Origin of the sequence: Paenibacillus sp. GCM10027629, assembly GCF_042676425.1 — a bacterium.
In the GTDB taxonomy this organism is placed as follows: domain Bacteria; phylum Bacillota; class Bacilli; order Paenibacillales; family Paenibacillaceae; genus Paenibacillus_K; species Paenibacillus_K terrigena.
Genome location: NZ_JBHTGZ010000003.1, coordinates 450,842 through 508,512, shown reverse-complemented (window position 1 = coordinate 508,512; position 57,671 = coordinate 450,842). Strand labels below are relative to the sequence as shown.

The following is a 57,671-nucleotide window of genomic DNA, read 5'->3' as shown; positions in this document are numbered from 1 at the left end:
CATCGTGAGAGCTTGCCATTTCAATAGCCTTTTGTATTGCTGATCTACGATCCACAATTAGCTCATAGGACGACTGGCGCGATGTATAATCCATGATTCCTTGTTCGATATCTTTCAAAATAAGATCGGGATTCTCCGTCCGCGGATTATCGGATGTAACGAGGACATGATCAGAATATTCCGCAGCGATTCGGCCCATAATTGGGCGTTTCGTACGATCACGGTCGCCTCCGCATCCGAAGACGCAGAGAATTCGGCCTGTAGCGAATTCCTTCACCGTCTTGAGGACATTCTCAAGTCCATCCGGTGTATGCGCATAGTCAACAATAACAGCATACGGTTGACCAGCATCCACTGCTTCAACACGCCCATCGACACCAGCAATTGATTCAAGACTTGCTTTAATCTGCTCTAGAGAAATGCCTTCCACCAATGCTGCACTGATCGCAGCCAGCGCGTTGTAGACATTGAATTTTCCAACCATCTGCAGCTCTATATCCGCACTGCCACGGAATGTAGTGACATGGAACTGGGTTCCTCGGGAGGTAATCTTAATCTGACTCGCCTGAACATCTGATGGTTGATCCACACCATATGTAATTACCTCAGCTGAAGTTAGCGAACGGAAATAGTCGCTCGCCGCATCATCAGCATTTAGAATGGCATAGGCGTGCTGATCCGGCGATTCCGGAAAATCATTGCCTAGACGCGAGAATAAGAGCCCTTTCGCTGCTTTATATTCTTCCATCGTCTTATGATAGTCCAAATGATCCTGCGTTAAATTCGTAAAGATTGCGGTACGGAAACGGCAGCCTTTGACACGTCCTTGCAGTAGTGCATGGGATGAAACCTCCATCACGCAAGCGTCCGTACCTGCCTCAACCATCGCATGCAGTGATTGCTGCAATTCCAAAGCTTCTGGCGTCGTACGGCTCATCTCCATTTTCTTACCGGCATATCGCATCTGAATGGTTCCGATAATGCCTGGACGCAAACTAGCATCCTCTAAGATCCGTTCGATGAGATAGGTCGTCGTTGTTTTGCCATTTGTACCCGTTACACCGATCATTTTCATTTGCTTACTTGGCGATCCGTAGAAATGATCTGCAAAAACAGCCATCGCATACCTGCTGTCCTTCACAATAATTTGCGGGAGCGGTAGATCAAGCTTACGCTCTACCACCAGCGCCACAGCGCCTTGGGCAACAGCTTTGTCAGCGAATGTATGCCCATCGACGGTATGACCAGGCAAACAAATGAACAAATCCCCCGGTTGCACCTTGCGTGAATCCGTCTGGATCCCCGTCACCTGAATGTCCCCGTCTCCTTCTATTTGTGCAGTTGTTAACCGCGACACGAGCTCCTTCACCAACATGTCTAATCCCTCCATCTTTTTCCTTAATTGTTACGAGTTTCCATTCCAATGCATTCATTTTTAAATTATAACTACTCATTCGGCAATGCTGCTTCACTTCCCATGTAAATCCGAATGGTGGAGCCTTTCTCCACGCGCTCGCCCGGTTTGGGCGCTTGGGCAACGACAACCTTACCCGTGCCTGATTTCGCGAGATTGAAATTGGTGTTCATATCTTGATAGATATCTTCCAAGGTCATCCCCTTCAAATTCGGAACCGTTACGAGCGGTATTTCATCGGGTTTATACGGATGAGCGATCTGATCCTTACGTTTCGGAACGCCCATATATTGTAACGCATCTTCCATAATGTTGCGAACAATCGGCGCAGCGATCAATCCCCCAAATTGAATCCCTTGCGGGTTGTCTACTGCCGTATAAACGACCAATTGGGGGTCATCCGCAGGTGCGAAGCCAATAAATGATACAATATGCTCGTTCGGCGAGTAACGTCCATTAACAACTTTCTGAGCTGTTCCTGTCTTACCGCCAACACGATACCCATCGATAAAAGCTTTACCCCCCGTACCTTTGGCAACAACACTTTCGAGCGCCTCACGGACGATCTTGGAGCTCTCCTCAGATATCACTTGTCGGACAGGCTGGGACTCCATGTTCTGAAGTACCGTCCCTGTCTCCGGCTGAATTAATCGCATCCCAACATGAGGTTGATACAAATACCCGCCATTAATGGCTGCTGCGACCGCTGCGACTTGTTGAATCGGAGTCACCGATACCCCCTGTCCAAAAGCAGTCGTCGCAAGCTCGACGGGGCCAACACGTGATAATTTGAAGAGAATTCCTGTTGCTTCACCATTCAGGTCAATCCCCGTCTTCTGGCCAAAGCCAAAATTCTTTATGTACTCGAACAATTTTTCTTTGCCAAGACGTTGACCTAGCGCCACAAACCCAGGGTTGCAAGAGTTCTCAACGACTTGCAGGAAGGTCTCGCTTCCATGGCCGCCCTTCTTCCAGCAGCGAAGCTTGGCCCCACTCACATCGACATACCCCGGATCATAGAAATGATCATACTTAAGATTGACCTTCTTCTCTTGGACCGCAGCAGCTAGCGTAATGATCTTGAACGTTGAACCTGGCTCGAAGGTGCTCCAAATCGATAGATTGCGATTATAGAGCTCCGGTGCGTATTCCCGATAATTTCCCGGGTCATAACCTGGCTTACTCGACATCGCTAGAATCTCCCCGTTCTTTGGGTTCATCACGATCGTCGTAATCGATTTCGGGTTCAATTGGGCCATCGCCTGATCTTGTTCCCGCTCTACTATTGTCTGTAGATGTTTGTCCAGTGTCAATTGTAAATTCAATCCATCTTGCGGTTCGGTGTACTTCTCGGAGGAATTCGGCATTTGCCGCCCTGCTGCATCAGACAGGAAGGAGACATTTCCCCGTTGCCCCTGCAGCTTGTCATCATAGATCTTCTCCACACCTGTAAGACCGCCGTCGAGCCCGACAATTCCTAGCACTTGACCTGCCAATTCGTTAAACGGATAGTACCTTTTATTGTCCTCCGCGACGACGATCCCTTTTAAGTTCAGATCGCGAACTTGCTGTGCTTTCTCTAGCGTAATTTTACGGCCTGCCGGCTGAATATTGACGATAAAAGAGCCTTTTTTCGATACATATTTAAGCATTGTCTCTTTTGATGTCCCGAGCACATTCGCTAGCGCTGCTGCTGTGGCCTCCTTGTCCTTAATTTGAACAGGAATGGCCAGAATGCTCGGTGAGCTAATATTGTATGCGAGGCGAACGCCATTGCGATCCAATACCTCTCCACGTTTTGCAGAGAACGGAATTTCACGACGCCACAAATCCTCGGCCTCTTTGGAGAGCTCATTTCCCTTATACAATTGCACAAACCCTAGCCTGCCCATCAAGGCAGCAAATCCTACGGTTATGATTAATAATGACAACATAATTCTGCGTCGTACGGTGACACCCGAACTTTTCACAGCGTACCCCTCCCTGTCCATCATGAATGGTTTCATAACAAGACTATTCAGGACAAACAGGGGTTAGAACAAGCTATTTGGGTGGAGGATCACTCGGCGCACCCGTCATCGGTTCAAGCTTGAAGTTCACATGCATTTTATCGCCGTCTTTCGTCGTCTCTTGGCTCACAACATATCCTTCCCCTGTAATGGTATAAGAGATGTCGAGCAAGGTACAGAATTCAAGCACATCCCGAAGCGACGAGCCTTTCATATCAGGCATCGTAATATTTTTGGGGTCTTCCGTAATGAGATAGACCCGATTTCCTTGCGCTAACGGCGTCCCCGCATCAGGAACTTGACGCACAATGTTACTTCCTTTGCCTATCGTATCAAACGTAATGCCTTGATTCGTCAATTTCTCTTTCGCTTCAGCAATCTTCAACTTCAATACATCTGGGACGATGACAACAGGTTTAGCTGGTTTTCCTTCATTCTTCGTCTCGTCTTCTGTCTCTTGCTTCGGTTTACTACTTGGCTCGATACCCAAATATCTTAAAGACTGACTCATGATGGATTTGAAAACAGGTCCAGCTGCTGAACCACCGCCTACGTATTGGTCATTAGGCTCGTCAATAATAACATAAACTAACAATTTTGGATCTTCGACAGGCGCGTACCCGATAAAGGATACAACATACTTATTCGCTTCATATCCTCCACCTTTTTTCGGTTTCTGCGCTGTTCCTGTCTTACCTGCAATTCGATAACCTTCAATGTAAGCACTCTTACCTGTACCGATCTTCTGGTCCGATACAACCTGTTCCAAATATTCCCCCACTTTGCGTGAAGTCTCTGGTGATATGACCTGTCTGACCATCGTCGGTTCAATCTTGGTGGTTGTGTTGGTTGTTGGATCAATGATTTCTTTGACAAGACGCGGTGCCATAAGCTTCCCGCCATTCGCAACAGCGGCAACACCAGCAACCTGCTGGATTGGTGTAACAGCAACACTCCCTTGACCAAATGAAGCTGTTGCTACTGCGGCATTCGAATCCAGACGCAATAGTCCTGCTTGTTCACCGAACAACGGCATGCCTGTCTTCTGTCCAAAGCCGAAATCTTCTAAGTACTTCTCCAGTCTATCTTTCTGCAAACGTTCATACCCTAATTTGACGAAGGCGACGTTACTCGAACGCTTCAACCCTTCTAAGAATGTAATTTCACCCCAACCTCCGCGTTTATGGTCACGTATTGGCCATCCGCCAACTTTGATTGTACCCGATTTATATGTTTCGTTTGGATTGAATAGCCCCTCCTGTACCGCAGCAGCAAGTGTAATGATCTTGAATGTGGAGCCGGGCTCATAGACCGATTTAATGGAATGATCATAGAAGTTCTTCTGATTCTTCGTTTCCCAATATTTATTCGGATTATAGTTCGGCATACTGGCCGTCGCAAGAATATCCATCGTACTCGGATCAGCTACGATGGCCGTTGCGCTAATGGGCTGATACTTGTTGTATACTTCCTTTAGCGCTTCTTCGGTAAAATGCTGAATATTCTGATCAAGTGTCAGCACCAAATTTTTACCATCTTTCTCCGGTTTATAGATCTCGTCAGCTGAAGGCAATTTGTACCCTTTTCGGTCCTGATCATAAGAAATGGAACCATCGGTTCCTGCTAAGTCCTTATCAAAGAATGCCTCAAGTCCTGTAACCGCCTTGCCTTGCTTGTCGGTATACCCGAGTAAATGTGAAGCTAACGAATCGTTCGGATAGAAGCGCTTTGTCTCTTTTAACAGGTAAATGCCCACATCCGCGTTTTTCCCAACTTTGTCTCGAAGCTCATCTATATAAGCATTAATCTTATCCGCAAGATCTTGATCAATCTTCCAGCCTTCCTCACGGATTTCACGTTGATCATAATATGTACCATTATTTTTCTTCGCCGTCACCAATGTCATAACCTCAGGTAGTGGTTTGTTCAATATTTCACTCAGCTTAGCAGCGATGGGTTCTTCCAACTTCAGATCATGAATTCGCTTCGGATTCACAGCAACGGTATAAGCAGGTGCATCTACTGCCAATGTATTCATGTTACGGTCGAATATCGTTCCACGAACAGCATCCAACTTAACGGTCGTCGACCACGTTTCTTTCGCTTTTTCTGTCAAGAATGACGCATCTACCACCTGAACCCAGAAAATTCTCACTAATAGAATAAAAAAGAGGATGGTAATACATCCTCCGATAAACATGGTGCGTATTCGTATTCTTTTTACCATCATCTAACATTCCCTTCATCCGCAGTCGAGTTATACCTACGACCTCGAGTTAATCAATCCCCCGCTTTTTTGGACTTGGGCTGAAAGCCAAGTGCTACAGCTCGATCATAAATAGCCGCTGGACTCGACAATTTTTCTTTCTCCGTCTTGAGCACCGCAATTTCCTTCTTCATCACTTGCACTTCACGACTCATCTTCTGCATTTGCATGTTCAAATCATAGATTTGCGCATAGCGCCAGATAATTACACCAGCAACAAGGGAGCATACGACAATGGTGAACAAGTATAGCAGCTTCTCCTGCGTGGATAATAACCCCTTCCGCGATACAACTTTCGTCGTCTCGCGATACCGATCCGGAGTGCGTTGGATTTTCTTTTCTTTTAGCGCTAAATTCCCACGAACATATGCCATTGACTATACTCCCCCATTACTATAACTTTTCCGCAATGCGTAATTTAGCTGAGCGGGATCGCGGATTATCATCCAGCTCGCGTTGACTTGGGATATACGGCTTCCGATTGACTAACTTCAACGTCCCCTTTTTGCCGCATACACACATTGGGAAATCTGGAGGGCACGTACATTTTTCGATATACTGCGCAAACGTTTGCTTACAAATTCGATCTTCTAACGAATGGAACGTAATAACAGATGCTCTACCACCAGGAGCCAGACAACGTACTGTCTTGTTCAACGCCTCTCCAAAAGCACCAAGCTCGTCATTAACAGCAATCCGTAGTGCTTGAAAACTGCGTTTCGCAGGATGACCCCCTGTACGTCTTGCTGCAGCTGGGATTCCTTCTTTTACAAGCTCTGCAAGATGACCTGTTGTCTCGATAGGTGCAGCTTGTCTAGCCGCTACAATGTTCTTCGCAATCCGGCGTGAGAATTTCTCCTCCCCGTATTCAAACAGGATCTTCGCAATTTCTTGTTCGGACCACGTATTTACAATGTCATGGGCCGTCAGCATGGCATCTTGATCCATCCGCATATCAAGCGGAGCATCATGGTTATAACTAAATCCTCGATCCGCCTCATCCAATTGCGGTGAAGACACACCCAAATCGAACAAGATCCCGTCAACCTGCGGTACTCCATCGACTTTCGGAACTTCCGGCAAATCACGTAGCACTTCTTCTATATATCGAAAATTCGTCTTAATTAATCGAACACGATCTTCATAAGGTGCAAGCTTTACTTTGGCATTCGCGAGTGCGATATCATCCTGATCGAGTGCGATCAAAAGACCGGGCGCCGTGAGCTGCGAGGCAATGACCGCGCTGTGACCCGCTCCGCCTAATGTACAATCCACATAGATACCTTCGGGCTTGATGTTGAGACCTAGTACAGCCTCTTCTTTTAATACCGTGATGTGATGAAACAAATATAAGCCCTCCTAGCTAGCAAATCTCATGCATTTAAAAATCAAAGTCAACCAGTTTCTCAGCAATTTCGTTGAAAGATTCCTCCGATTGATCGAAGTAATTCTCCCATAGTTCTTTACTCCAAATCTCCACCCGGTTGGATACCCCGAGCACCACACAATCTTTATCGAGCTTGGAATATTGAAGCAGATTATTCGGTATATTTACCCTGCCCTGTTTGTCCAATTCACATTCTGTCGCCCCTGAGAAAAAGAACCGCGTAAACGCGCGAGCATCCGACTTCATGAGCGGCAACGCCTTAAGCTTCTGCTCCAGCACTTCCCACTCCGAACGTGGATAAACAAATAGACATTGGTCTAAACCGCGAGTGACGATAAAGGAGGCTCCAAGAGCATCACGAAATTTAGAAGGAATGATCATCCGACCTTTGTCATCAATCGTATGTTGATATTCCCCCATAAACATCTGTCGCTCCACCTCTTCCCCCAAATCTCCCACTTCGCACCACTTTCCACCACTTCAGTCATACTATTTCGCCATTCATAACAAAAATCCTGCAATGAATGCAGGATTTTTTTATAATTGAACAATATTTAATTATTCAAGGTTCTATAGGTCTATTTTCTTTCTTTTCTGCTTGCGATAGTAGTACAAGAGAGGGAAGGCTAAGATCAATAATATAACAATAAAAGGGAAAATCGCAATAAGGACAAGGATTAGTCCTTGGAAGAATGTAACGACCGCATCCCAGCTTTTCTCCATAGTGATCCCCATGCGCTCTGTAAAAGTCTTGTCTTTGGCCAGCAAGCCTGGGTCAGTAGACTCAATGGGTTGATATAACCTGAGGCTAATTGTCGAGTACGCAACATTCTGATCAAGGTACCGCATCCGTCCTTGAATTTGTTCAATCTGTTCCTGTACTTCCGCTAATTGGGAGGAGAACTTCAATAAGTCACCTGCATTGACTGCTTTATCCATAAATCCGAGCAACCGTTTCTCGACGACCTGTTTGGCCTTAAGTCTTGAGGCCAAATCAACATATTCTTCCGTAACGTCCTGCCCTTGCAATTGACGCTCGTATTTTGTATGTTCCATTTTCCCAAGCTGCTGCATGAAATCCATGAACCCATTCGCAGGCACTTTAAAGGTGAAATTACCACCGAGCTCATAGTCGCTTTTTTGATCAGAGAACTGAAGCAAGTAGCCTCCAACAAGCTGAATTTTGTTCTGCAGCTCTGTCTGTGCCTTCCCATAGTTCTTCACTTCCATCGTTACATTGGCTTGGTAGATTAGTTTACGCTGATCCGTCGAACCCGATAAAGGTCCTTCTCCGCCTGCACCGATCGCCGATTTCGAAGAACCTGCGCCATTCGTATCGGCATTCGCTTCCATGTCGGTTGTCGTATCTGCCTTCGCTTCCTCCGTTGCCACAGCTGTCGATTGATCTGCTGCGGATTCCGAATGGAGACTGGTCGACTTAAGATCTTCACTTTTTGAAGCACTGCTGCATGCGGTCGCAACACTGATGAAGACCATACACAGGAGTAATACCATACTCAATCTCTTTATCAATCTTTTACGCACAAAACAACCCCCTTATTGGTTATCGCGCGGTGTAATTTACACCATTTACCAATAGACGCGATGTCCCACAAGGAGGTTGCTCCAAAAACATATTTTATAAAAATAAACTCAATGATTACTCGTGATCTGCCCAGCTATCCAAATAAGTACGCTGTTCATCGGATAATGAATCGATCTGAATGCCGAGGGATCCAAGCTTCAAACGCGCAACTTCTTGGTCCGTCTCATACGGCACATTCAGCACTTTATTACCGATTTGCTCATATTGCTCATTCACATAACGAAGCGCTAGCGCTTGGAGTGCAAATGTCATGTCCATAATCTCAGCCGGATGCCCGTCGCCTGCTGCCAAGTTCACAAGGCGTCCTTCTGCGAGTAAATAGATTTTACGTCCGTCCTTCAGCTGGAACTCCTCAATATTACGGCGAACCGTGCGCACAGAATTCGAACGTTCATTTAGTTCCGGTTTGTTCACTTCGACATCAAAATGGCCTGCATTCGATAGAATCGCACCATTCTTCATCACATCGTAATGTTCTCCACGAATCACATCACGGTTCCCTGTAACAGTAACGAATAAGTCTCCAACTTTCGCAGCTTCGATCATTGGCAATACCGTAAACCCATCCATGAAGGCTTCTACGGCCTTAATCGGATCGATCTCCGTCACGATTACGTTCGCACCGAGTCCTTTTGCACGCATGGCAACACCTTTACCACACCAACCGTACCCAACAACGACAACGTTCTTCCCTGCTACGACGAGGTTCGTCGTACGGTTGATGCCGTCAAATACGGATTGACCCGTACCATAGCGGTTATCGAACAAATATTTGCAGAATGCATCATTAACAGCAACCATCGGGAATTTCAATTGGCCTTCTTTCTCCAATGCTTTCAAGCGCAAAATTCCTGTTGTTGTCTCTTCAGCACCACCACGAACTGTCGTGAGCAAATCTGGGCGCTCCGCATGCAGAATCGTAACCAGATCGCCGCCATCATCAATGATCAGATCCGGCTTCGTCTCTAGCGCTTTAATCAAGAGCTCCTTGTATTCTTGCGGATCTGGATTGTATTTCGCGAATACGGTAATCCCGTCCTCAACCAAGGCCGCACAGACATCGTCTTGCGTCGATAGTGGATTGCTGCCGGTAATCGTAACTTCCGCACCGCCTGCTTGAACGACCTTTGCCAGATAAGCCGTTTTGGCTTCCAAATGGAGGGAGATCGTTACCTTTAATCCCTTGAAAGGCTGGTCCTTCTCAAATTGCTCGCGAATGCTGTTCAGGACAGGCATATGTGCATCTACCCAACTGATCTTTAGATGCCCTTCTGGTGCCAAAGACATATCTTTTACAAAACTGTTCTGTGCTGCATTACTCATTCGCTTACCTCCTACAGTGGTTATGATGCCTGCGATATGATTAAGAAATCACACGGTGTTGACCTGTTAAATCGAGTGGAATCTCATACAAGGATGATATCCATGTGTTTCCATATCGATTAAGATACGCAAAGATATTATAAACACGTTCCTGCGGTTTGCCAAGGGGAATTAAGGAACTATGAATACGGTCCCAGTGCCTCAGTGCAGTCTCATTCTGTTTCGCGAGATCATGAACAGTCCGATTCTGTAAAAATTCAACCTGTTCCATGACCTTCTGCTTATTCGTCTCGCCGAGTTTGCCAAGTCCTGCTTGAATCTGAGCCAGTTTGCTTAGAATCGGCTGATACATGGTTTCCAGCTGTTGCTTCAAATGATCGAAATCTGCATCCAGACCTAATGTATCCTGCGCATGCAACCATGCTTCTTTACGTTCAGCAAATCGCTCTATGACATCATCGAACGTTAGGTCATACTTCGTCATTTGTTTCTGTACTGTACCTTCTACGAACGTGAACGACATCCGCGGCACAATGATCGGCATTCGGAATCCAACTGCATGGAAAGCGCGATGCGTCAGTGCCCAATACGCAATTTCACCCGTGCCCAGTACAGCCGATAAAACAGGGAATAAATAATCCTGCATCAGCGGACGTGTCAACACATTATTGCTGAACCGCTCAGGATGCGAAGCAAGCGTTGCTCTTAATTCCTCGCGGCTAAAGGTCACTAGCCCTTTGCGGTCCGTAAATCGTCCGTTATCTTTGTGCAACAGCACTCGGGTGCCTTCATGAATATAGAACAAGTTCGCATTCCCTGCAGTGACGTCCGCTTGTGCAGTGAACTCATGCTTCGCTACATCCTCTTCAGAGTGGAAGTACGCTTTCTCTAGCTCATCATTCTGATCGATTATACGCTCGAACATTGGCACCTCAATGGACCGAATCGCTTGATCCGCGGAATCGATCAACACAAGGCCTGTTTCCCCGAACAACATGCCGAAGATCCGCGCATAGAAATCACTGAGCGTGTCGGATACCGCTGCAAATGCGTTCAATTGTTCCACAAGATCTGCCTTAAACTCCGTATTCGGGAGCAGATCGCTTAATTGGTGGATAGCTGCCTGCCACGATTCCGAAGGTACGACAACATCACTCACCATGGATCTAACGCCTGTCGGATGATCGATCCGAATCTTCTGAACTTGAAGTTCTGGCGACAATACATAGGTATGGTTCACCTCGTCGAAATCATGGTCTTCCCCTGCGATCCAGAATACTGGCACTACCGGACGATTCAACCGTTCAGTCGCCATCCGCGCTGTCTGTATGATCGTGAGTGCCTTATAGATCACAAGTAAAGGACCCGTGAATAGACCGCTCTGTTGACCGCCTACCACGACAAGCGCGTCATCCTGCTCTAGTTGATTCAATGCCGCAGACACCGCAGCATGCGGATTTCTCTCTGCATTATAAGCGCGTAATCGTCTTACGAGCTCTTTACGATCTGCACGCAATTTACATGTCTCATCTAACCATGCTACTCTTGCATGCCAATCCTGCTCAGATACTGGATTATAATCGAACAGTTCACGAACTTGCTCGTAATCCTTCATATATGTATCTGATAAAGGTTGATTGACTTTCATGGGTACTTGAACTACATTCACGTCCAGCCCCTCCATTTCGATTTATATTGGACTCCAAAAAACAAGCCACTATTTTTTTGAAAGTGATTCTCTTTGATTGTACACAACGAATGGTCATTTCGTCAAAGGAACGGAGAGCAAACATCAAAAAAAAGGCTGCTTACAAATGCCCTAGAAGACATTCATAAACAACCTTATATTCAAAACATTAAATATAATGACAAGCTGCGAAATGACCTGATTTGGTCTCTACCAATTCTGGTTCAACCGAAGCACATTTCTCCGTTGCCATCGGACATCTCGTGCGGAAATGACAACCGCTTGGCGGATTGATCGGACTCGGAAGATCGCCTTTTAACACAACGCGTTCCTTCGTCGCTTCTACCTCTGGATCCGGAATAGGAATCGCGGATAATAGCGCACGTGTGTAGGGATGCTGTGGATTCGCATAGAGTTCTTCACTCGTTGCAAGCTCAACGACTTTACCAAGATACATAACCGCAACCCGGTCACTGATATGCTTAACCATGGAAAGGTCATGCGCAATGAATAGGTACGTTAATCCGAGATCGCGCTGCAAATCTTGCAGCAAGTTAACAACCTGTGCTTGAATCGATACGTCCAGTGCAGAGATCGGCTCATCACAGATGATGAACTTCGGATTTACAGCAAGTGCTCTTGCAATCCCGATCCGCTGACGTTGACCGCCTGAGAACTCATGTGGATAACGAGTTGCATGTTCTGCATTCAAGCCCACGAGATCAAGCAGATCCTCAACGCGTTTCTTGCGTTCTGCACGGCTTGCGTTCAAGTTGTGAATCAAGAGTGGCTCCGCAATAATATCGGATACCGTCATACGCGGATTAAGCGAAGCGTATGGATCTTGGAAAATCATCTGCATCTCACGACGCATCGCCTTCAGCTTCGACCCAGACAAATCGTAAATGTTCGTTCCTTCAAAGCGAACTTGTCCTGTTGTAGGCTCATAAAGTCTAAGAATCGTACGGCCTGCCGTCGATTTCCCGCAACCCGATTCACCAACAACCCCTAAGGTTTCACCTTGCTGGATCGAGAAGCTAATATTGTTCACGGCCTTCAGTGTCGCACCGCCCCCAATATTGAAATATTTCATCAGTTGATCAACTTCAACTAAAGGTTGTTTACTCATGCCCGCACCTCCTTAGCCATTGGATGCAGCAGCCAGCAACGGGATGCATGCGATTCGCTAAGCTGCGTGATGCCTGGATCCTGCGTCTCACAAATACGCATCGCATCATCACAACGCGCACAGAATCCGCAACCTGCCGGCGGTTTGATCAAATCTGGCGGCGTTCCGTGAATCGGAATCAACGGCTCGTCTTTTTTCTGATCCAGGCGAGGCAATGAACGAAGCAAACCTCTTGTATAAGGATGCTGAGGATTTTTGAAAATCTCCCATTTCGTTCCTGTCTCTACCACTTTACCTGCATACATAACGACGACACGGTCACACATATCTGCAACGACACCAAGGTCATGCGTAATCAGAATAATAGAAACGCCAAGTTTCTTCTGCATATCTTTCATGACATCGAGAATTTGAGCTTGGATTGTAACATCAAGTGCTGTTGTCGGCTCATCCGCAATGAGAAGCGATGGATTACACGCAAGCGCAATCGCGATCATCGCACGTTGACGCATACCGCCAGAGAATTCATGTGGATATTGATTGAATCGTGATTCTGGATTCGGAATACCAACCAGTTGTAACATTTCAATCGCGCGACCTTTGGCATCCTTATTCGATACGTTCTGGTGTTTGATCAGACCTTCTGTAATCTGTTTCCCGATCGTAATCGTCGGATTCAATGAAGTCATTGGATCCTGGAAGATCATCCCTATATCTTTCCCGCGAATGGCTTCCATCTCTTTATTCGTTTTATTAAGAATCTCTTCACCTTGGAAAAGGATCGAACCATTCTTCACAAAGCTCGGGGGTGTAGGAAGAAGTCGCATAATGGATTGTGCCGTAACACTCTTACCACTACCCGATTCACCAACGATCGCTACCGCTTCCCCTTTATTCACATGGAAATTTACGCCGCGAACTGCTTGTACTTCTCCGCCGCGGACTTTAAAGGACACGCTTAAATCTTTAACTTCCAAAATGGGTTGCATACCTACACACCTCCTATTTTTTCATTTTTGGATCGAGTGCATCACGAAGACCATCACCAAGGACGTTGAACGACAACATCGTCAAGCTGATGAGGATCGCTGGGAAGAACATTCTCCATGGATAGATCATCCAAGAGCTTAGTGCATCACTAATCATGGAACCCCACGATGCAACTGGAACTTGTACACCAAGACCTAAGAAGCTTAAGAATGCCTCTGCGAAGATCGCAGATGGAACAGTTAATGTCAATGTTACGATGATCGGACCCATCGCATTCGGAATCACGTGGCGAAGCAAAATGCGGCCTGCGCCAGCCCCCATCGAACGGGATGCAAGAACATACTCTTGATTTTTAAGACCCATCGTCTGACCACGAACGATCCAGGCCATATTAATCCAACCTGTAATAGCCATTGCAATAATAATCGTTAATAGACTTGGCTCCATAACAACAAGCAATAGAATACATACAAGCAAATAAGGAATCGAATAAAGAATTTCAGAGAACTTATTCATGAACTCATCCACTTTACCGCCAACATATCCCATGATACCGCCGTAGAGAACACCGAAGATCAAATCGGACAATGCAGCTGAGAAACCAACGATCAATGAAATCCGTGCGCCCATCCAAGTTCTTGCCCACATATCGCGTCCAAGATCGTCCGTACCGAACCAATGATCACCGGAAGGTGGGAGGTTCGTAGCATCAAGATTATTCGTAAAATAATCATACTTCGACATCAAAGGGCCGAAAATCGCCATAATAATAAGAAGAACTAGAATGGTAAGACCTGACATAGCGAGCTTATTCTCACGCAGACGCTCCCATGCATCACGCCATGCCGATAGACTCTCACGTTGAATGATTTCGCTATTCTTATCATCTTGGCTAATAGGACGAAAATCATCTGGGGTTAAGTTATTTAATATAGCTTCATTACTCTGATTTCCTGCCACGATTAGCCCTCCTTCCGTGAACGCAATTTAATCCGTGGATCAATAAATCCATAAGAAATATCTGTAGCAAACCGCGCCACCATCAAAATAATTCCATAGAACAACGTAATACCCATAATCATTGGATAATCACGATTCGTAATCACTTGTACAAAAACTTTACCCAAACCGCTAATCCCGAAGATCGATTCGATAACGACCGAACCCGTAATAACGTTGGCTGCCAGTGGACCGATATACGTAACAACAGGCAAAATCCCATTACGCAACACGTGTCTGCGAAGAATCGTTCCCGCTGTCAAACCTTTCGCTCTCGCCGTCTTGATATAATCTGCCGACAACACTTCTAGCATACTTGAACGCGTTAAGCGAGCAATAAATGCGATGGAAAGCGCTGACAATGCTAGAACCGGCATGACATATGTTAGAGGGCCATCCAATCCAGCAACTGGAAGCCACATTAACTTAACTCCGAATGCATACTGCATAAAGGATGCAAGCACGAAGCTAGGTACGGATATCCCTATAACCGCGACCACCATCGCCAAATTATCTAGCAGCTTTCGATGCTTGAGTGCCGCCAGCATCCCGAGGGATACACCGACGATAACCGATACAACAATGGACACAAGACCAAGACGTAACGAATATTTGAAAGAGTCACTGATTACCTTAGTAACCTCTTGATTTTGCAATTTCATTGATACACCAAGATTGCCATGAAGAATATTGTTCAAATAGATACCGTATTGCTCTAGGATTGGCTTGTCCAGTCCATATTGAGCGAATAATTTCGCCTTTACTTCAGGCGGTACTGCTTTCTCCGACATAAAGGGATCGCCGGGAATTACCTTCATAAGACCAAAAGTCAAAGACGCTAGCACAAACATTGAAACGAGCATAAAGAAAAACTTGCTAAATACATACCGTGCCAAACGAACACCCCCATATCATAATATTTTGACCATACGAAACGACCTCGCCGTCGTTTAAGGGGACGGTATTCGTTTCTAACTGTGTATCCAATATCTGTGAAATAAGATACAATCTAAATTTTCAAAAAAATTCGGGATATATGCGATTTCTCATATATCCCGAATCTAGCCTCACTTCATGTTGTGCTAAATCTTGAGATGTTTATTTTTCGAAGTAAGCGTTATTGAAGTGGATGCTACCGTTAAAGTCATGGAACATACCTTTGAGGTTCGGCTTCACAAGACCAATGGTTGTGTAGTAGTAAATCGGAAGAATAACTTGATTATCTTGGATCAAGATTTTTTCCGCTTTCGCAAAGTTTTCCATACGAACTTTATTATCACTTGTTGCTTTTGCTTCTTTGATCAATTTGTCGTACTCAGGGTTAGAGAACTTCGCATCGTTGTTACCGCCTTTAGTAACCCACATATCTAAATATGTCATTGGATCATTGTAATCTGCGCCCCAACCAGAACGTGCAATTTGGTAGTTACCATTCGTACGGTTCTTTAGGAATACGCCCCACTCCTGGGACTCAACTTTAACCGTTACGCCCAAGTTTTGTTTCCACATATCTGTTACTGCTTGCGCAATTTTCTTATGACCGTCACTTTGGTTGTGGATCAATGTAATTTGTGGAAGCGTTGTGTAACCTTTTTCTTTCATACCTTCTTCAAGCAACTTCTTCGCTTCAGCGTAATCCGGCTTCATTAACTCGGAATCTTTATGCTCATCACGGAATTGAGCGGATTCTCCTTTAATACCCGGAGGAACAAAGCCAAATGCTGGGATTTGTTCGCCTAGCGTTACTTTATCAACGATTTGTTGACGATCGATCGACATAGCAAATGCCTTACGGATCTTAGCGTTATCGAAAGGTTCAACCGTGTTATTGAATACATAGTAATACGTACTTGCGATACCTTGTACTTTAAACTCGTTCGGCAAGGATTTCTTCAATACAGGAATTTGGTCTGTAGGAAGCTCACCTGTCGGATTGCCTGTGTAGTCCAATTGGTTCGTTTGATACATGCTAAGCTCAGTCGCGGATGCATCGATCATCGCCAATTGAACTTTATCGAAGTTGACTTTGTCAACAGCAAAGTAGTTCTCGTTCTTCGCAAGCTCGATGGAGCCGTTATGCTGCCAAGCAGCCATTTTGAACGCACCGTTCGAGATAATTGTGTTTGCATCTGCTGCCCACTTCGGATTCGTCTGTGCCGATTTGTGAACAGGCATAAACGTATAGAAAGATGTCAAACTAATGAAGTAAGGAGTTGGGTTCTCAAGTTCAACTTCTAGTGTGTAATCGTCAACAGCTTTAACACCTACGGAAGCTGCATCTGCTTTACCTGCATTATAGTTCTCACCGTTCTTCAAGTAGAACAATTGGTATGCATATGGTGGTGCTGGTGTTGTCTTCGGATCCAATACATGTTTCCAAGCATACTCGAAATCATGTGCTGTTACAGGATCACCATTGCTCCATTTACCATCTTTACGAAGGTTGAAAGTGATCTTGTTACCATCTTCTTTCCAGCTCTCTGCTGCCGCTGGAATTGCATTACCATCTTTGTCCATTTCAGTTAAACCAGAGAAGATCGCGTTAAGCACAGTGCCCGAAGTATTATCTTGCGCTTGTGCAGGGTCCAAACTAGGCGGCTCGGAATGCAAGTTCATGCGGAATGTTCCGCCTTTACTTACTTTAGCTGCATCGGAGCCAGTCTTTTGTTCTGTACCTGTAGAAGCTTCATTTTTTTCTGTTTTGCCTCCACATCCAGCCAGAACTGTCCCGAGGACAACAATCAAAGTAAGAACCAGAAGTAAACTTTTTCTTTTCAAACTAGACTCCCCCTAAAAAATATTTTAAGTAATTGAAAATTAGTATACATCCACTGGTCAAAAAAATCTAGGTCTAATTTAAAAGAATTATCAGACAATATGCATAGAATATCGAATAACGCCCGTGATCAGGAATATTATGTAAAAAAAGGCCATGACAAAAAATGTCAACCTCCAGATTGTTTTCACCAATTTCAACGCGTCAACCTTGCCCCTTTTACGGTTCTGAGCCCCGCCGAGCAGGCCGCCCGCAATCAAGAGCACCAGTATAATCAAGTAAAACCCGAAGCTTCCACCAAATATCGTATTATACATCGTAGCGACGACAATCACTAAGAACAAGGTTGTTACATCCATTGCAAGACGGAACGCTTTCTTATTATCCCCATTTATAAATCCATAAATCAACCATATACTGATAAAAGGAATGAAGGGCAGTACCGTCAAAAACTGTAATAAAAATCCAAATATCTTCACCTATCTCGATTCTCCTCTCCAGAATAAGATGGTTATGCGTATGGCCCTCCTAAAGAACGCACAAGCGTATAGACCGCTCGATTATATATTGGTTCTATTCCTGTCGATGCCGCCAGACGAAGAATACTTCCATTAATCCACTCGATCTCAGTCTCCGATTCCGCTAGCACATCTTTGAGCATCGAGGACGTATTCGCCGCTGTCGCAGAACAGACATGCTGCACTTGATCCCACATGTCAGCACCCACGTGAATATGGTTCGCCTGAAACACGGCCTCAATCTCATCATACAACCACTTCATCCACTGCAAACGCTCCGGCTTGTCCAATAACTCACCATTCTTAATTCGCATGATCGCAGTCAGCGGATTGATGATGGCATTGATCATCAGCTTACGATAAACATCCTTATCGATGGTTTTCGACACCTGCGCGCTGAATCCTGCTCGATTTAGCCACTCCATAAGACTATTTTCGATATTTTTCCAATTTAGAACCCCCCTCATCTGTCCAATTCGGGTTTCACCGCTCCCAGTATGCGTCACGATTCCAATTGCATCTCGACGTGCAGCTTCCGTCGTAATCGCTGCATATATCTGCGATGCTTCAATATGCTTCTCCATCCGTTCAATATGTCCAACACCATTCTGGTAACAACATATCTTTCCATGCTTCCCCGCAAGCAAAGACAGCTTCTGCACGAACAGTTCATCAATATTTTTTTGTTTAACGGTTACCAGGATCCAATCGCCCTCTTGTACCATTGAAGCAACTGATATTTCGTCCCAAGCCCTAATATTCACGCCATACACTTTTTGCTCCGTTTGAAGCTGATGAGAGATGACCGTGATGCCTTGTTCTCTCAATTGATCTGCCTGCTTTTTCGTACGTGGATAGAGCGTCACATTTGCACCAGCTAGGCCTAGTTTTCCAGCAAATAATAACCCTAGTGATCCTGCGCCAACAATATGTATGTTCATGGTTTATTCTCCTCTTTGTCCAGCTATAAAGATATATATAGCAAAGATGCGTGTAAAACACAAAAAACCTGAGTAAATCGCGTTTCAACCACGCTGATACTCAGGATTTTTTACGTTCCAACCTATTCAATTCGTTCTAAATTACCATTCGCATCCATCTTGAAGCGAGTCTTGTTCTCTTCTTCCTCTTCTGAGAGAAAGGCTAGCCGACGTGCACGATCCATAATCTGAATCAGGGCTTTATAATCATCATTTACGACACGATAGTCTGTCTGGACATCGTTCACTTCACGGGAGAGACGTTCGTTCTCTTTGCGCAAATACAAGAGTTCCTCTTCTTTATCGCGTATCTCTCTCTCGAGTGATTTAATCTGACGGCCCACATCTTGATAGGCGCCCTTCCATTGACGCAGAAACCGAATAACCGCATCAATCGATATCGATTCTTCACTCATATTCTCGTGTTTAAAGGATGTCTCTTCCGCTGCTTCCATCGTCATCAGAGATGCAACATGAGCTCCCTCGACCATCATCGGTTGCTTCTTCATGTAATTCCGCTTTTGTCGTTGTGCTTTGGCATTCTGAATCGCTGTTTCATATTTCTTACGTACAAAGCTGTTCCAGCGGAAACCACAAGCCGCCGATGTTCTTCCAATTTTCTCGCCTACTTCTTCAAACGCAGCCAGCTGGGTACTCCCTTCGCGTATATGACGCAAAGTCACCTCAGCCAAAATCAAATCATCCTCAACGCTCCATGCATCCTGTCTAATGGCAGTCATGCAATAAACCTCCTAACAACATTCTAAAATAAACCGATATCAAAGCAGCTAACTTCCATCCGCTTTTATAAATCGGGGGTAAAAATGTGCTTACTCCATCTCTATGCCCTTGGTAGAGTTCATAGAATCTTTTTTCTACTATTTTGTATAACCAAATTAACAGGGGCTCATACCTATTTTTTGACAAAGTATAAAAATCAATAATAAATGTCACCATAATGATAAAAGTTTGCTATTTCGTCACGAATCTGGATTTACACTTCAGATCGCGAAGGATATAATAGGACTAGAAAATTATGGTCGATGCGTTAGAGAGGGGGATGTACATAATGGCACGTATGTTTCGCGTATTAGGCTTCTTCACATTGATGATTGGGCTCATGGCATTCGCCGGAGATATGATGGAGATGGCAATACTGTTCTTCATGCAGACTGCATTCTTTGTACTGCTGGGCTACCTGAAGTTCACCGAAAAGACCTATATTCTTATTTTCTGGGGATATATGATCGTAACCTTTACCGGTTTCAGTTATTGGACCGTCTTTGAAATGGGTTTACCTTTTTAATCTACACGCAAATACCAAAAACGATCGAAACCGTCATCGGTTCGATCGTTTTTTTTATGATTTAGATTTGTTAGGGTTATTTTATCCTTTTCGCCCCACCCACACTTTGAACAATTCACTCATTTGATCACTCAATAGCAGCTGTCTAATCGCTCGGTTACGCTTCGCAATGGGGTCGAACGGGTCTGCCGTGTAATGATCCTGTAACTTCTGGAGCAGTCCGGCCTCCATTAGGAACTGCTTCTGGGTACCGTAGAAAGCACGTGTAATGCCAGATTCTTCAGCGACGCATTCCAAGGCAGTAAAGTCCACGTGTGCGGTAATATCTTGATCCCCTACGTTGATATATGGATTATCGTGTGCCAGATGCCGATGATAACAGATCAATGTTCCCTTCATCCGGTGTGCTGCTGCAATCTCCCTCGTCTGATCTCCATAATCGATCACGATGCAATATCCCTGATGAATCACAGTAGTCATGTCCCGAATCCATGCTAACGCACCTAGATTGACCTCTAACTCTTGCTGGGGTCGAAGCTGAACCCCTTGTCCTAACACATGCTGCTGTACATATTCTTCAACTTCAGGCGCAGCATCGCTCCACAGGCTTACGAATGCCTCAGATTCCACATCCCAGCGAACAAACTGTTGTTCGAGCTCTCCCCATCCTCGTTCCATCGCAGGATACCGTACCCGTTCAACAGGAAATGCATCGAGCAGTTCATTGGCAATGACGATCATAGGATTTTGATCTTTTCGATCATAAAATTCTGCTTCGGTCCACCATTCTGCCTGTTTCCCCGCTGCGTTCAAATGATTCTGAGATAGCTGACGGTGGTATTCGCTCTGCTCCACAATCGTGTATTGAATATATGGATACATATCAGGATAGCTAATCTCAAGTGACTCAAGGATTTGAAGACCAAGCCGGCCCGTTCCCGCTCCCCATTCCACTATACGAATCTGCTGATTCTTTCCCTTGTGAAATTTTTCTTCTTCTATTATAAGTGCAATTTTCGCTGCCAGCATTTCCCCCATCAATGACCCTACATTCGAGCTGGTATAGAAATCGCCTTCCTTCCCGATCTTGGGACGATCCGTCATATAGTATCCTGCTTCTGAATGATATAAACATAGTTCCATATATCGACCAAAAGGTATGCGCTGCATGGGATTATCTTTCATTTCATCTCGAATATATTGAATTAATTGATCTGTTCCTTGATAATGAGACAAGAGAGACATCCTTTCTACCGAAAGCTGAAGTTAATGTGAATCCGTCATGATTTCATTTCACTCTCATATATTTATATGGACCAAGCTAAGGGGGACACCCGATGAAATATTGGATTCGCGGACTTGCGTGCTTGCTCTGTATGGTCCTGTTACTTACAACATGGAAGCCCATTCTGATCCTCGCCGAGCCCACAGATGAAGATACCAGACAAATTCTAGAGAAAAGCTTATCGATTATCGAAATCGATCATGAAATTGAGCGTATTCAAAAAGAACTAAATGCATTAAAAGAGCAATCATCTGCCATTCAGACTCAATTATCTGCAAAAAAAGAGCAAATCGAAATCAAACGCAAGCAGGCCGGACAAGTATTACGCGCTTATTATATGGGAGACCGTGATTCACTGCTTGCAGCGATCCTATCCCTCGATAGCCTTGAGAAGTTCTTCCTGGTCTATGACTACTACTCCATTATCATGGAGCAGGATCATGATATTCTGACGACTTTCGCCTCCGAATACAAGGAAATCGAGAAGCTCGGGCTCCGTTACCAAGAGAAGCAGACCGAACTATCCGAAGTTCTCGATAATCTGACCAAACAGCGTACCCGCGTATTAGCGCTTCAAAATGAAGTAAATGATCAGCTCGCACACAGTACGGACTCGGAGCAGTTAAAGAAATTAATTGATGAACTCACAAGCTTCTGGCAGAACATTGGTATGTATGAAGTACGGTCCTACTTCAAGGCCCTCTCGGATGCGATGCAGGACTTGCCAAGCCTGATTAAGAATACCGAAGGCAGCCTTGTTATTAACGGACTCAATTACACCATTAATCTGCGAGAAGAGGATCTGAATCAATTCTTGCGCAATAAAAATGAGATGTTCAAAAATTTCGCATTTCGATTTGAGAAAGACCAGCTCGTCGCATACGGTGAACGCAATGCAATTAAAGTCGAAATTAAGGGACACTATACCGTCGAGAGTACGCCAGAGAATTGCATCCTGTTTCATGTGGATCATCTTTTATTCAATGGACTTGAACTTCCAGATACGACGCGTCAAGCGCTCGAGAAAGAATTCGATCTTGGGTTCTATCCTGCCAAACTCGTCTCCTTCATCCAAGCGACAAGCGTCAAGATCGAAGATGGCACATTGGAAGTCAAACTGAAAATGAGCTTATAAGTTATACATAATCGGGGTCATCTTCTACGGATTAACCATAGTCGATGTCCCCTTTTCACTCTCATCATGTGGATCAACACTTTTAATCGTGTCCATCTCAAGCGACTCCAATTGCAAGGCAAGCGTTTGTAAAGGGACGAGGTTCTGAACGTATTGACCGAAGACATGCCCCAGTTTCTTCATCTCTTGAACGTGTGACGGTGAGTTCTTTATTCCCAGATCTGTCATTTGGGCGAGCCTGTCACGAATTGCTCCTGGTAAAGCAGGAAGCGAGGATGGCGTGTACATATATTTCAAAGATGGAAGCATCCTTGACTCTTGAAATACTTCTTCTTGCGCTTTGGAAGTTGTCATCGCTTGAATCCAATCCTTCGCTTCCTTCTCCAATCGTGTTTTCGAAGAAATAACGAAGCTCTGACTCCGAGCCCAATAACTTTTCCCATTTTGCGCCGGATTGACAGCTTCGATGCTGAGTTCTCCATGATGATGCTGCTGCCATGCGGAAAACGTTGATAATATCGCCAGCACCTCACCGCGCGCCATCATTCCCCATAACGTTGTCGAATCTTTCGTCATATAGAGATGAGGACGGAGTGACTCCAACAATGTTGACATATCCCCCGTACGCCCTAATCTTCGCAATAAAGATAATATCTGATATCCATCATTCTGATCTGCCGCCATAAGATATGGACCATTGGGTAATTTGGCGAGATGGCGCTCAAGGTTGATCCATCCCTCCTTCTCGCTCGGTAGCTGATCCATCGATAATTCCCTCAATAACTTAGGGTTCCATACTAGAATATAAGGATCAACGTCTTTGGGGATCCCCCATATGTATCCATTCCACTTCACTTGATTCATAATCCAATCTAATGGCTCAGAAGCTGCTACTCCCGAGAAATAAGAGTCCACCGGCAGCAAATATCCTGAGACAGCAAATTTGTTCACCCATTCACTCTGCAGTAGCATAACATCTGCGGCATCTCCGAGCATCGCTTGTTCGGCATATCGTTGGTACGCATCTTCTGGATATGTATTTGAAAGTTCAACAACCACCTGGTGTTCACGCATATATTGCTGATTCATCGTCTGCAGCACCGCAAATTCATCAGGCTCCAGATTCACCGAAACCGATAATTTCTCTTCGCGTTCTGTCGGATCCCCAGATGGCTCAACCGCAATTTGGTTCGTATCTTGCTCCCGCTTCTCCGTATTTCGATTCGGTGTAACACCATTCATAGGGGTTAATAGAAGAAGAATTAAGAGCAACATAACAAAGAGCATTATTGTATTTCTTTTGTTAGACATGAACTCTCCACCGCCCCCACTTTCATGCTTTTATTCTAGCAAGGTTATACGCATTTGTCGCCTACAAAAAAGCCTGCCTCAAAATCGAGGCAGACTTTTAGAGACTTCAATCATATCACCCTACCCTTACAATAAATCAGCAGCCAATTGCGCGAGTTTCGAACGTTCACCTTTTTCGAGCGTAATATGACCGCTAATCCCTTCTTGCTTAAATCGCTCTACGATATAAGTCAACCCATTGCTCGCCGCATCCAGATAAGGATGGTCAATTTGCTCTGGATCACCCATCAGAATGATTTTACTACCTTCCCCGACCCGGGAGACAATCGTCTTCACCTCATGCTTCGATAAGTTCTGCGCCTCATCAATAATGATGAATTGACCTGGAATCGAGCGCCCACGGATATAAGTCAACGCTTCAACCTGGATACTTCCAAGCCCGACTAATATTTTATCAATATCCCCTGACTTCTTCGTGTCGAAAAGGTATTCCAAATTATCATAGATCGGTTGCATCCACGGGCGAAGCTTCTCATCTTTCTCCCCTGGTAAAAATCCGATATCTTTGCCCATAGGAACGACGGGTCTAGCTATTAGCAGCTTCTTGTATTTGTGTTCATCTTCCACTTTCATCAATCCTGCTGCAAGTGCGAGCAACGTCTTGCCCGTACCAGCCTTCCCTGTAATCGTTACAAGGGGAATGTCATCATTGAGCAGCAGCTCGAGTGCCATTCGCTGTTGCGCGTTCCGAGCACTGATGCCCCATACAGGGTCATTGCTTAGGAATAAAGGTTCTAGCTTCGTTGCTTCTGCATTGACACGCAGTAGAGCTGACTTGCTCGAACCCATTTCATCGCGTAGGATAACGAATTCATTGGCATACAGAGGGTACTTCAATTGCAGCTGTGAAATATTTAAAAACCGATACGTATAAAACTCATCAATGACGGAAGGGTGCACATGAAGCGTTAAGTTGCCAAGGTATAAGTCAGTCAACGACACCGTGCGGTCCGATAAATAGTCCTGCGTGTTGAGCCCGAGAACATCCGACTTGATTCGCACCAAGACATCTTTACTGACAAGAACGACGAGTCTCGGCTCAGCAGTCTGTTGTTCTTCGATGTGATAATTCAAGGCAACTGCTAGAATTCGATTGTCGTTCGTAATCTCCCCGAACATTTCTTGAACTCGAACAAAGCTCCGATGATTGAGCTCCACGGTGAGTGTTCCGCCTTGATCCAGCTGGATACCGCTATGCAAATGCCCCTTTTCACGAAGACTGTCCAATAACCGGGATACATATCTTGCATTTCTGCCGATTTCATCTGCATTCCGTTTCTTGGAATCAATCTCCTCCAATACCACCGCAGGAATGATGACATCATTATCCTCAAAAGCAAAAATCGCATTGGGATCGTGTAATAATACATTCGTATCCAACACAAATATTTTCTTCATCTGCGCCGCCTCCAAGCGTGGTAATCACTGCCGCATCGCGTAATGCATTTTCTTATGATCGAGCTAATCCAATTGAGGTAAAGACCTGGCCATCACCCTCTCCTCAGAATAATACGAAGCAATAGCCGATAACATGCCCCTTAAATAGGCAAAAGCCCAGTGAAAAATTCACTAGGCTTTACGCATCGCTGCAAAAACTTGTCCATCTAACTTGTCCGCAGCACGTTTATCATAAGTTTTCTCATACGCAGGCATCACAGAAATTCGTGCGCCATAGAACATCGCATCACGTACCGTGTCGACCTTCACTTCCATACAAGCAAGCTTGATAGGTACCTCTGCGAGTGGGGCAGCGATGATCTCACTTGTCCCATATACCGCGTGAAGAGTACCAACACTAAATATCGATATCGTAACTTTCGGATTCTGCTCCAGATTTGCAATCAGTCTAGAACGCTGATCAATCGCGAACCGCAGAGTCTTGTTATCCACAGCATAAACCCATGAAATAGCATTCGTCGTCGGACCGCCCGATTCGGCATCAACCGTACTTAACAAGACGAAGGATTCCTCTTCTAATTGCTTCAGCAAAGCTTCGGATAATGAATCAATCACTTCTGCCATTGGACCTTAGCCTCCTATAACCTATCGGTTGCGAATGTTGGAACAACCTTTAATTAATTATATGATAGCACAGGAAGAAATTTGCATCCACTAGCAGAAATGCCTACGCCCGATAATGTTGCGTCACTATTGCTGACTAAGCTGCTGCTTCAACGCTTGCTTGGCAGCTTCGAATTTATCGTCATCTAAATAGACATAAGGACTTTTCCACTTTCCTTCGATCGGAATGAATTGAATATTATCCTTATTCATCGTGATGTACGTCGTAATCATATCTTTAATTTGCTCTTTCTGAATATCCATCTTCAGATTCTTACCAACAGACTCGATGATCGCGGGCACCTTCGTTAACCCGTCGAAGCTCTGCAGCTTACGCATCATTTCATGAAGTACTTCACTTTGTCTACGGTTTCTGTCGAAGTCGCTCGAACCTTTCGTCGGGTTCTTCGTGTTGGATTTCCGGTAACGAACAAAATCCAGCGCATCCTCGCCATTCAAGGTCTGGAAGCCTTTCGTCAAATTAATGTTCGTACCATCTGCTGTATCAATATAACGCATGTCCATGTCGACATTGACATCGACACCGCCAAGCGCATCGACCACATCACTGAAGCCCTTGAAATTAATCATCGCAACATAGTCGATCGGGATATCCAGATATTTGCTGACCATTTCCTTGATCTCGTCATTGGCTGTGTCCTTATTCTTCGAACGGAAAGCTGCATAGTAACTATTGATCTTATGGGATTTATACCCTCGAAGCTCTACCTTCGTATCCCGAGGAATCGAGACGACTGTCGCGCTCTTCCTCTCTGGATTTAGCGTCGCAACCATAAAGACGTCCGTATTAAGGCCGCCAGATTCCTCACGTGTATCCACCCCAAGGAGCAGGATCGATACCGGCTTCACTTTGGCGGATTCTTCCGGAGGAAGAGGCTTCTCATCGACCACCGTCGAAATATTATCCAATTCCTTATCCGCTTTGTAGGCGACATAACCAACATATGTACAAGCCGCTAGAATGCCGACGATAAGCAGAATTCCCAACATCTTAAAGACTTTCCGCACGGAACTCTTGGGCTTCTTCGGCTTCTGAGCGCTACGTTTCCTTTTTGGACCCTCCCTCGGCGGGAGACCAGTAGCTGGACTCATTTGCAACAACACCTTTTCAAATGCTAAATCAGTAATTATTCGTTGTATTTCGGGTTCGAGTTTATGTCATGAAGCAACTGTTCAGCGTTTTCGCGTGGAACCATTTGTTTCTTCGCTTTTCCATCGATTACATACTTGATATGTACCATCGTATCGTCAACCGTGACGATATCAAATTCAGTCATCCCATGATCCTCTTGAAGAATCGTGGCGAAGAACTGAACCGTATCTACTGCTGCGCGATCATCTGGTCTTGCATCTGCAACCATTCGAATTTGAAGCCAATTAAACAAGGCATCCTGCAGCTTCATTCCTTATTCCCCTTTCAACCTTTGACTATAGCTTACTTGCCATCCGCAGAGGGTTGTCCAGCGCTTTTACGCTTCTGGCGCGCTTCGACAAAATATCGAATGCGCACCATTAGCATCAAGGCGACAGCCACCGTTAGACAAGGAATAATGGGTAATTTATCAATTTGAAACACGAGCAGCACAAACGCTCCAACTGCGATCACCAAATAGATCACAACGTCTTTGAGGATCGGCAATTTACGAACACGAAACACTTTATTAAAGATATACACCAAGAAACAATAAATGATTAGAAAAGATATAATCGGATGCGCAGCAAACCAGTCATGAAACATGCTGTTCACTCCTCTTTCTTGATTAGATGTTACTTCGATTCATGCTGCCCGTGTGAATTTCAAATCCACGCTCACACTTAGACGTTAGCTTCTGCCGTTTTACGGTGTTTCTCCGCACGTTCACGCTCGTTCTTGTTCAGAATTTTCTTGCGGAGACGAATGGATTTCGGCGTAATTTCGCAATACTCATCGTCATTCAAGTACTCTAATGCTTGCTCAAGCGTATATAAACGAGGTGTTTTCATTTTAACCGTATCATCTTTACCTGCTGAACGAATGTTGTTCAATTGTTTTTCTTTACAGATATTCACGATAATATCGTTATCCCGTGTGTGTTCACCCACGATCATACCTTCATATACTTCTGAACCCGGCTGCAGGAATAGAATCCCACGATCCTCGATCGAAAGAATACCATACAATGTCGACGTACCGTTCTCACTGGATACCAACACGCCTTGGTGACGTCCGCCAACTTGACCTGTCACAAGCGGTCCATAGCTATCGAATGCATGGTTCATAATACCGTAGCCACGCGTCAATGTTAAGAAGTTCGTACGATATCCGATCAACCCACGAGCTGGGATAAGGAACTCAAGGCGTACTTGGCCATTTCCATGGTTAATCATGTTGACCATTTCGGCTTTACGTGATCCAAGGCTCTCCATAACGGAACCCATGCTCTCTTCTGGAATATCAATTAACAAACGTTCGATTGGCTCCATTTTCACACCGTTTTCAACACGGATGATAACTTCAGGTTTGGATACTTGAAGCTCGAAACCTTCACGACGCATATTTTCAATTAGAATCCCAAGGTGAAGCTCACCACGACCCGATACGATGAATGCATCTGGGCTGTCTGTCTCATCGACACGCAAACTTACGTCTGTCTCAAGTTCTTTGAATAGACGCTCACGAAGCTTACGGGATGTTACCCATTTCCCTTCACGACCAGCGAATGGACTGTTATTTACGATAAATGTCATTTGAAGTGTTGGCTCATCGATTTTGAGGACTGGCAATGCTTCAGGGTTCGCAGGATCTGCAATGGTCTCACCAATGTTGATATCCTTGATACCAGCAATCGCGATAATGTCGCCCGCACCCGCTTCTTCAACTTCAATACGCTTTAAGCCTTGGAAGCCGAACAATTTCTCGATACGCGCTTGCTTCATCTGACCTTCACGTGTCATAACAGCGACCGATTGACCTTGACGAATCGTTCCACGGTTCACGCGACCAATCGCAATACGACCCAAATATTCGTTGTAATCCATTAATGTTACGAGGAACTGAAGTGGTAGTGTTACATCCTCCGTTGGAGATGGGATGTGGCTAGTAATCGTCTCATAGAGTGCAAGCATGTTCTCATCTTGTTGCTCTGGATCCAAGCTGGATGTACCGTTCAATGCTGATGCATATACAACTGGGAAATCCAACTGCTCATCATTTGCACCTAGCTCGATAAAGAGCTCCAATACTTCGTCAATAACTTCTGCAGGACGAGCATTAGGACGGTCAATTTTGTTCACGACAACGATTGGTGTTAATTGGCTCTCAAGCGCTTTACGAAGTACAAACTTCGTCTGTGGCATACATCCTTCGAATGCATCGACAACGAGCAATACACCGTCGACCATTTTCATGATCCGTTCAACTTCACCACCGAAGTCCGCATGGCCTGGTGTATCCATAATGTTAATTAAGAACTCTTTATACGTAATGGCTGTATTCTTCGCCAAAATCGTAATTCCGCGTTCACGTTCAATATCACCGGAGTCCATCGCGCGCTCTGTTACTTGTTCATTTTCACGGAATGTTCCGGATTGCTGTAGCAACTTATCGACAAGTGTCGTTTTCCCGTGGTCAACGTGTGCGATAATTGCGATATTACGAATGTTTTCTCTTGAATGCATAAGAAATGTTCAAATCCTTTCAATATCTTAAATTTAATTGTAAATCCAAAGGGTATGCTTTACACAAAATAAGCGCCAGGCAAGATGCCGACGCTTGACATATCCCTTTAATTATACGGAATTGTATTAAAAATGCAAACTGAATTTTGCGTTATGCAAGGATTACCATTTGCTTTTCCGTTTCCAGAAGACAAGTACAAGCCCAACGACAATAAGACCAATAGCTATGAAATAAATTCCAATCGTCCACAGCAACGTCGCTGCCAAGAAGACGACGGTAATGATCGTTAAGATCAAGGAGGCGATATAAGCTCCATGCGGTCGGTCCTGACTAAACACATAATATTCATACAAGCCTACGGCGACGCCAAAAATAAAGAACGGCCATAGATATTGAAGCGATTCCCAACCTGCCAGGTTGCAGATGAGAAATATTAGACCATACGTCGTAAGTATTCCAGCGGGTATGAGTATTCCTGCAGGCAGCACTCTTGAGAAGTATAGGTACTGCAATAGAATGCCGGGTATCAATATAAATAACGGCCAGAACACTTCGCCGATAAAGTTAAATACACCCAGTTTGCCCAGCAAGATTACGATACCTACAAATAAGATACCGATCCCTAGTCCCTGCTGTTTATTCGTCATCCCCTTACCCCCAGTCAATATCTTCATTTGGACAAGACAAAAAGCGACAGATTCTACCTTTAGTTTATCTGAACTTCTTCAAAAAAACCACCGCCACAAAAAAAAAAATTCCACAGGCACCTCTCCTGCAGAATGAAAAATTAATGCGAGTAGGATTGTCTACGTTTGAATGCAAGCCCAATGGCAATTACAATAAAAGCAAGCAGCACGGGAACTATCGTATATAGAGCAGGTACCCAGTCATGAAATAGCCATTCTTGCATTTTCGGGTCTTCCATGAGCATTTGGCCTGCCGTGAATCCTAGTATGCCAGAACCGAGGTAGATCAGCACCGGATATCGATGAAGTAAGTTCATGATCATCGTACTGCCCCAGACGATAATTGGAATACTCAGTGCAATCCCGACAATAATAAGAGGAAAATCTCCTTTAGCTACAGCTGCGATCGCAAGCACATTATCTAAACTCATGACGAAATCAGCGATGAGAATCGTCTGGACCGCCAGCCACAAGCTCGAAGCAGACTTTACGCGTCCCAAAGTCTCTTCATCGATAAGCAGCTTGATCGCAATATAGAGCAGTAAACATGCACCGATCGCCTGAATTAAGGGAATGTCAAGTAGGAACATGGCTGCAACGGTCAGTATGCAACGAAGAATCACCGCACCGAAAGCCCCCCACCACACCGCTTGTCTACGCTGTGACACGGGCAGGTTCTTACTCGCCATGGCAATCACAACCGCATTATCACCGCTCAGAACCATGTTAATAATCAATATTTCGAGAAGTAAAAATATATTTTCCAACAGCTCACCCCCTTTTACACTTGTATGTAGGAGAGAGTCAAGCTATGCTTAAATATGGACCCTTAATAGGACTTGAATTTCAATACCATAAATTTCTATCCATAAAAAAGTGCCAGAAGGGTAGACAGAGGAGTGATAGACGTGGAATTATTTAGCTTAGATTTTTTTATCGCACTAGCCAACATCGTATTCGTAGACTTGCTCCTCGCAGGTGATAATGCGATCGTCATCGGAATGGCTGCACGCAACCTCGATGTGAAACAGCAAAAGAAAGCGATTGTTCTCGGAACTTTAGGCGCCGTGCTGATCCGAATATTCGCTACAATTATAGTCGTGAAGCTGCTGCAAATCCCTTGGTTATTGCTCGTTGGAGGACTCTTGCTGCTATGGATCTCCGTCAAACTATTAGCCGATCATACGGAAGAAGAAAATATTAAGGCCGGAACCTCACTCATGGCAGCGGTGTGGACAATCATCGTCGCCGATGCCGCGATGGGTCTTGATAATGTGATCGCCGTAGCTGGAGCAGCTCAAGGGCATACGCTGCTCGTCGCAATTGGTCTCTTCATCAGTGTACCGATTGTTGTATGGGGAAGCACCGTATTCATTCGATTAATCGACCGATTCCCATGGATCATCTACTTCGGTTCGGCTGTGCTCGCATATAATGCCGCGAAGATGATTACGGAGGAGAAAAAGATACATCCTTTCTTTGCAGAATCTCCTGGTCTCAAGTGGACTTTCATCTTGATTATAGTTGCTGTCGTTCTTCTTGTCGGCAGATTACTCAAGAACGCCCAACACCGACGTGAACAGCAAAATGCATAACACGCAATGAATCAAAACACAAAGGGCATCCCATCGGGATGCCCTTTTGATATTCATATAACACATTTCTAAAACCAACTATCCTCAATCAGCTTCGTTGTCGGCTCGTTACTACCTTTAAAGTCCGCAGTCACAGTTTCTTTCTCCGCACTGCTCTCCCCATCGATATCATCACGAAGTACGATGGTCTCCGTATTTTTAACCGCTTCATCAATTAGCGCATCAAGACCTTCAATATGCGCTTCGATCTGCTCAACAATTCGCAAATTCGGATTAGTAGCAGGTGATTTCGGCACGAACAAGGTACAACAATCCTCAAATGGCAGGATAGACAGATCATACGTTCCGATTTTTTCAGAAATATCGATGATCTCATTCTTATCCATCATCACGAGCGGTCTGAGCAGCGGAATATCCGTTGCCTTGCCAATGACATTCATACTGCCTAGCGTCTGACTTGCCACTTGTCCCAGACTATCGCCGGTCACGAGTGCCATCGCGCGATGCTGCTCCGCGAGTTTCGTCGCAATCCGAAGCATCGAACGCCGCATCAATGTAATGATGAGGTTGTCATGACCTACCTGTGTGAACCGCGTCTGAATTTCTGTGAAAGGTACCATATGCACTTTGATCTTGCCCGCGAATCCAGCGAGAACCTTCGCCAGATCAAGTACTTTCTGCTGTGCTCGCTCACTCGTGAACGGATAGCTGTGGAAATGCACACATTCGATTTCAAGCCCTCTGCGAAGTGCTGACCACCCTGCGACTGGACTGTCGATCCCACCTGATAACAAAAGCATCGCTTTTCCGTTTGACCCTAGTGGGAACCCACCGACTGCCTGAACCACTTCATGATAAATATACGTACCATCTTGACGAATCTCGATCCGCAGGTCCACAGCAGGCTGATTTACGTTTACCTTCAATGCTGGGAACGTACGCAAAATCGGTGTTCCGATCAGATGATTCATTTCCTGAGATCCATACGGGAATCCTTTCCACACGCGTCTAGCACTGACCTTAAATGGAATAATCGCATCTTCTCCGTAGCGTTCCATCACTTCATGCATGAACTTGAGTGCAATTGCCTGGATATGCTCTAGCTCAGATTCGGCCCGCTTCACAAGACAAATCGAATTGATGCCAAAGACATTCTGCAGACGCGGCACCACTTGATCGGAGTCTACACCGTGCAGTTCAACATAGATGCGCCCGTATTCTTTACGCACCTCAACTTCTGGGAACGCCGCCACTAGACGACGTACATGACTTAATGCTGTATTCTCAAATCTCGTCCTATTCTTGCCTTTCAGCGTAACTTCGCCGAAACGAAGAATTAACATATCGTATTTCATGAAACGTATTATCCCCTCTCAAGCGGCTTCAACTTCGTCACAATGATACGGAGAGCCGCTTCTAATGTTGCAATATCCTGTTCACTTTGTTCCGCGGCTAGACTGATTCGGATCCCACCTGCAGCACGCGCTTCATTGCACCCCATCGCTAGGAGTACTCGACTTGGCTTCAAATCCTTCGAAGAACAAGCCGATTGGGTGGACGCCATAATGTCTGATTCTTCAAGCATATGGATAATCACTTCCGGCTTCATGCCCGGATAGGAGAAATGCACAATATGCGGTGCTGCGCGTTCTGTATCTCTCCCTGAGTTCAACACCAGCTCAGGAATCGAATCAACGACCTGAATCAGCTGATTTCTTAATTGCAGCATTTTCTCCACGGCTTCAGGTTGACGTTCTATTGTCATCCGAATGGCCTTTGCCATGGCTACGATACCAGGCACGTTCAAGGTTCCTGGTCGCAAGCCCCGCTCTTGTTCACCACCTGCATATAAGGATTGAAGCTGCACACCTTCTCGGCAATATAACAAGCCAACACCTTTAGGCCCTCTTACTTTGTGCGCAGAAATACTGTAGAGGTCTACGCCCCATTCCTTCAACTGAACAGGAAGTTTGCCAAGTCCTTGAACCCCATCCACATGGAATATGATTCGAGGATAATCCCTTAATAATTTTCCAATCTCTGCGATTGGTTGAATGCTGCCCATCTCATTATTTACATGCATGATACTCACGAGAATGGTCTGTTCGGTGATGGCTGCCTGTAAATCTTCTAGGCGAATGCATCCCGAAGCATCAACCGGTAAATACGTAACTTCGAACCCTTGACGCTGCATGAGTCGACAGCATTCATAGACAGAGGAATGCTCGATGCCCGTTGTAATAATATGATTCCCGCGGCTCTTCTTCTTGAGCGCTGCACCCTGAATTGCGATATTGTTGCTCTCGGTCGCTCCAGATGTGAATAGGATTTCATTTGGACTTACTTTTAATGCCGCTGCAATGACTTCACGGGATCTCGTTACGAGCTTCTCCGCTGCAAGTCCAGCTTGATGAATTGAAGATGGATTGCTATATTGCATTCGCATCACTTCACTTAGCGTTTGAACGACCTCATCATAGGGTGGTGTTGAAGCACAATGATCAAAATATAGCATGAATATTCTTCCTCTCTAGCGGGCACATAAACCATCCCAATGTGATATACAAAGAAAAGGATCAAAGAATGAGGAGATACCTCATTTTGATCCGTCATTGAATCCTTATCCTGTTATAGAGCTAGCCTCACACCGTAACAGCACGGAGTGCGTTATCTATTTTATGCAAATAGTTCTGTGTTTCCTTTGGCAGCAAATGAAGCTTCGCCATCAAATCTTCCTCGGTCTGAATACCAAGTCGTGCTAGACGATTCGGCCCGCCATTGTAAGCTGCAAGCGCTAGCTTCTCTTGTCCATCAAATCGACGCAGTTGATAACTGAGATACCGTGTACCTCCATCAATGTTTTGCGCAGGATCAAATGAATTGCTAACCCCAAGACCGCGAGCTGTTGCATCCATTAATTGCATGAGCCCCTTCGCTCCAGCTGAAGACACGGTATCTGGATTAAAGGAAGACTCCACCTTAATAACCGCCTTAATCAAGGCTTCACTAATGCCATACTTCTGGCTGGCCTGACGGATAAGACCATCATATTCCGTTGTGATCGTAGGCTGCTGCGATTTCCAATCACTCATTCCGCTCATTCCATCCGCAGAAATCGATGATGCCTGATCCCATGACGGATTTAAATTAGCTAATGTGCTCAAACTCAGGTTCGAAGTCGAGGAAGTCGCGGGAATACCCTCGGAATTCATCAACAGCTGCTCGAGCATTGCACCAAAGTCATTACTTGAACCCTGCGGTACCGTAGTACTCTCTAATGCCGTACCTGTCAAATCAATATTGTTCATCACTTGCATCTGAATCATTTGCTTCATCAAGCGCGGATCGATTTGCATCATTTCTCCCCATTCTTATTGATATGAGTTCAATAAAGACAACATTGTTATTATTGTACACTTTTTCGATGGCTAGAACCACTATTTTTCGACATAAAATGATATGCTCATAAAAAACAACGAGGCGATTTATTAAGTCGCCTCGTTGCTCTTATTACCGTATAAAGAATGCAAATACAAAAAATGCAACCCCACCAAGAATCATAGACCAACTACCTAAGCCACGCTGACCTTGCTGATAAGCATAAAAGCCAAGGATGGCAGCCGTTGGTCCCATAATGACAGGCCAGAAAAATAATGAAGCGATCGCAAACACAAGAGCAATCCAGCCCAAGCTCACCCCTGCGCCTGCATCTGCATCTTCACGAGCAGTACGGCCCATATCATCCTTCTCGACCCAAGCGCCAGGTGCAACTTCCGCACTGTATTCTTCCCTGTCTTCTACGCGTCCGCGATGTTCGTCCTTCACATGGTGAGATCCGTTACGTTTCTTCTTCACTTGGATCCACCCTCTTTGTGCTTGAACGTGTGGCAGCATGTGACGGAAGAGGTAGGCGCTTTCTCAGGCGATTTCGAACCGAAGTCCGCAGCGAATTCGGCATCATATTGAGCTTGTGCATTCGCATCAATGTCAATGATGATGGATTGTGCATGACATTTGTTCCCTGCAGCCCAGTAACTGCAGTTCGCAACACTACAATTTACAATTGGTTTGGTTGTTGTCATCATTTATCACCCCAATTACAAGTTACCCTGCATTGCGGTGCACTAAACAAGTAAATATTAGAGGTCTTTCAAAAAATCGACTGAACGATTTTAGACGTTCACATTAAACTTTCTGGTTCTGCATCCGACGTTGTGTCAAATAATCACTCTCATAATAAGTAAGGTCTTCGCGTAACTCCTCGTACACCTTGCTAAGCTCCAAAATAATCTCCCGAGCCAATCGAATAGGCTTCTTGCTGAATCGAATAGCATCTTGTCCTGTATAAGCATACCGTCCGTCTTCCGAATAACATTCATTCTTCGGATAATAGAAGCTGTTCACGCAGCGATGATAAACGTCATATAAAGCTTTCTCGCCAAAATCGACATCAAATGTCGCACGTCTAAGCGCTACACCGAGCGCTTCATAAGATACTTCGGAGAATACAAGCAAATGCCGCATGTCAGACAAATATCCTTGGTAGAATTCGGTCATTTCTTGGTCTTCTTCCGCTAATTTCGCAAGTGAATACTCATTCAAGAAGCTCTCCATCTGCTTAATCACAAGCTTTAATTTATCTCTTGTTGATTCACAAAGTTGCTTCACATTGGCTGCTGACATATATGGCTCCCCCTTAGCAAATGTTCCAACTAAATCCTACCATAAATCATTTCGAAACGGTACTCTTTTCCTGTCGAATAAAATGGCCCCAAGAGTCTCAATCTAAGATGAGAGTTTATTATTCAGGACAACGGAGGGATTACTTATGCGGCGAGGCCTTATCGCCTTCTTATTCGTGATCGGAATCGGGGTGCTACTATACCCCATCATAACATCTAATAACTCGACACCCAAAGGGCCGCAGCCGACTCCACAAGCTGCACCAGCTGCACCTCGAGCTACTGCCCTGCAAGAGAAGAACATAAAGCAGATGGTAGTACAAAATGACGTACAGTTAACCGAGAAGATGTGCAAAATTGATTGCAACCATCATCTTCATCAAATGCTTCAAGACCTGGAACAAGCCTCACCCGCACAAATAAAATCCTATGCTGCGAAATTGCAGAAAGACCATCAGCATATGGCATACCTCGTCTGGGTGAACAACGAAGAGCATCGTGAGTATGGACAATTGTCAGAAACCCTGCAACCGGAAGCGAAGGCTCAACTGGAACAGGAAATCCAGAAGGCCAAACAAAAAGTTAAGCAGCGTGAATCTTATGAAGCGTCACCAACCCTGAAAGGAGGTCATAAATACCTCGTTCTAGGTGTTCCTTCCAAAACCAATGAGAGCCACGGTATTGTCGCCGCCATCAATCAAGAAATATTAAACACGGTTAATAAGCATCAGCGCCGTAATCTTCGTCTGATCCCTTATCCGCATGATCAAAAGTACCGGGTGAAGACAGTCGATACGGATGATGGGAAAAGAAAACGGGTCACCCAAGGCGACCAAAACGGCGATACGAGCCACTACTATACGAATGAGATCGTCGTTCGCTTCAGACACCAGCCAACAGAAAAGCAGCTGGCGCAAATGAAAAAAGATATCCATAGCAGCTATGTTCGGCATGCGGGCTACGCATTCATTTTCCGCTCCAAGTATATGTCTGCGGAGGAATTAGAGAATTACTTCAAGAAATGGGATCCCGTTTATATCGAGCCGCATTTCCTCTACATGACCAATGATGTCGCTGTAACACCAACAAACGGAGGCGAAGAGCAGCCGAATGATTCGCTCTACAAAGAGTACCAATGGAACTTGCCTATCATTGATACGAACAAGGGCTGGGGGTTATCGAAGGGTAATAACCAAGTTATTGTCGCAGTGGTGGATACAGGGGTAGATATTAACCATCCTGACCTGAAAGGCCAGCTGCTCAAAGGCTATAACGCCATCGATCCTGGCACTGACCCTATGGATGATGTTGGTCATGGCACTCATGTTGCCGGGATTATCGCTGCCAAAGTCAATAATCGTGAAGGGATCGCCGGAATGTCTTGGTATAACAAGATTCTGCCGGTCAAAGTACTCGATAATTCTGGTGCAGGAACAACCTATTCTGTAGCGCAAGGCATCATTTGGGCGACCGATCATGGCGCGAAAGTCATTAACCTCAGCCTTGGCAACTATGCTCAAGCCAATTTCTTGCATGATGCGATTAAATATGCTTATGACAAAGATGTCGTCGTCATCGCCGCTACAGGGAATGATAATACAGATCAACCTGGTTATCCAGCTGCTTATCCCGAGGTATTCGCCGTCTCTGCGACGAATAAATCGAAGCATCGCGCTTCCTTCTCGAATTATGGTGATTATGTCGATGTCGTTGCTCCAGGTGAAAATATTGCGAGTACATTCCCGAATAACCAATATGCGGCGCTTTCCGGTACATCAATGGCCTGCCCGCATGTCTCCGCACTCGCAGCGCTCATTCGTTCTGCGAACCCGGCGCTTAAAAATACAGAAGTCATGGATCTGATGCGGAAGAGCGTTATCGATCTGGGACCTGCTGGTCGAGATATTGATTTTGGTTATGGTCAAATTGATGTGGTCAAAGCATTACAAGCCGCTGATCAACAAAGCCATACACTCAATTTCTTCCCTTATTCCGTCAAAAAGTCAATGGATTCGGCGGAGGCTAAATATATTCAAAAATAAAAGCCGTAAATGAAATAAAACCCGCAAAACACGATAGCCGTGTCTTGCGGGTTTTATTTAGCGTGGAAAGCTCGCCATAAGCCGGGTTCTGTACTCACCGTGGTACGACGGGAGCTACCCTCCCACTTGTGAGTGACAATCATCTATCTAGACCGTACATTACTGCACGGTTCCAGCGACCAACCCAGACGCGCCTCGGGCTAAGGCTGCAGCCTCGAAAGCTGCCAGCGTCTCATTAGGTCTTGCTCCAGATGGGGTTTACCAGGAACGAAGTCACCAGCGTTCCTCGTGGTCTCTTACACCACGGTTCCACCCTTGCCTGATCCGCTTGCGCGGCCATCGGCGGTCCATTTCTGTGGCACTATCCTTCAACTCGCGTTGACTGGACGTTATCCAGCATCCTGCCCTATGGAGCCCGGACTTTCCTCTCGTGAATAAATCACCAGCGATTGTCTGTCAAACTTTCCGACAACATACGTTAGTATACTCGCAATTCCGTCAAAGCACAACCTCAAACTCCTTACAATCCTTGCTTATTATGGAACGCGTGGCAATCTTCGTTTATACGAACTGGAATGGCTCTGTATTCAGCTCTGATGCGAATACACGCGTCGCATATTTATTCTCATCCATTTTCGTCTGCAGCATAGCAGCCACAGCAGGCTTGACAATTTTCTCGACGTTATGGCCAGGATCAATAACCGCAATTCCTGCAGCAATCGCATCATGTGCCGTATGATAATCGATATCGCCCGTTACGAGTACATCAGCACCGCGGAACAGCGCATGCTTCACATAACGGGAACCCGAACCGCCTAAGACAGCAACCTTCTTAATTTCTCGATTGAGATCGCCCACCACACGTACTTGCGGAACATCGAAACGCTCTTTCACCCGAGCCACTAATGCGTCAAGTGTTATAGCTTGATCCAGCTTCCCTACGCGACCTAACCCAAAGCTGCGACCTTTCAGATCCATCCGATAGAGATCATAAGCAACTTCTTCATATGGATGCGCCTTAAGCATCGCTTGAATCACTTTACGCTGAATACTTTGCGGTACAATCGTCTCAATCCTTATCTCAGGTACTCGCTCCATTACACCTTCACTACCGATATAGGGGTTCGTACCTTCGAGCGGTACGAATGTACCTGTCCCTTGGCTATTGAAGCTGCAATGGCTGTATTTCCCGATATGACCAGCCCCTGCATCCAATACTGCACGAAGCACTTTTTCATAGTCCGTCTCTGGCACGAATACGACAAGTTTGAACAACTGATCATTATGAATTTCCTCTAGACAAGTGCAATGCTGGAGCTCTAACGCATCTGCCATCAAGTCATTCACGCCGCCTTCCGCGGTATCCAAATTCGTATGTGCAATATATACCGCGATGTCGTGTTTTATGAGCTTCTCATACAGCTTGCCCATAGGTGAATCCGTAGTCAGCTGCGCAATGGGACGATAGATAATGGCATGATGTGCAATAATCAAATCTACCCCTTTAGCAATCGCCTCATCTACCACTTCCTCCGTAACATCCAGCGCGACGAGAATGTTACGGATTTCCTTGTTCAAGGTACCGAGTTGGAGACCAATTTTATCGCCTTCCACCGCATAATGCTTAGGTGCGAATTGCTCCATATATTGAATTACGGTCTGTCCTTTTGCATACATTGCAGTACCTCCTCAATCTGCTTCACAAGCGCTCCAAAGGCCTGCTCCTTCTCTTTTGCTTCCGGGGCCTGCGATTGCTGCATGGTCTGAATGATCCGCTCGAATTTGTTCTTCTCCGATGACCATTTGCTTGCGAATGCGTCGTTCCGCTGCGCTAGCAAATATGGGCCCATCCAAATCAATTGTTCCCGAGATACAGCAATACCGAATGACTCCAACGGATTATTCGCATAGAGAGCCTCATTCTGCTCCTCCGCCTCTACATGACGAATCGCTACAAGGACTTCATAGAATTTGCCGTCCTCTTCAAGGAGATGTTCGTCGATTAACAACCAATTTTCTTGCAAGAGCCATGTTCTTACGGTATCTTCACCAACATTCGGTTGAAGTACAAGCCGCTGAACGCCTTGCAGCTTGGAAGGATCCGCTGATAAGATTTTTACGATCAGGCTGCCGCCCATTCCAGCGATTGTTATGACATCGACCTCGCCTGGCTGGATTACCGCAAGACCATCTCCACCCCGCACATCAATGAATGCTTCCAACTTCTCTTCACGCACTTGTTTCCTTGCAGCTTCCAGTGGCCCATCATTCACTTCGCCAGCAATCGCATGAACCGCTTGTCCATTCTGAACCAAATAGCAAGGCAGCAGCGCATGATCCGAACCGATATCCGCAACACGTGAACCTTTGGGTACTTGCCTTGCTATCGTCGTTAATCGTTCTGATAATTTAATAAGTTTCGTCATCTTATACAACCCACACAATCCATTTTTTTCGTAATGTGAACAACAGCGCTGCTCCAACCAAAATTTTAACGAATAACGCAAACTGAGTTAATCCTAATAACGCTTGATCATATAGCATCTGGTGCAATTCTGGAACGAACCACAATAATGCGCCAACCAGGAAAAGAACCGCTGATCCCGCCTTGTTCTTATGGTGTACGTACCAACTTAACCAGAGCATCACGCCAGAAATTGGGAGCCAGAATAGCTCCATTTCATACCAGGTTGGGTCCGGCATCGAGCGTGTAAGGAATGCACCGTAAATCAATAAAAGTCCTGCCCATCCGCAAAAATGAAGCAGAGGAACCCGCAAAAATATTCCAATCAACAGCCAGGTTATACTGCAGCCAATGACAAGCGACACAACACTTAATTCAGTATCCAACTGGTGCCAGCGGAGCAATAGCATCCCCACCGTAATCATTGTCATGCTTCCAATTCCTATCAACATAAGCCCAATTGTCTGATTCTTACGCTTAATCTTCGCTCCAATTCCATAACAACCGGTGATAAAAAGGATCCCCGTGAAAATTTGCATTGCCGGATGAAATCCTTTAAAATGAAGTACAACAAAACAAATCAAGGAAAAAATAGCAATTCCAAGCAAACATTGTTTCCAGCTCCATTGCAGAACACGTTCGGCTCGGAACCAGGAGGACTTCGAAGCACTTCCATTTGATTGCTCATCGGAATGGTCTTGATATAGATTCAATAGAAAATCGCAATATTGGTCAGGCAATAATCGGCTTTCACGCCAATGATGAATTTCACGTACAATGATTTTGCGTTTATCCAGTTTATCTGCTGTCATGGCTCTTTTAACCTCTCCCTTATGTGAGAACCGCAGTCGATTGGAGATCCATAATTGCTTCCTTTTTAACAAAAAGACCTACTGCAAACCGCAGAAGGTCCGAACAATGCGCTTTATTCAAGAAAATCTTTAAGACGTTTACTGCGGCTTGGATGACGCAGTTTACGGAGTGCTTTCGCTTCAATCTGACGAATCCGCTCACGTGTTACGCCGAATACTTTACCAACCTCTTCTAACGTTCTTGTCCGACCGTCATCTAATCCGAAACGTAAACGTAGAACGTTCTCCTCACGCTCGGTTAACGTATCAAGAACATCTTCCAATTGTTCCTTTAGCAATTCATATGCTGCAGCATCTGCCGGAGCTAATGCCTCTTGGTCCTCAATGAAATCACCTAGATGTGAATCATCTTCTTCACCGATAGGTGTCTCGAGTGAGACAGGCTCTTGAGCAATCTTCATAATCTCACGAACTTTATCGGTACTGAGTTCCATCTCAGCTGCAATTTCTTCTGGTGTCGGTTCGCGTCCTAACTCTTGGAGTAATTGACGGGAAACCCGAATCAATTTGTTAATGGTCTCAACCATATGGACAGGAATACGAATCGTTCTGGCTTGGTCTGCAATCGCACGTGTAATCGCTTGACGAATCCACCACGTTGCATACGTACTGAACTTAAATCCTTTGCCATGGTCGAACTTCTCAACGGCTTTAATTAGACCCATATTGCCCTCTTGAATCAAATCTAGGAACAACATACCGCGGCCCACATAACGCTTCGCAATACTTACAACGAGACGTAAGTTCGCTTCAGCCAATCTCCGCTTCGCCTCTTCGTCACCATTCTCAATTCGAATCGCGAGTTCAACTTCATCGTCTGCGGATAAGAGTGGTACACGACCTATCTCTTTCAAGTACATCCGAACAGGATCGTTGATCTTAATACCCGGTGGGAGTGTTAAATCATCATCGAAATTAAATTCATCATGTTCTTGATCACGTTCCCGATCATCGGATCCTCGCATGCTCATATCTTCGTCGTTCTCATTGTTAATCTCAATACCATGGTCAGCAAGCTGCTCGAAAAATTCATCCATTTGCTCCGGATCTTGGTCAAACGGTGAGAGTTTCTCCATAATATCTTTGTAACTAAGGGTGGATCTCTTCTTACCAATTTCAATGAGTTGTTCTTTCACTTGGTCTAATGTCAATTCTGTTTCTAGTTCAGTATGTTGATCATTCGCCATAATTCGACTCCCTCCTCCCTAGAAACTGCGTTGGTGCATCATTTCAGGTCTCTCTCTAGGGTTATAATCTCAATTCCAAGCTGTGCAGCACGCGAAGAATCACCAGCACGCACCGCCTCTAACACTTCTTCCTTCTTCCGTTTAATTTCAAGCTGCTTGGGTACCTTATGAATTTCCCGAATATAATCATCAAGCACTTGAGTATTAAAGTCCATCGGGACTTCCATCATGGAGATCGAAATTGCAATCTTCTCCAATCGGTCATCTGACAAAGAAGCAATAAAGCGGCTAATGTCTGGTTCTTTACCTTGCGCATAGTATGCATATAGATAAGCAGCAAGCGCTGCATGATCCTCTACGTTAAATTCATATCCGAGACGTTCTTCTACATAACGAGTCACATCCAAATCCTGCAGCATCATTGCGAGCATTGTACGCTCTGCATTATGGTAAGCTGGCAGTAAGTTTGGTGGTTCTGTTACTCGTTTTTCATTCATAACATTATTCCACCAATTGTCGTTATTATCCCCAACTGGTTTCTTTTTTTGCAAGGCAATTCGAAATTCATTACATTCCTGCTTGAGTGTCTCATAATCAAAGATTGGAAACTGTATTGCAAGATCCTTCAAATACACTTCACGTTCCGTCGGCGATTGCAACTCCGCGATCAATTTGGTCGCTTCACGCACATATCGCTGTTTCCCACCGTCTTCTAGCAGTATATGGCTTTTTTTCAGATATATAAGCTTAAATTTCGTTGGAGCAACAGCTGATTCAATAATTTGGTGACGGAACCGTTCTTTCCCATGTGTTTTTATGTATTCATCAGGATCCATTCGATCAGGAAGAATAGCGACAGATACGCGAAAATCCGCTTGTTCGAACATCGGAATGGCTTTCATTGCCGCTGCTTGTCCAGCATCATCGCCGTCATAGCAGATGACGATTTCTTCTGCCTGCGTCTTCAACTGATTTAAATGTTCGGTTGTTAATGCCGTTCCCATGGTAGCTATTCCGTTCGTTACGCCAGCATCCCAGGATTGAATAACATCCGCATATCCTTCGAATAGCACAATTTGATTCTGTTTGCGGATCGAAGATTTCGCTTGATTCAAATTGTACAACACACGGCTTTTGTTAAAAAGCATTGTTTCTGGTGAATTCAAATATTTAGGCTGACCATCATTCATGATCCTTCCAGCGAAAGCAATAACTTTGCCATTGCGGTCCCAAATCGGAAACATGATGCGGTCTCGGAACCGGTCCACATACCCGGAACCATCGGATCGAAGTGACAATAGGCCGCCCTTCTCCATCTCCGAGAGGTCAAATCCTCTCTTCGTCAGGAATTGAGACAATGTATCCCAACGATTCGGTGCGTAGCCAATTTGAAATTGATCAATCAGTTTATCCGTAAATCCACGGCCTCGCAGATACTCCATTGCGGGCTGACCATGATCCGAATTCTTAAGCAGAAAATGATATAACATGGCAGTCAAATCATGGGCCTTGAGCAAATCGTCGCGACGCTGATTGCGCGGAGAGTGTTCCATCTGCGCGTTCCATTGAACGGGAATATTCGCATCTTCAGCGAGCATTCGAACTGCTTCAGGAAATGAATATCCTTCAATTTCCATGATGAACTTGATTGCATTCCCACCCTTACCGCAACCATAACAATGGAAAATCTGCTTCTCCGGTGTAACGGTAAATGACGGGGTTTTCTCGGAATGAAAAGGACATAGTCCTTTCATATATTTCCCTTGCTTCGATAGATGAACATATTTGCCGACGGTATCGACGATATCATGATGCCGCAGCACCGTCTCAATAACGTCCTCCGGAATGTTGCCATTACCGGTACTCATCACAACCACCTTCATCCGTACGTAGTATTTATTCGCTATTCCTACAAATTCTCCTGCAAGTTCTTTAAAACTTTTGTCAGTTTGTGTTGAAAAGTTTGTCGATCCTCATCTGTAAAAGGTTTGGGACCCTTGCTATGCTTGCCGCTTCGACGTTGTTTGGCTTGCGTATGCCTGCGGTCTAGCAGGAAATCAATCGTCTCATCCGTATATTGCTGACCGCGTGTTGACAGAACGATCGCTCGTTTGGCAAGACCGATGGTCGCCAGACCAAAATCCTGTGTAACGAGAATATCCTGCGCCTGAATCCGATTGGCAATATAGAGATCAACAGATTGATCGGATCGATCCACTTGCACAATTTCAACACCTTCTGAAGGCTGTAGTCGATGATCAAATGAGGCAACCATCAAGACGGGAACCGAGAATTGTCTGGATGCTTGAATAATTTCCTGCTTCACAGGGCATGCATCTGCATCCACTACGATTCGATACGATGTCATTACGATGTAAGACCACCCGATTCATTTTGAATAATATGAAGAAAGAGAACTTATATTCTCCTCCCCCATATTATATACGATAGAGAATTAAAAAATCCTGCTCGCTCGCTTAACTTAACTTTAAGCCCACACAATTTTGGAGAAATCTGCAAACAATTTCAGATCTTCCGCAATGGCATGGAGCTGTGCCAATCGATTCGCACGAACATCAGCATCCTCTGCCATCACCATTACTTTATCGAAATAAGCTGTAATAGCATCCTGCAATCCGCTAATTTGTTCAAGTGCAGCCGCCATATCTCCAGCTTGCAACGCTTCATGATATTTGGCATGAACCGCTTGATGTTGAATGAACAAGTCATGCTCAACCGATTCTACAAATTTAGATGCGATAATCTCGAGGGAGTCTGCCTTGGACGCCAAATTGGATACGCGATTGAAGGATTCAACCGTTACTTTAAAATCAGATTGCTCCGACACGATCTTCATCAATTGCGTTCCACGCGCAACAACAGATACGAGATGATCGAATCCACTTGCCATGACCGCGTCTACGACATCGTAACGTACTTTGTCTGTGAACACGTTCTTCACGCGAAGCGCAAAGAAATCACATAAGTCTATACGTATTTCATCACGATTTCGTTTCAACAATTGTGCAGAACCATGAATATCCATCGCCATGTCGAACAATTCCGTAAGATTGATCGGCAGCTTGTGATCAAGAATGATCTGTACAATACCTGCAGCTTGACGACGGAGTGCGTATGGGTCCGCTGATCCTGTAGGAATAATACCAATGGAGAAGCAGCCAACGATCGTATCCATTTTATCCGCGATACTCACGATTGCCCCAATTAGTGAAGCCGGAGAATGATCTCCCGAGAAACGTGGTTGATAATGTTCGTTAATGGCAGCTGCAACTTGTACAGGCTCTCCCGCTTTACGTGCATAATCTTCACCCATTACGCCTTGCAGTTCAGGGAATTCATAGACCATTTGCGTCACAAGATCGAACTTGCAAATATCTGCTGTGCGGCTAACAAGCTTCGAGGTATCCGCATCTGCTTGCATACGTGCAGCAAGTTTATCCGAAATCGCACGAATCCGACGAACCTTATCACCAACAGTACCTAGTTCCTCGTGGAATACGATGGTATCCAATTTCGTAAGTGCATCTGCAATCGGGAAGTTCTGATCTTCATCATAGAAGAATTTCGCGTCAGACAGTCGTGCACGCAGTACCTTCTCATTCCCTTTTGCTACCGTATCAATCGCATGGCGATTCCCGTTACGAACAGTAACAAAGAACGGCAGCAATTGTCCGGATGCATCAAGCACTGGGAAATAACGTTGATGTTCACGCATCGAAGTAATTAGCACCTCTTGCGGAATTTCCAGGAAGGAAGGATCGAATGTACCGAACAAGACATTCGGATATTCAACGAGGAACAAGACTTCCTCTAGCAGATCTTCCTTGATCGCAATCTTCCATTGCTTCTCGTCAGCGAGTGCATTGATTTGAGCCAAGATTAATTGCTCGCGTTCTGCAAGATCTGCAACGACGAACTGCTCACGTAATTTCGCTACATATTCCGTTGGTTCCGACACGACCGTCTCTTGACCTAAGAAGCGATGTCCTCGCGTTACATTGCTAGCAGCAACACCACAAATCTCTAACGGGATAATATCTGTTCCGAACAATGCAACCATCCAACGAATTGGACGAACGAATTTAAAATCATATGCGCCCCAGCGCATATTTTTCGGGAAGTTCATGGATGAAATGCAGTGCATGAGCCCTTCGGAGAGAACCGAAGCCGTCTCTACACCTGCACTGCTTTTATTTGCATAAATATATTCAACGCCACCAAGCTCTTTGAAATAGAATTGTTCTGGATCTACGCCTTGACTGCGCGCAAACCCTAATGCCGCTTTGCTCCAATTGCCGCTATCGTCCAGTGCAATTTTACGCGAAGGGCCTTTCACTTCTTCGTTAATGTCCTGTTGTTTCTCAGCCACTTGATGGATGAGTACCGCAATACGTCTTGGTGTCGCATAAGCTTCAACTTCGCCGAATTCGATCCGAGCTTCATTTAGCCATTTCATGACACGATCTTTCAATTGATCCATACTACTCCGAAGGAAACGAGCTGGAACTTCTTCCATACCGATTTCGAGTAATAAATCTCTAGTCATTCTACACATCTCCTTTCTTAAGCATTGGGAAGCCTAGCTTCTCACGCTCTGCCAGATACGTCGCAGCAATTTGACGAGATAGGTTACGAACACGCGTAATGTAGCCGGTACGTTCCGTCACGCTGATCGCCCCACGCGCATCAAGTAAGTTGAATGTATGGGAACATTTCAATACATAATCATAAGCCGGGAACACGAGATTCTGATCCATCGTCTTACGCGCTTCTTCCTCATAGGTATTGAACAGTTGGAACAGCATTGGAACATCGGAAGTCTCGAAAGTATATTTGGAATGCTCGTATTCAGGCTGTAAGAATACATCTCCATATGTAATCCCATCAACCCATTCCAATTCGAACACATTCTCTTTTGCTTGAATATAGGACGCAAGACGTTCTAGACCATACGTAATCTCAACGGCAACCGGATTCGTCTCGATACCGCCAACTTGTTGGAAGTATGTGAATTGGGTTACTTCCATACCATCGAGCCATACTTCCCAGCCCAATCCCCAAGCGCCAAGACCTGGATGCTCCCAGTTATCTTCGACGAACCGAATGTCATGTTCAAGTGGATCTACACCTAGACGTTTCAAGCTCTCAAGATATAGCTCTTGAATATTGTCCGGTGAAGGCTTCATAATGACCTGGAATTGATGATGCTGATAGAGACGGTTCGGGTTCTCCCCATAACGTCCGTCTGCTGGACGGCGAGAAGGCTCAACATAAGCAACGTTCCACGGTTCAGGACCAATGCTGCGCAAGAATGTCATTGGATTCAGCGTTCCGGCACCTTTCTCTACATCGTAAGGCTGAACTACGACACATTTTTGTTCGGCCCAGAAATTTTGCAGGGTCAGAATAATCTGTTGAAAATTCATTTTCCATACTCCTTTTCTTCTCTTTAATGGTTTCTGTACAACAAAAAACTCTCATCTCTATGCCTGTTGTACAGACATAGGGACGAGAGTATATTTTCCCGCGGTTCCACCCTACTTGATCAAGAAACTTGATCCGCTTTTCCTAACATGTGGTTTCGCTCGGAGTGCCCTTCATTCGCATCATTGGACCGGGCTCCCACCACCCCCGACTCGCTAAACTCAACCTTAACGAACTACTCTTTCCGACCACTTATACTTAAAAATACATAACTTGATTTATTATAGCGCTAAATATTGTATTTGTCCATCTGATCCAGAAAGTTCTGTGATTTGAGATGAAGTCCCATATGAATATCCATAAACGTGCGCATACATTGCTTCATCTGTGCCTTCGTCTCGGGTTTGACCGCAATATTGCCGAGCCGCCGCATATCCATCCGATCGAATAATCGAAGCAATTTAAGCGTGCCTTCCGATATTATGATGGCTGCGGGGTCACGATTCTTGCAATGAATACATAATGTTCCCCCTAGCCGACTGCTGAATAGCATGGGAGAATCATCACGGCCACACGAGACACAAGTCTGAAGCTCGGGATGGTACCCTGCTGCCTGCAGCATCTTCATCTCGAATAAGTGCGTCGTGATTTGCGGATCTTTGCCTTGTTCAAGCGCAGTTAGACAAGCGTTCAATTGTTCGAATAAAAATGCTCCGATTTCCCCTGCCTCGAGCCCGCGGTCCAGCAATTCGGCGACGTAGGACGCATATGCAGTCAGATGAAGCTGTTCACGCAGAACATGGTGAGATTCTAGAATCTCACCTTGATTCAAAGTCCCGAGCTGCCCGGTTTTAAAATATACGAATTCCCCGTAAGTAAACAACTGCGTTATTGCGGCATGCCGGCTTTTCACTTTCTTCGCACCGCGCACAAGAATGCCGACTTTGCCATTTGTCTTCGTACAGAGTGTGATGATTTTGTTCCCCTCACCGTAGTCCATGCTGCGGATGACAATGCCCTCCACCCTGTATAGCATGTAATAGCCCCCATGATCGCTCAATTCACCACCTAGAGGAGCACGTTATTCAACGACTTCATCTAGATTGATTTCTTCTAATTCCTCTTGTTCTGCTTCGATGTGTTGATTATTTACTTGGTTATACAGCAAATACGCATCGACATCCCCCGTCATTGCAAAATACTTCCACGAAAAATCTCGCATTCGTATTCATCCTTTCTGTTCGGAAGTGACTATGCTCTCCTTCATAGGATGTACGAAACACGGGGAACTATCCTGCAAAAAGACGGGAGATAAGACTCCTAATCTTGGAATATTATCGATTCATTATGCGTCGTGACGGAAGCCCAGATCCTTCAGGATTCGCTCCTGATTCCGCCAGTCTTTTTTCACTTTAACCCATAATTCCAAGAAAATCCGTGATCCGAGCAGATTCTCAATGTCTTTACGCGCCTGTTTGCCAACTTCTTTGAGGAGCGCCCCTTGCTTCCCGATGACAATCCCCTTCTGCGAATCGCGCTCAACGTAAATAACCGCCATAATATTCACCACGCCATTTTCCTGCACCTTCATATCCTCAATGGCTACAGCGATGGAATGTGGAATTTCTTCGCGTGTCAAATGCAGAATCTTCTCGCGGATCAATTCCGCGCAGACGAATTGCTCCGGGTGATCTGTGATTTGATCATCTGGGTAATACTGCGGCCCTTCTGGCAAATATTTCGATACCTGTTCAAGCAATGTATTCACGTTATTCCCGTTCTTCGCAGAGATCGGCACGATTTCTGCGAATGGATATAAATCCTTATAAGCAACAATAATCGGCAGCAGCGCTTCCGGTTGTACTTGGTCAATTTTATTCATCACAAGGAATACCGGTGTCTTAATGCGCTTCAGTTGCTCGATAATATAGCGGTCCCCACCACCAAGACCTTCTGCAACATCAACCAAGAACAGAACGGCTTCAACTTCATTCAGTGTGTTCAGCGCAACGGTGTTCATATAGTCGCCAAGTTTGGATTGACGTTTGTGAATACCCGGTGTATCCAAGAAGACGATTTGATTATCGCTCGATGTATAGACCCCGTGAATTTTGTTCCGAGTTGTCTGAGGTTTATCGGACATGATCGCAATTTTCTGTCCAATCACTTGGTTCATTAAGGTTGATTTACCAACGTTCGGCCGTCCGATAATCGCGACGAAACCGGATTTAAATTGTTTTGACTTTTGCATGGATGTACTCCAATCCGTATTTTAAATTATGAATGATCTAAGCTTCGTGAATCGAACGCTCCCGGTAATAAATCGCCTACGGTCGTCTGCGTCCAATCCCCTTTAATATTCCCCATAAATACGGGCATCTCACGACCGCACAGTTCTACTAATACTTGGCGGCATACACCGCATGGCGTAATCGGAGTGTCCGTATCGCCAATCACTGCAATCGCTTGAAAGCTGCCAGGCTGATGCCCATCCGCAATCGCTCTGAACAGAGCTGTCCGTTCCGCACAGTTCGTAGGTCCGTAAGCTGCATTTTCTACATTACAGCCTAGATGTATATTTCCTTGGCTATCGAGCAGTGCTGCCCCCACTTGGAACTTCGAATAAGGTGCATAGGCTTGCAATCGCGCGAAAGTGGCTTGTTCCAATAATTTTGACCCATCTACATGCATCATTTATCGCTCCTTAGAATAACGTCTGAACCCAATTCATTACTGGAGAATAGAAGATGATTATCCCTATAATGACGGCAAAAACCGCAGTGACAAGTACAGCACCTGCGGCTATGTCTTTGGCGGCTTTGGCAAGCGGATGGATTTCTTCAGTCGCTAGATCGACCGCATACTCAATCGCCGTATTTATAAGCTCTGCCCCAATCACGAGGGTAATCGTAATTAGCAGCACTAACCACTCCATCTTCGAGATGGAGAATAGGAACCCAGCCGCGATAACGAATACAGAAGCCGTCAAATGAAATGGCATATGACGCTCCGTACGAACCGCACGCATAATACCTGACAACGCCGCAACGAACGGATGGACCTCATACCGCCTCTTCTTCATTATCTCGTCAGACCCGCTTGGCGAAGTACGGCTTCCTGCTTACTCATCATTTCTTGCTCGCTTGCCTCATCTTGGTGATCGTAGCCAAGCAAGTGCAGGAATCCATGTACGAATAGAAATCCTAGCTCTCGTTCTAAGGAATGCCCATACTCTTCGCTCTGCGCACGAGCACGTGTCACAGAAATAATAATATCGCCGAATGTATCTGTAATGGCTGACATCTCATCCTCTGAATCCACTTCATAAATGATATCCAGCTCTTCATCCTTTTCTTCATGCATGGCAAAGGAAAGCACATCTGTCGGTCGATCAATCCCGCGATAGTCACGGTTCAATTGATGAATCTGCTCGTCGTCTACAAAGGTTAATTCCACTTCCCCCTCTGTAACGCCTTCCATTTCAGCAGCAAGCTGTAATAATTGATTCAATTGCTCAATCAATGATTCTGGGATTTGCAGCTCTTCTTGTTCATTATTCCACTCTAAATGCAAACTCATGAACGACACCTCTATTTTGTTTTGGCTTTTACATCTTCCGGGTATTCGATCCGGGAATGGAATATGCCCATCACCGTCTCTTTCAAAGAGTGCGCCACAGTGTCCAACTCTTTCATCGTTAGATCACACTCATTGTATTGCTGGTCATCCAGACGGTCTTTGACGATTTTGGAGATCAGGGTCTCAATTTGATCAACCGTTGGATTACGCAAGGAACGTACCGCGGCTTCTACACAATCGGAAATCCCAACAATAGCAGATTCCTTCGACTGTGCTTTGGGTCCAGGATAACGGAAATCATCCTCCGTAAAATCCGGTTCTTTCCCTTGTTCTTCGGCTTGCTTTAACGCTTTATAATAGAAAAACTTCAGGAACGTAGTTCCATGATGCTGTTCCGCAATATCACGGATCGGCTTTGGAATTTTATAATCCTTGAGCATTTCGACACCGTCGCGTGGATGCGCAGTAATAATCGATTTACTAAGCTTCGGATCAATGGAATCATGCGGATTCTCAATATTCGTCTGATTCTCAATGAAATAGCTTGGACGCTTCGTCTTCCCGATATCATGATAGAAAGATCCTACACGACACAGCAAGCCATTCGCACCAATTGATTCTGCCGCTGCCTCCGATAAGTTACCCACCATTACACTGTGATGATACGTACCTGGTGTCTCTGTCAATAGTTTGCGCAATAATGGATGGTTCGGATTCGACAATTCCACAAGCTTCAGTGCTGATAGAATACCAAAAGTCACTTCGAAGAATGGCATTAATCCAATAACCAGCACGGCCGTGAGCAACCCGCTCGCAAAGGCGAATCCAATCGCATAGAGCACATCTTTTTGCGCAAAAGAATCACCGTTCAGCATTGTCAACATCGCAACGGTCAACGCGCCGAACAGACAGATCATGATCCCTGCCTTTAAGATCGTCGATCGTTGGCTTGCACGATGAATCGCGAATACAGAGGCAAAAGATACAACAGCAGTAACGAAACCGAACTGGAAGTCAAAAATTTGGCCTTGTCCTATATTAAAAATAACACTCGACATGACGCTAAAGATAAACGCGCATATAAAGGCAAGCGATAAATCAAGCAGCAATGTCACTAGCATGACGCCCATCGCTACCGGTGCGATAAAACCGATATAAGGCACTTCTTTGGTCTGCGCAAGACTTACAATTTGCATCGCAATAATATTTAAGAAGAAGATCAGGACGAGCATGAGCAGCTGTGCATTATGGAATTTGAAATTCCCGCCGCCAGATTGTCTGATGAACATGAAGAGAACCAGCGACAGCAATATCGAGAGAATAAGCACACCAAATTGCGGCCAGTAATTCACTTCATTTTTAAGCAATTCCAACTCGTCTAGCAACTGATACGTCTCTTGGGTAATTATTTCCCCTTTATGAACAACGATATCTCCCTGCTTGATAAAAATGGTCTGTGTGTTCTCACGAGCTTGTACCTTCGCGTCTCTCGTCTTATCTTCATCGAAAAATTTGTTCGGAGTCAGCGAGAATCTTGCAAGCTCTTGCACCACTTCACGTTGCGCACGCTTGTTCAGGGAGCTCGTGTTCACGAGTTCAGCCACTTTAGCACGAACCGTCTCCGCATCCGTAATCTGATCGTTCATCAATTTAGCTACAATGTCTCTCGCCACAGGTTTAATCTGAGCAATATCATCCGCCGTTAATCTCGCGACTTTGATATACGTTTCTTCAGGAATGCGATATTCCTGCTCGCTTACTTTCGATCGCATCTCTTCCAGCAGCTTGCTCGTGAAGTTCGAGCGGTTATTGTTCATGAACTCTGTTATATACTGATGATGAATATCCGGAATCGCTGTGCGGTAAATCCCAACCTTCTCGGTGAAAGAAATCGCATCATCTTGATTCAAGTTCTCGATCCGATTGATCATCTGCTCCGTAATATCTTGATTACGTAGCGGAATAATCGTAAAGATCGGTTGAACCCGCTCCGCGGCTTGCTCTTGCGCCTTGAGTGTAGCTTTGTTGTTCGCGACCTGAGCCGGCGCGAGAATTTGCTTATCACTCGGCAAACCAACCTGTATGTTATATTTCTCCGGTACCAAGTGTGAAGCCAAGCTGAAATAAAAAAGAAGCGTTAAAAACAAAAACAGAAGAAAGCGTACGCCGACGCTGTACTTCCATCCTGTCATTTTATATTGAAATGTAGTCCCCAATACAGAGGATAGCTTTTTTTGGAACATAGAGACAGTCCTCTCTATTCATGTTTTTCGGAATCCTTCTGATATGCGACGATAATTTTCTGTACTAAGGAATGACGAACAACATCTTGCTCCGCAAAATGTACAAATCCGATTTCTTCGATATCCCGAAGTATTGTAGCCGCTTCGATGAGTCCCGATTTTTTGCCCCGCGGCAAATCAATTTGTGTGACATCACCCGTGATTACCATCTTCGAGCCAAACCCGAGCCGCGTCAAGAACATTTTCATCTGTTCTGGCGTCGTGTTCTGAGCCTCGTCCAAAATAATAAAAGAATCATCCAATGTCCGTCCACGCATATAGGCGAGCGGTGCAATTTCAATCAATCCCCGTTCCAGTGCCTTCGCCGTCTGTTCAGGTCCCATGACATCGTACAACGCATCGTAGAGCGGACGCAAGTAAGGATCAACCTTTTCTTGCAAGTCACCCGGCAGAAACCCTAAATTCTCGCCTGCTTCGACCGCCGGACGCGTAAGCACGATACGTTTAACGGATCCTTCCTTAAGGGCAGCAACCGCGAGCACGACAGCGAGATAAGTCTTCCCTGTACCTGCAGGACCAACGCCGAAGACTACATCTCTCTTCTTAATGGTCGTCACATAATGCTTCTGTCCGATCGTCTTCACGCGAATTGGCTTCCCGCGGAATGTCGTCATGATTTCACCCTTGTACAAATCAAGCAACTGATCGGCACGCATATCCTTCGCAAGATCACAGGCATAGAGCACGTCACGATCCGTTAAGATATATCCATTACGAACCAATTGCAACAAGACCTGAAAAAGCTGTTCTAAGGAATCCACCTCGCGGCGTTCCCCACTGACGACAATTTCCGCTTCACGAGAACCAATTTGAGCATCAATCTGCTCTTCAATAATTTTCAAAAATTTATCCTGCGGACCAAATAACGACAGTCCTTCAGAAGGATTATGTAACGGTATTTTCACGGTGTATAAGTGTTGTTCAGGCAATAATCCCAGTCTCCTTATTGATGGATAATCGGTAATTCCTCCGCAATCCACTGCTCCACTTCAAAATGTATGTTCAAATAAACTTTACCATTCTTGACCTCTTGATGCAAAATATTTTCGTCTCGGATTTTTGCGTCTGGCCCATTTTTGACAAGTGCGTCAGATTTTGCATGTTCCATGGCGATTTTTCTGGCATCATCTTCCGTAATATTACGTTCGATATAATGAACCTCCATCAATTTCTCCGTCATCCAACCAACAGGCAGTTTATAGGGACCGATTTGAGCATCGCTCCGTTCTGTGATTGTCTCGTATTTATCATAAGGAACTTTTCCATATCCGCTTACTTGCAGGGCCCTATTCCCCGTAATGATATATTTCCGTTCTTCAAATGCCCCCGTATACGTACGTTCCTTCTGCAGCAAAGGCACAGAGACTTGATATTCATGCCAGACGAGTCCTTTAACCTTGCCTTTCGCGACAACGGCTTGCGGATTCTGATCCGACCCAATAATACCTGATATGAGAATAGACCCTTTTTTGACTCGTGAGTTTTTCCGCACTTTCGCTCGGCCTTGTTCTGTGAAGATCTCCGTAACGACCGCATCTGCCTTCGCGACCAAATGCCTTGGATTCATGAGCTGCTTCGCTTCCGGCTTGGTGGATTCAGCCACATTGATCGTAATATTCGAACCGCGTTTCTCCACACCAACCCAAGAGACACCTGGGAGCCGGTGCGTGAGCTGCCTAGAGAGCTCTTCTTGACTCTTCAACCGGAAAGACCATTGGAACACATAAATCCCTTCAGCACGAGCTGCTTTGAGGATGTCATCTTCTGCAATATTCATATTCCCTTGAACATCAACTTTCCAGACCAGTGAAGATAGCAAGTACAATCCGACGAAAAATAGAAAAAAGCCTGTAATAAACGCTTTACGTCGACCCATTTTCTGCAATGCAAAAGGTAGACCATACCGCGCTTCCACATGGACACGACAGCTTGTCTGCCGTAAAAGTGGACGAATGCGAAAAAAATCTGCAAGCATTATCTTCATGCGCATACCCTGTCCTGCCATATAACGCATGTCCCAAATCTCGACATTCTTACTCGCAGCGAGATTGACGAACTGCTCGCACCGCTCGCCGCGAATCATAATTTTGACGTATCCCCGAATAAATGAAGTAGGTCCGTTCAATTAGATCCCTCCGTTCGCATATATTGAATCTTCGATATTTTCCCTTCAACGATCACTTCATCAGGCCAAATCGCTCGGATCACAAGGTCACTGCCTGTCAATTCAAGCTCTCCGATGCTAATCGATAGGTTCAGTCGTTCATCCGAAAAATGAAGCACACCACGATGATTTTCAATATGCACCTGTGCATTCCCAATCATCGTCACCCGAGGCAGGTCAAACAAGACGTCTTGTGGTAGATCCAATAATTCGGCGGTCATCTTTCGAATTTTGCGAGCAAAACGACGCATCCTTGGTGTGCCCCCCTTGCGTTTATTGCATTGTGATGCAGCTCCATAATTCACAAGCCATCTATGAATATGATGTACTTTACAAAATATGCAAGGGGCGAGGCATTTATGAGGGAAGCGCAAAAAACCGTTCTCTGTGAGAACGGTTGGGCTTGGAAGCGCGAAGCCAGATAAAATATGGGTGGGTTGAGGGGTATCACTTTCCGGCCGATTCTTGTCCGCCATTTCCTTTGATTAGACTGGTAGTTGCAAATGGCTCCCAAAGATCGGTCGCAAGCTCCTTCAAGTGATACCCCTCTTCCCTGTTTATTTTATCTGGCTGAGCTTATAAGCAGCACTCAACTGCCCTCAAGGAGTACGGTTTGGTGTGTGGGAAGAGGGTAGGAGTATAACCAGATAAAATACGGGTGGGTTGAGGGGTATCACTTTCCGGCCGATTCTTGTCCGCCATTTCCTTTGATTAGACTGGGGGTTGTAAAT

55 protein-coding genes and 1 other RNA gene (1 of these 56 cut by a window edge) are annotated in these 57,671 nt (G+C 45.2%); 4 read left to right on the top strand and 52 right to left on the bottom strand.

What is annotated here, in order from left to right; all coding sequences use genetic code 11:
• The 17 genes from ACFQZR_RS02770 to ACFQZR_RS02690 all read right to left on the bottom strand — a co-directional run.
• On the bottom strand, positions 1-1,375 hold the 5' portion of the coding sequence (locus ACFQZR_RS02770) for a UDP-N-acetylmuramoyl-L-alanyl-D-glutamate--2,6-diaminopimelate ligase (RefSeq protein ID WP_379342648.1). It extends 107 nt beyond the left edge of the window; only the first 1,375 of its 1,482 coding nucleotides appear in the window; its start codon is at positions 1,373-1,375; its stop codon lies beyond the left edge, outside the window.
• A gap of 71 nt (positions 1,376-1,446) precedes the next feature.
• The gene (locus ACFQZR_RS02765) at positions 1,447-3,384 is read right to left on the bottom strand and encodes a stage V sporulation protein D (RefSeq protein ID WP_379342647.1); all 1,938 of its coding nucleotides are present in this window, start codon (positions 3,382-3,384) and stop codon (positions 1,447-1,449) included.
• 73 nt (positions 3,385-3,457) lie between these two features.
• The gene (locus ACFQZR_RS02760) at positions 3,458-5,578 is read right to left on the bottom strand and encodes a penicillin-binding protein (RefSeq protein WP_379342646.1); all 2,121 of its coding nucleotides are present in this window, start codon (positions 5,576-5,578) and stop codon (positions 3,458-3,460) included.
• A gap of 125 nt (positions 5,579-5,703) precedes the next feature.
• Positions 5,704-6,063 (bottom strand): cell division protein FtsL, encoded by a 360-nt coding sequence (ftsL, locus tag ACFQZR_RS02755; protein ID WP_018756686.1) that lies wholly within the window; start codon positions 6,061-6,063, stop codon positions 5,704-5,706.
• Between the two features lie 19 nt (positions 6,064-6,082).
• Positions 6,083-7,036, bottom strand: a complete 954-nt coding sequence (rsmH, locus tag ACFQZR_RS02750) for a 16S rRNA (cytosine(1402)-N(4))-methyltransferase RsmH (RefSeq protein ID WP_379342645.1) — start codon at positions 7,034-7,036, stop codon at positions 6,083-6,085.
• A gap of 34 nt (positions 7,037-7,070) precedes the next feature.
• Complete coding sequence (gene mraZ, locus ACFQZR_RS02745; RefSeq protein ID WP_018756688.1) at positions 7,071-7,502, bottom strand: division/cell wall cluster transcriptional repressor MraZ; 432 nt, start codon at positions 7,500-7,502, stop codon at positions 7,071-7,073.
• 144 nt (positions 7,503-7,646) lie between these two features.
• The gene (locus tag ACFQZR_RS02740; protein ID WP_379342644.1) at positions 7,647-8,621 is read right to left on the bottom strand and encodes a DUF4349 domain-containing protein; all 975 of its coding nucleotides are present in this window, start codon (positions 8,619-8,621) and stop codon (positions 7,647-7,649) included.
• A 115-nt stretch (positions 8,622-8,736) separates the two neighbouring features.
• Positions 8,737-10,005, bottom strand: a complete 1,269-nt coding sequence (locus tag ACFQZR_RS02735) for an adenosylhomocysteinase (protein ID WP_379342642.1) — start codon at positions 10,003-10,005, stop codon at positions 8,737-8,739.
• 40 nt (positions 10,006-10,045) lie between these two features.
• Complete coding sequence (gene bshC / locus ACFQZR_RS02730) at positions 10,046-11,674, bottom strand: bacillithiol biosynthesis cysteine-adding enzyme BshC (protein WP_379342640.1); 1,629 nt, start codon at positions 11,672-11,674, stop codon at positions 10,046-10,048.
• A 187-nt stretch (positions 11,675-11,861) separates the two neighbouring features.
• Entirely contained in the window at positions 11,862-12,821 is a 960-nt protein-coding gene (locus ACFQZR_RS02725; RefSeq protein WP_379342638.1) for an ABC transporter ATP-binding protein, read from the bottom strand.
• A complete protein-coding gene (locus ACFQZR_RS02720; protein WP_379342636.1) occupies positions 12,818-13,810 on the bottom strand; it encodes an ABC transporter ATP-binding protein in 993 nt (330 codons plus the stop codon). The genes ACFQZR_RS02725 and ACFQZR_RS02720 overlap by 4 nt, the downstream gene beginning before the upstream one ends.
• Positions 13,811-13,823: 13 nt before the next feature.
• On the bottom strand, positions 13,824-14,744 hold the full coding sequence (locus ACFQZR_RS02715) for an ABC transporter permease (RefSeq protein ID WP_379343775.1): 921 nt from the start codon (positions 14,742-14,744) through the stop codon (positions 13,824-13,826).
• Between the two features lie 29 nt (positions 14,745-14,773).
• Positions 14,774-15,706: an ABC transporter permease gene (locus ACFQZR_RS02710; protein WP_379342634.1), complete on the bottom strand. Its 933-nt coding sequence runs from the start codon at positions 15,704-15,706 to the stop codon at positions 14,774-14,776.
• 202 nt (positions 15,707-15,908) lie between these two features.
• On the bottom strand, positions 15,909-17,588 hold the full coding sequence (locus tag ACFQZR_RS02705) for a peptide ABC transporter substrate-binding protein (RefSeq protein ID WP_379342631.1): 1,680 nt from the start codon (positions 17,586-17,588) through the stop codon (positions 15,909-15,911).
• Positions 17,589-17,678: 90 nt separating this feature from the next.
• A complete protein-coding gene (locus tag ACFQZR_RS02700; protein ID WP_018756697.1) occupies positions 17,679-18,065 on the bottom strand; it encodes a DUF3397 domain-containing protein in 387 nt (128 codons plus the stop codon).
• Between the two features lie 32 nt (positions 18,066-18,097).
• Entirely contained in the window at positions 18,098-19,045 is a 948-nt protein-coding gene (locus ACFQZR_RS02695; RefSeq protein ID WP_379342628.1) for a ketopantoate reductase family protein, read from the bottom strand.
• A 122-nt stretch (positions 19,046-19,167) separates the two neighbouring features.
• Positions 19,168-19,824: an RsfA family transcriptional regulator gene (locus tag ACFQZR_RS02690; protein ID WP_018756699.1), complete on the bottom strand. Its 657-nt coding sequence runs from the start codon at positions 19,822-19,824 to the stop codon at positions 19,168-19,170.
• Between the two features lie 329 nt (positions 19,825-20,153).
• Here ACFQZR_RS02690 and ACFQZR_RS02685 point away from each other — a divergent pair, with 329 nt between their 5' ends.
• A complete protein-coding gene (locus ACFQZR_RS02685) occupies positions 20,154-20,390 on the top strand; it encodes a DUF2626 domain-containing protein (protein WP_018756700.1) in 237 nt (78 codons plus the stop codon).
• Between the two features lie 81 nt (positions 20,391-20,471).
• Here the strand turns inward: ACFQZR_RS02685 and ACFQZR_RS02680 are convergent, their stop codons facing one another.
• Positions 20,472-21,626 (bottom strand): class I SAM-dependent methyltransferase, encoded by a 1,155-nt coding sequence (locus ACFQZR_RS02680; protein ID WP_379342625.1) that lies wholly within the window; start codon positions 21,624-21,626, stop codon positions 20,472-20,474.
• 101 nt (positions 21,627-21,727) lie between these two features.
• On the opposite strand from ACFQZR_RS02680, the gene ACFQZR_RS02675 reads away from it, so the two are divergent.
• Positions 21,728-22,810, top strand: coding sequence for a coiled-coil domain-containing protein (locus ACFQZR_RS02675; protein WP_379342623.1), 1,083 nt, complete (start codon positions 21,728-21,730; stop codon positions 22,808-22,810).
• Positions 22,811-22,834: 24 nt separating this feature from the next.
• On the opposite strand, the gene ACFQZR_RS02670 is transcribed toward ACFQZR_RS02675, so the two are convergent.
• The 9 genes from ACFQZR_RS02670 to ACFQZR_RS02630 all read right to left on the bottom strand — a co-directional run bounded on the left by ACFQZR_RS02670 (position 22,835) and on the right by ACFQZR_RS02630 (position 31,374).
• A complete protein-coding gene (locus ACFQZR_RS02670; protein WP_379342621.1) occupies positions 22,835-24,121 on the bottom strand; it encodes an extracellular solute-binding protein in 1,287 nt (428 codons plus the stop codon).
• A 126-nt stretch (positions 24,122-24,247) separates the two neighbouring features.
• A complete protein-coding gene (locus tag ACFQZR_RS02665; protein WP_379342619.1) occupies positions 24,248-25,579 on the bottom strand; it encodes a PhoH family protein in 1,332 nt (443 codons plus the stop codon).
• A 171-nt stretch (positions 25,580-25,750) separates the two neighbouring features.
• Entirely contained in the window at positions 25,751-26,203 is a 453-nt protein-coding gene (locus tag ACFQZR_RS02660; protein ID WP_379342617.1) for a pyridoxamine 5'-phosphate oxidase family protein, read from the bottom strand.
• A gap of 126 nt (positions 26,204-26,329) precedes the next feature.
• Positions 26,330-27,355, bottom strand: a complete 1,026-nt coding sequence (locus ACFQZR_RS02655) for an LCP family protein (RefSeq protein ID WP_483874909.1) — start codon at positions 27,353-27,355, stop codon at positions 26,330-26,332.
• A gap of 35 nt (positions 27,356-27,390) precedes the next feature.
• Positions 27,391-27,666 (bottom strand): hypothetical protein, encoded by a 276-nt coding sequence (locus ACFQZR_RS02650; RefSeq protein WP_379342613.1) that lies wholly within the window; start codon positions 27,664-27,666, stop codon positions 27,391-27,393.
• 32 nt (positions 27,667-27,698) lie between these two features.
• Positions 27,699-28,001 carry a YlaH-like family protein gene (locus ACFQZR_RS02645; RefSeq protein WP_018756708.1) on the bottom strand — a complete coding sequence of 101 codons (303 nt, stop codon included), beginning with the start codon at positions 27,999-28,001 and terminating at the stop codon, positions 27,699-27,701.
• A gap of 77 nt (positions 28,002-28,078) precedes the next feature.
• The gene (gene typA, locus ACFQZR_RS02640) at positions 28,079-29,920 is read right to left on the bottom strand and encodes a translational GTPase TypA (RefSeq protein ID WP_379342610.1); all 1,842 of its coding nucleotides are present in this window, start codon (positions 29,918-29,920) and stop codon (positions 28,079-28,081) included.
• 162 nt (positions 29,921-30,082) lie between these two features.
• Positions 30,083-30,568 carry a hypothetical protein gene (locus ACFQZR_RS02635; protein ID WP_379342608.1) on the bottom strand — a complete coding sequence of 162 codons (486 nt, stop codon included), beginning with the start codon at positions 30,566-30,568 and terminating at the stop codon, positions 30,083-30,085.
• Positions 30,569-30,708: 140 nt separating this feature from the next.
• Positions 30,709-31,374, bottom strand: coding sequence for a TerC family protein (locus tag ACFQZR_RS02630; protein WP_379342606.1), 666 nt, complete (start codon positions 31,372-31,374; stop codon positions 30,709-30,711).
• 141 nt (positions 31,375-31,515) lie between these two features.
• Between ACFQZR_RS02630 and ACFQZR_RS02625 the strand changes: the two genes are divergently transcribed.
• Complete coding sequence (locus ACFQZR_RS02625; RefSeq protein WP_379342604.1) at positions 31,516-32,202, top strand: TerC family protein; 687 nt, start codon at positions 31,516-31,518, stop codon at positions 32,200-32,202.
• Between the two features lie 68 nt (positions 32,203-32,270).
• Here ACFQZR_RS02625 and thiI read toward each other — a convergent pair whose 3' ends face one another.
• The 6 genes from thiI to ACFQZR_RS02595 form a co-directional block, all read right to left on the bottom strand.
• The gene (gene thiI, locus ACFQZR_RS02620; protein ID WP_379342602.1) at positions 32,271-33,557 is read right to left on the bottom strand and encodes a tRNA uracil 4-sulfurtransferase ThiI; all 1,287 of its coding nucleotides are present in this window, start codon (positions 33,555-33,557) and stop codon (positions 32,271-32,273) included.
• Between the two features lie 8 nt (positions 33,558-33,565).
• The gene (locus tag ACFQZR_RS02615) at positions 33,566-34,717 is read right to left on the bottom strand and encodes a cysteine desulfurase family protein (RefSeq protein WP_379342600.1); all 1,152 of its coding nucleotides are present in this window, start codon (positions 34,715-34,717) and stop codon (positions 33,566-33,568) included.
• Positions 34,718-34,844: 127 nt separating this feature from the next.
• A complete protein-coding gene (locus ACFQZR_RS02610; protein WP_379343773.1) occupies positions 34,845-35,558 on the bottom strand; it encodes a lytic transglycosylase domain-containing protein in 714 nt (237 codons plus the stop codon).
• Positions 35,559-35,712: 154 nt separating this feature from the next.
• A complete protein-coding gene (locus ACFQZR_RS02605) occupies positions 35,713-36,057 on the bottom strand; it encodes a hypothetical protein (RefSeq protein WP_379342598.1) in 345 nt (114 codons plus the stop codon).
• Positions 36,054-36,287 carry a DUF1540 domain-containing protein gene (locus tag ACFQZR_RS02600; protein ID WP_314584546.1) on the bottom strand — a complete coding sequence of 78 codons (234 nt, stop codon included), beginning with the start codon at positions 36,285-36,287 and terminating at the stop codon, positions 36,054-36,056. Before ACFQZR_RS02600 ends, ACFQZR_RS02605 begins: the two co-directional genes overlap by 4 nt.
• 100 nt (positions 36,288-36,387) lie before the next feature.
• Positions 36,388-36,885 carry a YpuI family protein gene (locus tag ACFQZR_RS02595; protein WP_018756718.1) on the bottom strand — a complete coding sequence of 166 codons (498 nt, stop codon included), beginning with the start codon at positions 36,883-36,885 and terminating at the stop codon, positions 36,388-36,390.
• A gap of 145 nt (positions 36,886-37,030) precedes the next feature.
• Between ACFQZR_RS02595 and ACFQZR_RS02590 the strand changes: the two genes are divergently transcribed.
• The gene (locus tag ACFQZR_RS02590; protein WP_379342595.1) at positions 37,031-38,926 is read left to right on the top strand and encodes a S8 family peptidase; all 1,896 of its coding nucleotides are present in this window, start codon (positions 37,031-37,033) and stop codon (positions 38,924-38,926) included.
• 62 nt (positions 38,927-38,988) lie between these two features.
• On the opposite strand, the gene rnpB is transcribed toward ACFQZR_RS02590, so the two are convergent.
• From rnpB to yqfC, 19 genes are all read right to left on the bottom strand, one after another.
• Positions 38,989-39,391: RNase P RNA component class A (gene rnpB / locus ACFQZR_RS02585), an RNA gene on the bottom strand.
• A gap of 96 nt (positions 39,392-39,487) precedes the next feature.
• Complete coding sequence (locus ACFQZR_RS02580; protein ID WP_379342592.1) at positions 39,488-40,603, bottom strand: Nif3-like dinuclear metal center hexameric protein; 1,116 nt, start codon at positions 40,601-40,603, stop codon at positions 39,488-39,490.
• On the bottom strand, positions 40,579-41,352 hold the full coding sequence (locus ACFQZR_RS02575; protein ID WP_379342589.1) for a tRNA (adenine(22)-N(1))-methyltransferase: 774 nt from the start codon (positions 41,350-41,352) through the stop codon (positions 40,579-40,581). The genes ACFQZR_RS02580 and ACFQZR_RS02575 overlap by 25 nt, the downstream gene beginning before the upstream one ends.
• Position 41,353: 1 nt before the next feature.
• A complete protein-coding gene (locus tag ACFQZR_RS02570) occupies positions 41,354-42,202 on the bottom strand; it encodes a hypothetical protein (protein WP_379342587.1) in 849 nt (282 codons plus the stop codon).
• A gap of 113 nt (positions 42,203-42,315) precedes the next feature.
• Positions 42,316-43,449, bottom strand: coding sequence for an RNA polymerase sigma factor RpoD (gene rpoD / locus ACFQZR_RS02565; RefSeq protein ID WP_379342585.1), 1,134 nt, complete (start codon positions 43,447-43,449; stop codon positions 42,316-42,318).
• A gap of 38 nt (positions 43,450-43,487) precedes the next feature.
• Complete coding sequence (gene dnaG, locus ACFQZR_RS02560; RefSeq protein WP_379342583.1) at positions 43,488-45,317, bottom strand: DNA primase; 1,830 nt, start codon at positions 45,315-45,317, stop codon at positions 43,488-43,490.
• Between the two features lie 41 nt (positions 45,318-45,358).
• Positions 45,359-45,817 (bottom strand): YaiI/YqxD family protein, encoded by a 459-nt coding sequence (locus ACFQZR_RS02555; protein ID WP_018756725.1) that lies wholly within the window; start codon positions 45,815-45,817, stop codon positions 45,359-45,361.
• Between the two features lie 120 nt (positions 45,818-45,937).
• Positions 45,938-48,016 carry a glycine--tRNA ligase subunit beta gene (gene glyS / locus ACFQZR_RS02550; RefSeq protein ID WP_379342581.1) on the bottom strand — a complete coding sequence of 693 codons (2,079 nt, stop codon included), beginning with the start codon at positions 48,014-48,016 and terminating at the stop codon, positions 45,938-45,940.
• A 1-nt stretch (position 48,017) separates the two neighbouring features.
• Positions 48,018-48,896, bottom strand: coding sequence for a glycine--tRNA ligase subunit alpha (gene glyQ / locus ACFQZR_RS02545; protein ID WP_018756727.1), 879 nt, complete (start codon positions 48,894-48,896; stop codon positions 48,018-48,020).
• Between the two features lie 287 nt (positions 48,897-49,183).
• Positions 49,184-49,930, bottom strand: a complete 747-nt coding sequence (gene recO / locus ACFQZR_RS02540) for a DNA repair protein RecO (RefSeq protein WP_379343771.1) — start codon at positions 49,928-49,930, stop codon at positions 49,184-49,186.
• Positions 49,931-49,975: 45 nt separating this feature from the next.
• Positions 49,976-50,116, bottom strand: a complete 141-nt coding sequence (locus ACFQZR_RS02535) for a YqzL family protein (RefSeq protein WP_018756729.1) — start codon at positions 50,114-50,116, stop codon at positions 49,976-49,978.
• A gap of 123 nt (positions 50,117-50,239) precedes the next feature.
• Positions 50,240-51,145 (bottom strand): GTPase Era, encoded by a 906-nt coding sequence (gene era, locus ACFQZR_RS02530; RefSeq protein ID WP_379342578.1) that lies wholly within the window; start codon positions 51,143-51,145, stop codon positions 50,240-50,242.
• 26 nt (positions 51,146-51,171) lie between these two features.
• A complete protein-coding gene (cdd, locus tag ACFQZR_RS02525; RefSeq protein ID WP_379343769.1) occupies positions 51,172-51,585 on the bottom strand; it encodes a cytidine deaminase in 414 nt (137 codons plus the stop codon).
• Between the two features lie 13 nt (positions 51,586-51,598).
• Positions 51,599-51,976, bottom strand: a complete 378-nt coding sequence (locus tag ACFQZR_RS02520; protein ID WP_379342576.1) for a diacylglycerol kinase family protein — start codon at positions 51,974-51,976, stop codon at positions 51,599-51,601.
• Positions 51,976-52,473: an rRNA maturation RNase YbeY gene (gene ybeY / locus ACFQZR_RS02515; protein ID WP_379342574.1), complete on the bottom strand. Its 498-nt coding sequence runs from the start codon at positions 52,471-52,473 to the stop codon at positions 51,976-51,978. The genes ACFQZR_RS02520 and ybeY overlap by 1 nt, the downstream gene beginning before the upstream one ends.
• Positions 52,474-52,484: 11 nt before the next feature.
• Entirely contained in the window at positions 52,485-54,716 is a 2,232-nt protein-coding gene (locus ACFQZR_RS02510; protein ID WP_379342572.1) for an HD family phosphohydrolase, read from the bottom strand.
• Between the two features lie 14 nt (positions 54,717-54,730).
• On the bottom strand, positions 54,731-55,705 hold the full coding sequence (locus ACFQZR_RS02505) for a PhoH family protein (protein ID WP_379342570.1): 975 nt from the start codon (positions 55,703-55,705) through the stop codon (positions 54,731-54,733).
• A gap of 14 nt (positions 55,706-55,719) precedes the next feature.
• The gene (yqfD, locus tag ACFQZR_RS02500; protein WP_379342568.1) at positions 55,720-56,901 is read right to left on the bottom strand and encodes a sporulation protein YqfD; all 1,182 of its coding nucleotides are present in this window, start codon (positions 56,899-56,901) and stop codon (positions 55,720-55,722) included.
• Positions 56,898-57,191 (bottom strand): sporulation protein YqfC, encoded by a 294-nt coding sequence (gene yqfC / locus ACFQZR_RS02495; protein WP_379342565.1) that lies wholly within the window; start codon positions 57,189-57,191, stop codon positions 56,898-56,900. Before yqfC ends, yqfD begins: the two co-directional genes overlap by 4 nt.
• Positions 57,192-57,671: the final 480 nt, after the last annotated feature.

Coding starts and splice junctions, on each gene's coding strand:
- ftsL (WP_018756686.1), bottom strand. CDS start 6,063: ATGGCATATGTTCGTGGGAATTTAGCGCTAAAAGAAAAGAAAATCCAA.
- mraZ (WP_018756688.1), bottom strand. CDS start 7,502: ATGTTTATGGGGGAATATCAACATACGATTGATGACAAAGGTCGGATG.
- ACFQZR_RS02735 (WP_379342642.1), bottom strand. CDS start 10,005: ATGAGTAATGCAGCACAGAACAGTTTTGTAAAAGATATGTCTTTGGCA.
- ACFQZR_RS02725 (WP_379342638.1), bottom strand. CDS start 12,821: ATGAGTAAACAACCTTTAGTTGAAGTTGATCAACTGATGAAATATTTC.
- ACFQZR_RS02720 (WP_379342636.1), bottom strand. CDS start 13,810: ATGCAACCCATTTTGGAAGTTAAAGATTTAAGCGTGTCCTTTAAAGTC.
- ACFQZR_RS02695 (WP_379342628.1), bottom strand. CDS start 19,045: ATGAACATACATATTGTTGGCGCAGGATCACTAGGGTTATTATTTGCT.
- ACFQZR_RS02690 (WP_018756699.1), bottom strand. CDS start 19,824: ATGACTGCCATTAGACAGGATGCATGGAGCGTTGAGGATGATTTGATT.
- ACFQZR_RS02685 (WP_018756700.1), top strand. CDS start 20,154: ATGGCACGTATGTTTCGCGTATTAGGCTTCTTCACATTGATGATTGGG.
- ACFQZR_RS02675 (WP_379342623.1), top strand. CDS start 21,728: ATGAAATATTGGATTCGCGGACTTGCGTGCTTGCTCTGTATGGTCCTG.
- ACFQZR_RS02670 (WP_379342621.1), bottom strand. CDS start 24,121: ATGTCTAACAAAAGAAATACAATAATGCTCTTTGTTATGTTGCTCTTA.
- ACFQZR_RS02665 (WP_379342619.1), bottom strand. CDS start 25,579: ATGAAGAAAATATTTGTGTTGGATACGAATGTATTATTACACGATCCC.
- ACFQZR_RS02660 (WP_379342617.1), bottom strand. CDS start 26,203: ATGGCAGAAGTGATTGATTCATTATCCGAAGCTTTGCTGAAGCAATTA.
- ACFQZR_RS02655 (WP_483874909.1), bottom strand. CDS start 27,355: ATGAGTCCAGCTACTGGTCTCCCGCCGAGGGAGGGTCCAAAAAGGAAA.
- ACFQZR_RS02650 (WP_379342613.1), bottom strand. CDS start 27,666: ATGAAGCTGCAGGATGCCTTGTTTAATTGGCTTCAAATTCGAATGGTT.
- ACFQZR_RS02645 (WP_018756708.1), bottom strand. CDS start 28,001: ATGTTTCATGACTGGTTTGCTGCGCATCCGATTATATCTTTTCTAATC.
- typA (WP_379342610.1), bottom strand. CDS start 29,920: ATGCATTCAAGAGAAAACATTCGTAATATCGCAATTATCGCACACGTT.
- ACFQZR_RS02635 (WP_379342608.1), bottom strand. CDS start 30,568: ATGACGAATAAACAGCAGGGACTAGGGATCGGTATCTTATTTGTAGGT.
- thiI (WP_379342602.1), bottom strand. CDS start 33,557: ATGAAATACGATATGTTAATTCTTCGTTTCGGCGAAGTTACGCTGAAA.
- ACFQZR_RS02615 (WP_379342600.1), bottom strand. CDS start 34,717: ATGCTATATTTTGATCATTGTGCTTCAACACCACCCTATGATGAGGTC.
- ACFQZR_RS02610 (WP_379343773.1), bottom strand. CDS start 35,558: ATGCAAATCGATCCGCGCTTGATGAAGCAAATGATTCAGATGCAAGTG.
- ACFQZR_RS02600 (WP_314584546.1), bottom strand. CDS start 36,287: ATGATGACAACAACCAAACCAATTGTAAATTGTAGTGTTGCGAACTGC.
- ACFQZR_RS02595 (WP_018756718.1), bottom strand. CDS start 36,885: ATGTCAGCAGCCAATGTGAAGCAACTTTGTGAATCAACAAGAGATAAA.
- ACFQZR_RS02590 (WP_379342595.1), top strand. CDS start 37,031: ATGCGGCGAGGCCTTATCGCCTTCTTATTCGTGATCGGAATCGGGGTG.
- ACFQZR_RS02580 (WP_379342592.1), bottom strand. CDS start 40,603: ATGTATGCAAAAGGACAGACCGTAATTCAATATATGGAGCAATTCGCA.
- ACFQZR_RS02575 (WP_379342589.1), bottom strand. CDS start 41,352: ATGACGAAACTTATTAAATTATCAGAACGATTAACGACGATAGCAAGG.
- ACFQZR_RS02570 (WP_379342587.1), bottom strand. CDS start 42,202: ATGACAGCAGATAAACTGGATAAACGCAAAATCATTGTACGTGAAATT.
- rpoD (WP_379342585.1), bottom strand. CDS start 43,449: ATGGCGAATGATCAACATACTGAACTAGAAACAGAATTGACATTAGAC.
- dnaG (WP_379342583.1), bottom strand. CDS start 45,317: ATGAGTACCGGTAATGGCAACATTCCGGAGGACGTTATTGAGACGGTG.
- ACFQZR_RS02555 (WP_018756725.1), bottom strand. CDS start 45,817: ATGACATCGTATCGAATCGTAGTGGATGCAGATGCATGCCCTGTGAAG.
- glyS (WP_379342581.1), bottom strand. CDS start 48,016: ATGACTAGAGATTTATTACTCGAAATCGGTATGGAAGAAGTTCCAGCT.
- glyQ (WP_018756727.1), bottom strand. CDS start 48,896: ATGAATTTTCAACAGATTATTCTGACCCTGCAAAATTTCTGGGCCGAA.
- recO (WP_379343771.1), bottom strand. CDS start 49,930: ATGCTATACAGGGTGGAGGGCATTGTCATCCGCAGCATGGACTACGGT.
- ACFQZR_RS02535 (WP_018756729.1), bottom strand. CDS start 50,116: ATGCGAGATTTTTCGTGGAAGTATTTTGCAATGACGGGGGATGTCGAT.
- era (WP_379342578.1), bottom strand. CDS start 51,145: ATGCAAAAGTCAAAACAATTTAAATCCGGTTTCGTCGCGATTATCGGA.
- cdd (WP_379343769.1), bottom strand. CDS start 51,585: ATGCATGTAGATGGGTCAAAATTATTGGAACAAGCCACTTTCGCGCGA.
- ACFQZR_RS02520 (WP_379342576.1), bottom strand. CDS start 51,976: ATGAAGAAGAGGCGGTATGAGGTCCATCCGTTCGTTGCGGCGTTGTCA.
- ybeY (WP_379342574.1), bottom strand. CDS start 52,473: ATGAGTTTGCATTTAGAGTGGAATAATGAACAAGAAGAGCTGCAAATC.
- ACFQZR_RS02510 (WP_379342572.1), bottom strand. CDS start 54,716: ATGTTCCAAAAAAAGCTATCCTCTGTATTGGGGACTACATTTCAATAT.
- yqfC (WP_379342565.1), bottom strand. CDS start 57,191: ATGCGTCGTTTTGCTCGCAAAATTCGAAAGATGACCGCCGAATTATTG.